This is a genomic window from Sulfitobacter marinus, from assembly GCF_900116285.1.
In the GTDB taxonomy this organism is placed as follows: Bacteria; Pseudomonadota; Alphaproteobacteria; order Rhodobacterales; family Rhodobacteraceae; genus Sulfitobacter; species Sulfitobacter marinus.
In genome coordinates this window covers 113,633-170,305 of the sequence record NZ_FPAJ01000003.1, presented here as the reverse complement: position 1 = coordinate 170,305, position 56,673 = coordinate 113,633, and the positions used below count along the sequence as shown (strand labels likewise).

Annotated in this window: 53 protein-coding genes (2 of these 53 only partly in view); 20 read left to right on the top strand and 33 right to left on the bottom strand. The window is 58.1% G+C overall.

Going from position 1 to position 56,673, the window contains the following annotated elements; all coding sequences use genetic code 11:
- The 7 genes from addA to regB all read right to left on the bottom strand — a co-directional run.
- A protein-coding gene (gene addA, locus BM347_RS09685) for a double-strand break repair helicase AddA (RefSeq protein ID WP_093916270.1) crosses the window boundary here: on the bottom strand, nt 1-1,857 show its 5' portion. The gene continues 1,521 nt to the left of window position 1, outside the view; the window shows 1,857 of its 3,378 coding nt (coding positions 1-1,857); its start codon is at nt 1,855-1,857; the stop codon falls past the left edge of the window.
- On the bottom strand, nt 1,854-4,817 hold the full coding sequence (gene addB, locus BM347_RS09680) for a double-strand break repair protein AddB (protein WP_093916269.1): 2,964 nt from the start codon (nt 4,815-4,817) through the stop codon (nt 1,854-1,856). Before addB ends, addA begins: the two co-directional genes overlap by 4 nt.
- Nucleotides 4,810-5,502, bottom strand: coding sequence for a nucleotidyltransferase family protein (locus BM347_RS09675; protein ID WP_093916268.1), 693 nt, complete (start codon nt 5,500-5,502; stop codon nt 4,810-4,812). The genes addB and BM347_RS09675 overlap by 8 nt, the downstream gene beginning before the upstream one ends.
- The gene (locus BM347_RS09670) at nt 5,478-6,482 is read right to left on the bottom strand and encodes an aminoglycoside phosphotransferase family protein (protein ID WP_175498548.1); all 1,005 of its coding nucleotides are present in this window, start codon (nt 6,480-6,482) and stop codon (nt 5,478-5,480) included. Before BM347_RS09670 ends, BM347_RS09675 begins: the two co-directional genes overlap by 25 nt.
- Complete coding sequence (gene tsaE, locus BM347_RS09665) at nt 6,479-6,949, bottom strand: tRNA (adenosine(37)-N6)-threonylcarbamoyltransferase complex ATPase subunit type 1 TsaE (protein WP_093916267.1); 471 nt, start codon at nt 6,947-6,949, stop codon at nt 6,479-6,481. Before tsaE ends, BM347_RS09670 begins: the two co-directional genes overlap by 4 nt.
- Nucleotides 6,950-6,999: 50 nt before the next feature.
- Nucleotides 7,000-8,511, bottom strand: a complete 1,512-nt coding sequence (locus BM347_RS09660) for a PAS-domain containing protein (protein ID WP_093916266.1) — start codon at nt 8,509-8,511, stop codon at nt 7,000-7,002.
- 94 nt (nt 8,512-8,605) lie between these two features.
- Nucleotides 8,606-9,997 carry a sensor histidine kinase RegB gene (gene regB, locus BM347_RS09655; RefSeq protein WP_093916265.1) on the bottom strand — a complete coding sequence of 464 codons (1,392 nt, stop codon included), beginning with the start codon at nt 9,995-9,997 and terminating at the stop codon, nt 8,606-8,608.
- Between the two features lie 100 nt (nt 9,998-10,097).
- Between regB and BM347_RS09650 the strand changes: the two genes are divergently transcribed.
- Entirely contained in the window at nt 10,098-10,715 is a 618-nt protein-coding gene (locus BM347_RS09650; protein ID WP_093916602.1) for an SCO family protein, read from the top strand.
- Nucleotides 10,716-10,792: 77 nt separating this feature from the next.
- A complete protein-coding gene (locus BM347_RS09645) occupies nt 10,793-11,347 on the top strand; it encodes an ActR/PrrA/RegA family redox response regulator transcription factor (protein ID WP_093916264.1) in 555 nt (184 codons plus the stop codon).
- A gap of 3 nt (nt 11,348-11,350) precedes the next feature.
- On the opposite strand, the gene BM347_RS09640 is transcribed toward BM347_RS09645, so the two are convergent.
- Nucleotides 11,351-11,836, bottom strand: coding sequence for a GNAT family N-acetyltransferase (locus tag BM347_RS09640; protein ID WP_093916263.1), 486 nt, complete (start codon nt 11,834-11,836; stop codon nt 11,351-11,353).
- On the bottom strand, nt 11,833-12,429 hold the full coding sequence (locus BM347_RS09635; RefSeq protein ID WP_093916262.1) for an HD domain-containing protein: 597 nt from the start codon (nt 12,427-12,429) through the stop codon (nt 11,833-11,835). The genes BM347_RS09640 and BM347_RS09635 overlap by 4 nt, the downstream gene beginning before the upstream one ends.
- Before the next feature lie 186 nt (nt 12,430-12,615).
- Between BM347_RS09635 and ahcY the strand changes: the two genes are divergently transcribed.
- Nucleotides 12,616-14,004 (top strand): adenosylhomocysteinase, encoded by a 1,389-nt coding sequence (ahcY, locus tag BM347_RS09630; protein ID WP_093916261.1) that lies wholly within the window; start codon nt 12,616-12,618, stop codon nt 14,002-14,004.
- A gap of 164 nt (nt 14,005-14,168) precedes the next feature.
- Nucleotides 14,169-15,329 carry a pyridoxal phosphate-dependent aminotransferase gene (locus tag BM347_RS09625; protein WP_093916260.1) on the top strand — a complete coding sequence of 387 codons (1,161 nt, stop codon included), beginning with the start codon at nt 14,169-14,171 and terminating at the stop codon, nt 15,327-15,329.
- On the opposite strand, the gene BM347_RS09620 is transcribed toward BM347_RS09625, so the two are convergent.
- Nucleotides 15,326-16,441 (bottom strand): aminotransferase class V-fold PLP-dependent enzyme, encoded by a 1,116-nt coding sequence (locus tag BM347_RS09620; protein ID WP_093916259.1) that lies wholly within the window; start codon nt 16,439-16,441, stop codon nt 15,326-15,328. The genes BM347_RS09625 and BM347_RS09620 overlap by 4 nt on opposite strands.
- 114 nt (nt 16,442-16,555) lie before the next feature.
- On the opposite strand from BM347_RS09620, the gene BM347_RS09615 reads away from it, so the two are divergent.
- The 4 genes from BM347_RS09615 to BM347_RS09600 are packed head-to-tail and all read left to right on the top strand — an operon-like array spanning nt 16,556 to nt 21,570.
- Complete coding sequence (locus BM347_RS09615; protein ID WP_425442457.1) at nt 16,556-17,353, top strand: cyclase family protein; 798 nt, start codon at nt 16,556-16,558, stop codon at nt 17,351-17,353.
- 56 nt (nt 17,354-17,409) lie between these two features.
- A complete protein-coding gene (locus BM347_RS09610) occupies nt 17,410-17,892 on the top strand; it encodes a MarR family winged helix-turn-helix transcriptional regulator (RefSeq protein ID WP_093916258.1) in 483 nt (160 codons plus the stop codon).
- Nucleotides 17,893-17,902: 10 nt separating this feature from the next.
- A complete protein-coding gene (locus BM347_RS09605; protein WP_093916257.1) occupies nt 17,903-20,041 on the top strand; it encodes a thiamine pyrophosphate-dependent enzyme in 2,139 nt (712 codons plus the stop codon).
- Nucleotides 20,038-21,570: an indolepyruvate oxidoreductase subunit beta family protein gene (locus BM347_RS09600; RefSeq protein ID WP_093916256.1), complete on the top strand. Its 1,533-nt coding sequence runs from the start codon at nt 20,038-20,040 to the stop codon at nt 21,568-21,570. Before BM347_RS09605 ends, BM347_RS09600 begins: the two co-directional genes overlap by 4 nt.
- Here the strand turns inward: BM347_RS09600 and BM347_RS09595 are convergent.
- From BM347_RS09595 to xylF, 6 genes are all read right to left on the bottom strand, one after another.
- A complete protein-coding gene (locus BM347_RS09595) occupies nt 21,544-22,236 on the bottom strand; it encodes a DUF1045 domain-containing protein (protein WP_093916255.1) in 693 nt (230 codons plus the stop codon). The two genes, BM347_RS09600 and BM347_RS09595, sit on opposite strands and share 27 nt — an antisense overlap.
- A gap of 30 nt (nt 22,237-22,266) precedes the next feature.
- Complete coding sequence (gene xylA / locus BM347_RS09590) at nt 22,267-23,565, bottom strand: xylose isomerase (RefSeq protein WP_093916254.1); 1,299 nt, start codon at nt 23,563-23,565, stop codon at nt 22,267-22,269.
- A 22-nt stretch (nt 23,566-23,587) separates the two neighbouring features.
- Nucleotides 23,588-25,021, bottom strand: coding sequence for a xylulokinase (gene xylB, locus BM347_RS09585; protein WP_093916253.1), 1,434 nt, complete (start codon nt 25,019-25,021; stop codon nt 23,588-23,590).
- A gap of 22 nt (nt 25,022-25,043) precedes the next feature.
- Nucleotides 25,044-25,790, bottom strand: coding sequence for an ATP-binding cassette domain-containing protein (locus BM347_RS09580; protein ID WP_175498544.1), 747 nt, complete (start codon nt 25,788-25,790; stop codon nt 25,044-25,046).
- The gene (locus tag BM347_RS09575) at nt 25,787-27,100 is read right to left on the bottom strand and encodes a sugar ABC transporter permease (RefSeq protein ID WP_093916252.1); all 1,314 of its coding nucleotides are present in this window, start codon (nt 27,098-27,100) and stop codon (nt 25,787-25,789) included. Before BM347_RS09575 ends, BM347_RS09580 begins: the two co-directional genes overlap by 4 nt.
- A 126-nt stretch (nt 27,101-27,226) precedes the next feature.
- On the bottom strand, nt 27,227-28,249 hold the full coding sequence (gene xylF / locus BM347_RS09570; protein ID WP_093916251.1) for a D-xylose ABC transporter substrate-binding protein: 1,023 nt from the start codon (nt 28,247-28,249) through the stop codon (nt 27,227-27,229).
- Nucleotides 28,250-28,529: 280 nt separating this feature from the next.
- Between xylF and BM347_RS09565 the strand changes: the two genes are divergently transcribed.
- On the top strand, nt 28,530-29,729 hold the full coding sequence (locus BM347_RS09565) for an ROK family protein (protein ID WP_093916250.1): 1,200 nt from the start codon (nt 28,530-28,532) through the stop codon (nt 29,727-29,729).
- A complete protein-coding gene (locus tag BM347_RS09560; protein WP_093916249.1) occupies nt 29,726-31,240 on the top strand; it encodes a CRTAC1 family protein in 1,515 nt (504 codons plus the stop codon). The genes BM347_RS09565 and BM347_RS09560 overlap by 4 nt, the downstream gene beginning before the upstream one ends.
- Here BM347_RS09560 and BM347_RS09555 read toward each other — a convergent pair.
- Entirely contained in the window at nt 31,237-32,589 is a 1,353-nt protein-coding gene (locus BM347_RS09555) for a cytochrome-c peroxidase (RefSeq protein WP_093916599.1), read from the bottom strand. The genes BM347_RS09560 and BM347_RS09555 overlap by 4 nt on opposite strands.
- 212 nt (nt 32,590-32,801) lie before the next feature.
- Between BM347_RS09555 and BM347_RS09550 the strand changes: the two genes are divergently transcribed.
- Complete coding sequence (locus BM347_RS09550) at nt 32,802-33,143, top strand: DUF2853 family protein (RefSeq protein ID WP_093916248.1); 342 nt, start codon at nt 32,802-32,804, stop codon at nt 33,141-33,143.
- Between the two features lie 251 nt (nt 33,144-33,394).
- On the opposite strand, the gene BM347_RS09545 is transcribed toward BM347_RS09550, so the two are convergent.
- The 4 genes from BM347_RS09545 to tsaD are packed head-to-tail and all read right to left on the bottom strand — an operon-like array spanning nt 33,395 to nt 36,123.
- Entirely contained in the window at nt 33,395-33,814 is a 420-nt protein-coding gene (locus tag BM347_RS09545; RefSeq protein WP_093916598.1) for an EVE domain-containing protein, read from the bottom strand.
- Entirely contained in the window at nt 33,814-34,086 is a 273-nt protein-coding gene (locus tag BM347_RS09540) for a YciI family protein (RefSeq protein WP_093916247.1), read from the bottom strand. The genes BM347_RS09545 and BM347_RS09540 overlap by 1 nt, the downstream gene beginning before the upstream one ends.
- 1 nt (nt 34,087) lies before the next feature.
- Nucleotides 34,088-35,041, bottom strand: coding sequence for an NAD(P)H-dependent glycerol-3-phosphate dehydrogenase (locus BM347_RS09535; protein WP_093916246.1), 954 nt, complete (start codon nt 35,039-35,041; stop codon nt 34,088-34,090).
- A complete protein-coding gene (gene tsaD, locus BM347_RS09530; protein WP_093916245.1) occupies nt 35,038-36,123 on the bottom strand; it encodes a tRNA (adenosine(37)-N6)-threonylcarbamoyltransferase complex transferase subunit TsaD in 1,086 nt (361 codons plus the stop codon). Before tsaD ends, BM347_RS09535 begins: the two co-directional genes overlap by 4 nt.
- Before the next feature lie 80 nt (nt 36,124-36,203).
- Here tsaD and BM347_RS09525 point away from each other — a divergent pair, with 80 nt between their 5' ends.
- Nucleotides 36,204-36,908 carry a uroporphyrinogen-III synthase gene (locus tag BM347_RS09525; protein ID WP_093916244.1) on the top strand — a complete coding sequence of 235 codons (705 nt, stop codon included), beginning with the start codon at nt 36,204-36,206 and terminating at the stop codon, nt 36,906-36,908.
- Here BM347_RS09525 and BM347_RS17625 read toward each other — a convergent pair.
- On the bottom strand, nt 36,900-37,391 hold the full coding sequence (locus BM347_RS17625) for a hypothetical protein (RefSeq protein WP_139226479.1): 492 nt from the start codon (nt 37,389-37,391) through the stop codon (nt 36,900-36,902). The genes BM347_RS09525 and BM347_RS17625 overlap by 9 nt on opposite strands.
- 25 nt (nt 37,392-37,416) lie before the next feature.
- Here BM347_RS17625 and BM347_RS09515 point away from each other — a divergent pair, with 25 nt between their 5' ends.
- The 6 genes from BM347_RS09515 to BM347_RS09490 all read left to right on the top strand — a co-directional run bounded on the left by BM347_RS09515 (nt 37,417) and on the right by BM347_RS09490 (nt 44,194).
- A complete protein-coding gene (locus BM347_RS09515) occupies nt 37,417-38,319 on the top strand; it encodes a COG4223 family protein (RefSeq protein WP_245764237.1) in 903 nt (300 codons plus the stop codon).
- 10 nt (nt 38,320-38,329) lie between these two features.
- Complete coding sequence (locus BM347_RS09510; protein WP_093916241.1) at nt 38,330-39,823, top strand: heme biosynthesis protein HemY; 1,494 nt, start codon at nt 38,330-38,332, stop codon at nt 39,821-39,823.
- A gap of 160 nt (nt 39,824-39,983) precedes the next feature.
- A complete protein-coding gene (locus BM347_RS09505; protein WP_093916597.1) occupies nt 39,984-42,230 on the top strand; it encodes a heavy metal translocating P-type ATPase in 2,247 nt (748 codons plus the stop codon).
- Nucleotides 42,231-42,301: 71 nt separating this feature from the next.
- The gene (locus BM347_RS09500; RefSeq protein WP_093916240.1) at nt 42,302-43,006 is read left to right on the top strand and encodes a fumarylacetoacetate hydrolase family protein; all 705 of its coding nucleotides are present in this window, start codon (nt 42,302-42,304) and stop codon (nt 43,004-43,006) included.
- Nucleotides 43,003-43,650: a maleylacetoacetate isomerase gene (maiA, locus tag BM347_RS09495; protein WP_093916239.1), complete on the top strand. Its 648-nt coding sequence runs from the start codon at nt 43,003-43,005 to the stop codon at nt 43,648-43,650. Before BM347_RS09500 ends, maiA begins: the two co-directional genes overlap by 4 nt.
- Nucleotides 43,651-43,726: 76 nt before the next feature.
- On the top strand, nt 43,727-44,194 hold the full coding sequence (locus BM347_RS09490; RefSeq protein WP_093916238.1) for a c-type cytochrome: 468 nt from the start codon (nt 43,727-43,729) through the stop codon (nt 44,192-44,194).
- 67 nt (nt 44,195-44,261) lie between these two features.
- On the opposite strand, the gene BM347_RS09485 is transcribed toward BM347_RS09490, so the two are convergent.
- The 8 genes from BM347_RS09485 to BM347_RS09450 all read right to left on the bottom strand — a co-directional run bounded on the left by BM347_RS09485 (nt 44,262) and on the right by BM347_RS09450 (nt 52,174).
- Nucleotides 44,262-45,638: a tetratricopeptide repeat protein gene (locus BM347_RS09485; RefSeq protein WP_093916237.1), complete on the bottom strand. Its 1,377-nt coding sequence runs from the start codon at nt 45,636-45,638 to the stop codon at nt 44,262-44,264.
- The gene (locus BM347_RS09480) at nt 45,635-46,441 is read right to left on the bottom strand and encodes an alpha/beta fold hydrolase (RefSeq protein ID WP_093916236.1); all 807 of its coding nucleotides are present in this window, start codon (nt 46,439-46,441) and stop codon (nt 45,635-45,637) included. The genes BM347_RS09485 and BM347_RS09480 overlap by 4 nt, the downstream gene beginning before the upstream one ends.
- Nucleotides 46,434-47,429: a P1 family peptidase gene (locus BM347_RS09475; RefSeq protein WP_093916235.1), complete on the bottom strand. Its 996-nt coding sequence runs from the start codon at nt 47,427-47,429 to the stop codon at nt 46,434-46,436. Before BM347_RS09475 ends, BM347_RS09480 begins: the two co-directional genes overlap by 8 nt.
- Before the next feature lie 65 nt (nt 47,430-47,494).
- A complete protein-coding gene (locus tag BM347_RS09470) occupies nt 47,495-48,241 on the bottom strand; it encodes an SDR family oxidoreductase (protein WP_093916234.1) in 747 nt (248 codons plus the stop codon).
- Nucleotides 48,242-48,355: 114 nt separating this feature from the next.
- On the bottom strand, nt 48,356-48,820 hold the full coding sequence (locus BM347_RS09465) for a GNAT family N-acetyltransferase (protein ID WP_093916233.1): 465 nt from the start codon (nt 48,818-48,820) through the stop codon (nt 48,356-48,358).
- Nucleotides 48,817-50,418, bottom strand: coding sequence for an ABC transporter ATP-binding protein (locus BM347_RS09460; protein ID WP_093916232.1), 1,602 nt, complete (start codon nt 50,416-50,418; stop codon nt 48,817-48,819). The genes BM347_RS09465 and BM347_RS09460 overlap by 4 nt, the downstream gene beginning before the upstream one ends.
- Nucleotides 50,415-51,230, bottom strand: a complete 816-nt coding sequence (locus tag BM347_RS09455; protein ID WP_093916231.1) for an ABC transporter permease — start codon at nt 51,228-51,230, stop codon at nt 50,415-50,417. Before BM347_RS09455 ends, BM347_RS09460 begins: the two co-directional genes overlap by 4 nt.
- Nucleotides 51,227-52,174, bottom strand: coding sequence for an ABC transporter permease (locus BM347_RS09450; RefSeq protein WP_093916230.1), 948 nt, complete (start codon nt 52,172-52,174; stop codon nt 51,227-51,229). Before BM347_RS09450 ends, BM347_RS09455 begins: the two co-directional genes overlap by 4 nt.
- A 179-nt stretch (nt 52,175-52,353) precedes the next feature.
- Between BM347_RS09450 and BM347_RS09445 the strand changes: the two genes are divergently transcribed.
- The gene (locus BM347_RS09445; RefSeq protein ID WP_139226477.1) at nt 52,354-52,800 is read left to right on the top strand and encodes an HdeA/HdeB family chaperone; all 447 of its coding nucleotides are present in this window, start codon (nt 52,354-52,356) and stop codon (nt 52,798-52,800) included.
- A gap of 107 nt (nt 52,801-52,907) precedes the next feature.
- Here BM347_RS09445 and BM347_RS09440 read toward each other — a convergent pair whose 3' ends face one another.
- The 3 genes from BM347_RS09440 to BM347_RS09430 form a co-directional block, all read right to left on the bottom strand.
- A complete protein-coding gene (locus BM347_RS09440; protein ID WP_093916229.1) occupies nt 52,908-53,348 on the bottom strand; it encodes a MarR family winged helix-turn-helix transcriptional regulator in 441 nt (146 codons plus the stop codon).
- A gap of 8 nt (nt 53,349-53,356) precedes the next feature.
- Entirely contained in the window at nt 53,357-54,487 is a 1,131-nt protein-coding gene (locus BM347_RS09435) for an Acg family FMN-binding oxidoreductase (protein ID WP_093916228.1), read from the bottom strand.
- 154 nt (nt 54,488-54,641) lie between these two features.
- Nucleotides 54,642-56,120: an ABC transporter substrate-binding protein gene (locus BM347_RS09430; protein WP_093916227.1), complete on the bottom strand. Its 1,479-nt coding sequence runs from the start codon at nt 56,118-56,120 to the stop codon at nt 54,642-54,644.
- Nucleotides 56,121-56,266: 146 nt separating this feature from the next.
- Here BM347_RS09430 and BM347_RS09425 point away from each other — a divergent pair, with 146 nt between their 5' ends.
- Nucleotides 56,267-56,673: the 5' end (the start) of an Hsp70 family protein gene (locus tag BM347_RS09425; protein ID WP_093916595.1), read on the top strand. It continues 865 nt past the right edge of the window; 407 of the gene's 1,272 nt are visible here — the first part of the coding sequence; its start codon is at nt 56,267-56,269; its stop codon lies off the right edge, out of view.

Genomic DNA, 56,673 nt, shown 5'->3' with positions numbered 1-56,673 from the left:
GGCCCCAACTTTCAGACGATCTGCGCCCGCGATGGGCAAGCCAGCGGTCTTGCAGGCGCGAATAATCTCGGAAAACAGGGCGCTGCGCCGCTGGACCAGGATCAGAAAATCACCCGACCGAATGCGCCGCCGCGCCAACCCGCCGGGTACATCTGCGCCAACCGGGATATAATGTTCGCCCTCGGTCAACATCTTGATCTGCGCGGCAATTTTATCGGCCAGTACCACGGTATGATGGTGATCTGATTGCTGATCGACAGGATCGGACCACTCGCGATCATCCGGTTCTTCCGACTTCTCGACCAAGGGCCACAGATCAACGCGGCCGGGCAGGGCGGATTTGAACGCGATATGTTTGCTATCTGCGGCAAACCCGGCGCTGGCATGGGGGGTAAAGCTGGTATCGACCAGCTGCAAAATCGCGGAGGACGACCGGAACGAATAATCCAGACTGCGGCGTTGGAAAACCTGCCCGGCATCGGTGATCTTGCCCTCGAACAGGGTTTGTTTGTGGTCAAATTCGCGTGGATCGGCCCCTTGGAACGAATAAATCGACTGTTTTTTGTCACCCACGACGAACAGGGTGCGCGCGTCACCCTCGTTGGCACCATCGCCGCTGTAAAATTCATCCGTGAGCCGTTCAATCACGTCCCATTGGCGCGGGCTGGTGTCTTGTGCCTCGTCCACCAGAATATGGTCGATGCCGCCGTCGATACGGTACAGAACCCACGCGGCAACGGCGGGGTTGGTTAGCAAAGCGCGCGCTTTCAGGATCAAATCATCAAAATCCAGCCAGCCGCGTTTTTGCTTTTCAAGTGCATAGCGTTTCAGGAACGCGTGGGCGAATTGATGCAAAACAAAGGATCGTTGCGCCGCTTTCAGCGACAGCCGCGCGTTGCGGGCGCTTTCCACCCGCGCCATCAGATCATCAACCTGCGACATGATATGTGACAATGCTTTTTGCGAGGCCTTGGTGGGCACGCTGCCAATCTTTGCGCTAAAGGGGGACGCGGCGGACCCACCTGTCAGAAACACCCCTTCGAGGACGGGCAGCGCAGTAATATCAAACGCGCCAATCGACCGCAGCTTGTCGGCGTTTTTCTGATCGGTGACGCCTTTGTCTTTCATGACGCTGATCATCTCGTCGATGATGCTGCGCTCGGACCCCAGAAAAACCGACGCGGCGATGCTGTCTTCTGTCAGATCGGCGGGTTGATCGAACAACGCAAGCGCGTCAGCCCATGCCAAAGGCGTTTCGAACCCTTCGCGTTCGCCAACGATGGCGCGGGTCAGTTTGCTGAAACCTTCGCCAGTGTAATGTCGGGCAAGGGCGACCACGTACTGCCCGTCATCGCTCTCGACCATTTTATCGACAATCTCGGCTCGTAGCAGATCGGCAGCGCGGTCTTCGATTTCGGTGAATTGCGGGCTTACCCCTGCCTCAAGCGGGAAACGCCGCAGTAGGGATGCACAGAATGAGTGGATCGTTTGAATTTTGAGCCCGCCGGGCGTTTCAATCGCGCGGGCAAATAATGTGCGCGCCATGCGCAGTTTTTCGGGGGTAAATGCGTCGGTGACACCCAGTTCAGCCAAGGAACCGCGCAGGTCATTATCCTTAAGCATCGCCCAGGCGCCCAGACGTTTGAACAACCGGTTCTGCATCTCTGACGCGGCGGCCTTGGTGTAGGTCAGGCACAAAATATGCTGTGGTTCGACCCCGTTCAGCAGCAGACGCGCGACACGGTCGGTCAAAACACGCGTTTTGCCAGAGCCGGCATTCGCCCCCAACCATGTGGACGCGTCCGGCCGGGCGGCGTCGATTTGCGCGCGGGTTGCATCATCGAAATGCGCGGTCATGTCAGATCCTCCGGCACGGGGTCATTCGTACCATCCCATTCGCCAAAGCGGGCAAGCTGATCATAGTCACCTTCGAAATCGGTGGTTTTCACCATGCGGCGGGACGTGAAACCCTGATCGTCGGACAGATAGCTGGTCATCAACGCATGCAGTTTGGCCAAAACCTCGTGCGGGGGCTCTTCTTCTAGCGGGGCGGAAAGCTCGACCGGGTTGCTGCCCAGCCCAATATAGGCGGCATTGGCCACTGGGGCGGGCCCGATCTGTTTGAAACCGCCTTCCTCGACCATCGCAGCCTCAAGAAGTAGTTGCTTATCAAAGGCTTTTTGTTCGGCCTTGCTGGGCGGCGCGCCGGTTTTATAGTCATAGATCAGGATGTCGCCATCATCCGTCCGGTCGATCCGGTCGGCAAATCCTGTCAGGGTAAATCCAAGATCGGCAAAGCTGTGGCTGCCTTTTGCGGCCTTTTCAAAGGCGGCGGGGCTGGAATAGCTTTGGCGCTTGGCCTCGTTCTCAATGAACCAATCCGCGATGCGTTCGATTTTGGTCAGCCACATAACACGGGCGGCAGGCCAGGGGGCTTCGGCCTCCAGAACTCGCGAAGCAGTCTCTAACAAGTAGGATTTCGTAAGGTTTTCGGGGTTTGCAGACACCGATTTGATGAACTGTTCCATGATCTCGTGCACGATAATGCCGCGCACAGGGGCGTCGGGCGATTGGACCAGCGGGTTCAGCGCGCGCAGTTTCAGGCTGTGCTTGGCGTAAACCGCATAGGGGTCGCGGATCAGGCGTTTGATTTCGGTCACCGAAAGTGCGTGTGGCCGTGCGGCCCGTGGTGGCCGGGGCGAGGGGCGCGTGGCAGGGGCGACCCGCGTCACCGTTTCCAAGGCGCGCGCCTGTTCAAGCCAGTGATCGCCACGTTTGATCATCGCGTCCCACGCGGTATTGCCACCCTGATCGGGCAATCCGTTCAGCAAATTTCCAAGCCGGTTCAGCCAGCGCGATGGCACGGTTTCAGCCTCGTCCGACCGGATGGCGCGGGTCAGGCAGACCTCGGGCGCGGCGATGGATTGCTGATAATCATGGGCAGACAGGCCGATGCGCCGTTCCGGCAACAGCAATCCCGCTTTAAGGCGCATTTGACGGTTCAGCCACGGATCGGGCGGTGGTGCCTCGGGCCAGGTGCTGTCGTTCAGCCCGCCCATAATGATCAGCTCGGCCCCTTGGACGCGGGCTTCCATCGTGCCCCAGATCATCACATGGGGGTGGGGGGCGTCGCGGTCGCGGATTTCGCCGTTTTGCAGCAAGGCATCGGCCAGATCGGCATAGTCCGACGCAGACATGTCGCTACCGTACTGTGCGTTTTGAACCAGATTGGTCATGACTTTGTCGGCCTGTTGACCCGCTGTATGCTGCCATAACAGGCTGTCCGATATGGGGTTCGAGCCGTCTGCGATGGCTTTCGCCTGACTTAGATGTTGCGCGACCCAAGTTTCGAGCGGCAGGTCGCCAGCGATCTCAAGATCGGTGAAATTTTCGCCGACCCAAGTGGCCCAAGCGTCCATCTGATCGGGCTGCTTTGATCGTGCCACGGATTTTCGCGCCAACCGCAGGATGCCTTCGGCGTCGGGATAGGGCAGGCCGTCGCTCCGCAACTGAAGCTCTAGCCTTTGTGTGTTGAGCTGATGCAGGTTCCGGTCGCCGCCACTGTGGGTCAGCGGATGTTTTAGGATGGTTAACAGCGCCTCTGAATCCAGTTTGCGCAAGAACAGATCGGCGATGTGGCGCAGGAAACGGCCGGGGGGCGACAGGTGCAGGGGCGATCCGGCGCTGTCATCGGGTAGGATATTCCAGCGGTCCAACGCCGACGTGACTTGCCGCGACAACATCCGGTCCGGCGTGATTAACGCTGCGGTTTGCCCGTCTTCCACGGCTTGGCGCAGACGCATCGCAATGGCCAATGCCTCGGCGCGGGGGGTTGGGGCCTGTATAAGGGTTAACCCTTGGGTCGCGCGGTTAAGATCGGGCAGTTTCGGCCCTTCGGTCAGCCACACATGGGTCACGGGGGCAGGGCGCAATGACAATGATACCAATGCGTTACACTCGGGCGATGGGGGCGGTTGATCCGTCCAGGCGGCGACATTTCTGTGCGACATATCAAGCGCGCGCAGCATATCGCGGAACCGGTATTGCGGATGATCTTGCGACAGTTTTTCCTGATCCTCGCCCAGATCTGTCCAGACGTTGCCGGGCATGTCAAAATCAAAACCGGGCAGGATGATAGCACCCTGTGGTAGTCGCGAAACCGCCTGCATCAACAGTGCCGATGTGCCACGTGAACCGGTTGATCCCGCAACGATAATCGGGTGCTGGGGCGGATTATCCTGCCAGCTTGCAATCAGCTGTGCCGCAACCTGACGTTGGCGCGCACGTGGGTCGGGGCGTGTTACGCTTTCCCCCAAATAACGATGCGCGATGTCCAGAAACTGCTTGGCGCGTTCCCAATGGCCTGACTGATCGCTGACATCCAGATTGGTGATCGCCTCGACCGGGACACCTTCGCCCTGCATTTCGTCGATCAAACCGGCCAGACTGTCGGACAGATCATAAAGCGACGCGCGGGGGGCGAGATCGGGCGCTTGATCCAGCAGTTTTGATACCAGCGTGATCAACTCAAGCCGCCGCCGCAACGCGGGGCTGGGGCGGGGTAGGGCCACTCCGGATGACAAGGTATCAAGGTTGTCGATCATGTGGATGCGGGGCAGCAGGCTGGCGGGGCCAGTATCAAAAAAACCACGCAGCCGGCGCTGCATACGACGGGTGTTCACGATCAGATCAATGCGCGCGATGGCCTGCGGCGGATGCTCCTTTAGCCGGTCCAGCAGACCGTTCAGCAGCTCTTGGGGGAAATCCACGCCGGGGGCGAGGCCAAAGATGCGCGGCGTGTCAGAATGGTCAAACATGGGCACCCCTTAGCATGTTTTCCGCAAGGGTGATCCCCTCGGGGTGGCCCACGTCGCACCATTTCCCAGTATAGCGCACCCCGTAGATGCGGCCCATCGTCAGCATCTTGTCCCACAGCAGGTTCAGGGAAAATGCGCGGTCAGGAATAGTCTTTAACAAGTCGGTTTTGATGATTTGCACGCCGCCATAGATCACGCCGGGGCCACGGGTCAGCTGCCCGCATTGGCCCATGACAAAGTCGCCCTTGCCGGAATGACCCACGGCCTGCGCAGGGGGGATGCCGATCAGCAGGGCATCCATGATGTCGGGGTTCCAGACGTCCTGCAGCATCGTCAACGGGTTCGGACCCGCCCAGATCGCATCGGTGTTCATGGTGAAAACCGACCCCGTTCCCAGCAACGGTAAGGCATTGCGCAACCCGCCGCCGGTTTCAAGGATATCTGGCGTCTCAACGATGGTCCGGACGTTGCGGCCCTTAAGATGCGCCAGCAGCGGCTCGGGTTTGTAATGCAGGTTCGCGACGATGCGATCCGGGGCAATCGCGTTCGCCAGATCAAGCGCGTGATCGATCAGCGGCCGACCGGCGACCTTGATCATCGGCTTGGGCTGATCTTGGGTCAGATGTCTCATCCGCGTGCCAAAGCCCGCGGCGAACATCATCACGGATTTGGGTGTGTCGCGCATCGTGCTTTCAAATCCTCAAGGAAATCGGGGCTGGGATAGGGCAGGGTTTCAGTTAAAAACTGCGCCAGTTCGGCAAGGTTGGGGTGTTTAAGATTGCGTTGCAGATAGCCCCAAACGCGGGGGATGAAATCCACATAATGCGCTTTGCCGTCGCGCAGGCAAAGCCGCGCGAAGATCCCCAGAATGCGAAGGTTTCGTTGGGTGCCAAGAAGGGCATATGCGGCCTGGAAATCGTTGGCATCTGTGCGGGTGTTGGCAATGTAACGGGCGATCATCTCGGCCTCGATTTCAGGGGCAACATCGCGGCGGGCGTCTTGGAGGATCGACACCAGATCATAGGCCGGATGCCCCAGCAGCGCGTCTTGGAAATCAAGAACACCTACACGCGCGATACCTTTGCGTTCGGGCAGCCACAGCAGGTTTTCAGCATGGAAATCGCGCAGGATCACGACGCGGGGCGTGTGATCAAGCAGCCGCGCCATGGGCCGGAACAACCGATCAAAACGGGCGAAACCCGCGCCATTATTCGCGTAGAGGTCAAAAACCAGATCGGTCATGCGAACCAGCCAATCGGAATCGCAGATCGGCAATTCCAGCGGTTCTGCCTTATGCAAGCTCACCAGCATATCGGTGGCGGCGGTGTAGAGAGGGCGGCACATGTCCGGCTGCTGAATCATCAACCGCGCAAATAGGTCATCGCCCAGATCCTCAATCAGCAAGAAGCCGTTTTCAGGGTCTTGCGCCAAAATGCGCGGGGCGCTTAGCCCGTTTTGGATCAAGTACTTGGCGATGCGCACAAAGGGGCTGACTTCTTCGCCTTTGTTTGGCGGCGCATCCATGAAAACCGCCGTGCTGCCGTCCGATGCGGTCAGGCGGTCATAGCGGCGGTTTGATGCATCTCCGGCCAGCAGGGATTTTCGGGCCGTTCCCCAACCAGCGGCTTTGACGAACTCTTGTGATGCTGCGATGCGGTCCATCATCTGCGCCAGCTTTTCAATTTTGGTCCCCATTTATCGCCGTCCCACGATGCGGTTAGGATTCGGCTGTCATCGCCCGTCGTTTCTAGCGCTATTTCTAGCGCGTCCTTAGGTTTCAAATCTCCCAATCTATCGGGCCATTCAACCAAACAAATCGCATCTTGAAATGCGTCGGACAGGCCGAGTTCCTCAATCTCGAAAGTAGATGTCAGGCGGTATAAATCCGCGTGCCAAATGGTCCCCGCCGAGGTGTCATAGGTTTGCACCAGCGTGAAGGTGGGGGATGGCACGTCCTCGGGCGTGGTGAGCAGGGATTGGATCAAGGACCTTGCGAAATGGGTTTTGCCAGCCCCCACGTCACCGGTTAGCAAAATGGTGTCGCCAGCCGTCAACCCAGCACCAAGGGCGCGCGCGGCTTGGCTGGTTTCTTCTGCGTTATGCAGATCAAGGGAAAGACTGTGGTCAGACATGCGCCCAAGCTACTTGGCGGGGCAGGTGCGCCGCAAGGCGAAAGCGGAGCTTAAACGTCGCGCGACATATCTGGGGGTGACGTAAGTCTGCCGCGGATGTCAGACCGCTTGATGATGCGGAATCTAATAAGCGTCGCGCCCGCAACAATGGGCGAAATCAAGCATGTCATATGGGTTCCGTCAGTCAGATAGACAGGAATGCTCCAGGTTTTGCGGTCCACAAAGCTGCGCACAAAGGCTTCAATCTCTGGCCACATGGGGTTGTCCGTGGCCTTTCGCTTCCAATCCTGAATGGCATCATGGATCGTTACATCGGCAAAGCTGGTGTCGGGGTCAACCTTCCAAAGGCTTTGGTATGCCTTGTTCGAGAAGGTCAGAACGCCAGTGCCGGAAAACACCGCGATGCCGTCATCCAGCGTGTCGAAAATGGATTGCCCCAGTTCAAGCTCGGCCCGGAAATGACGTGTCAGGCTGACCTCTGCGGTGATGTCTTCGATCAGCAGGGCGGTGGCCCCATCGGGGTGTGGGCGGCCCTTTACCCGAAAGGTTTGACCTGAATCCAGCGACCACGTGTCGTCATATCTGCCATCCTTCGCCGAGTTTACCAGTTCAGAAATTGCAGTGCGCCAATCGGCATAGTTCTTTGGTTCGGGCATTTTGCGGGTTTCACGCAGGCGGTCAAAGAAGGTTTGCAGGGCAGGTCTGGTGCTTAAAAACTGAGCCGGGAGGCCGGTCAGATCGACCAGTGCCGGGTTGAACAACGCCAGCTGCCCGTCCCGGTTAAAAATCGCCAGTCCAATCGACAATTGCGCGAATGTCTTGGTCATGGTCTGCACAAAATTGCGCTGGGCCTCTTCGGCATGGACAAGGTTGCTGATGCAGATGGCTTGATAATTCAGCACGCCATCAACCTCGCGATAACTGACGTTAAACCATTCCTTTTTGCCGGTTGATACGTCGCGCAGGGAAACGCGCTGGCAGGTTGCTTCGAACTCGGGCGGGAAAATCAGTGTTTCTTCGATCGGAAGGTCTGGAAAGACGCGTGCATGCAGCGCCTCATAGGCGGGGTTCCACCAGAGCAATGCACCATCTGTACACACCTGCCAGACCGGTATGGTCAGGCTGGAGGTTAGGCCATGCGATACGATCCGGCTTTCAAGTGCTTCCGGCTGTTGATCGTCTTTAAGGCTCAGGAACTGGACCCAGCTTAGCCCGTTGTTCCAACTGATGTTGATCTGGGTTGGTCCGTTCATGTCGATCGCATCAAGGGTCATGCTGCCGGTGCCGTACAGCTTGGGTTGTTTGGGAAATAGGGTAAACCGGTCTACGATCTTTTCGCGCAGGTCGTCCCATTCGTGAAAGCCAGCCTCAAGCGGGATCAGACTTTGGGCGGCCTCAGACGCATGTTGCAAGATCCCCTGATCAAAAAGATAAACCTGTTCGGTTGTCGTCGCCGTTCGGCTGGGCGCGCGTCGTTGATTTGGGCTGTTCAGCCAAGCAAACGCAATGGCACCGCAAACGGTCGCGACGCAAAAGGTTAAAAAGATATCAACGGGCGGCATCTGCCCAAACTCCTCACGGTTTACGGAAATGTAGGAGCCTAGAGATTAACGTTTCGTTAATCGCTTGAGTGGTGTTGTGATTGTGACTGCACCCTTAGGTGGTGATGGGAACATTTTCGCCGATCGGGACAGCGGCTTCACCGTCTACGGCATCAATTTTGCTGCGTGGCCAGACAACCTCGACCACGGCACCCAAGCGGGGTTGGTCTGTCCGCGACCCCCGGTCCGATCCATTGGCAAAGTGCAGCTCTGCGCCAGAGCGTTCCAGCAAGGTTTTCGCGATGAACAGTCCCAGGCCCATCCCCTCGTATTCGGGGCGCTGGGGTGTGCTGCCTTGGGACCGGCGTCTGCGCATCAATGGGTCGCCAATGCGGCCAAGCAGATGTGGGGGAAACCCCTTGCCGTCGTCAAAAATGCGTATCGAAATCTGCGTCTGGGTCCAGTGCGCCTTGACCCAAACGGTGCTCTCCGCGAAATCGACGGCGTTTTGTATCAAATTGCGCAGACCGTGGATGATCTCTGGTTTACGCAGAATTGACGGTTGATGAGACGCCACATCGCCTTCTTGGCCAAAGGAAAATTCGATGGTTTTGCCGCGGGACATATGGGGCTCTGCGGCCTCTTCGATGACCGCGCTAAGCGGGGCCTGCCGCAGATGCAGATCGTCTTTGCCGGCACGGCCCATATCGCGCAGAATATCGCGGCACCGGTCAGCCTGATTGCGGATCAAGGCTGCATCAGCTGCCAGTTCCGGGCTGTCCTTCAATTCGTCCAGCAGTTCCGCGCTGACCAGTTTGATCGTGGCCAAGGGCGTGCCCAGCTCATGGGCGGCGGCGGCCACCACACCTCCCAGATCGGTCAGCTTTTGTTCACGTGCCAGCGCCATTTGTGTGGCCACCAATGCGTCTGACATCGAATGGATTTCGGTCGTCACCCGCCGGGAATAGGCGGTCGAAAACAAGATCGAGATCACAAGCGCCGTCCAGTGGCCGAATACAAAAATGCCGGGCATCATCAATACGCCGCCGTTTTTAGTGCTCAGCGGAAAGTGATAAACAGCCAACAGGCTGGCAAGGCCAATCGCCGTGCAGCACAAGATCACCGTCGACCTAAGGCTAAGCGTCGTGGCCGAGATCGTGACCGGCCCCAACAGCAGCAAGCAAAACGGATTGTGCAAGCCGCCTGTCAGGAACAACAAGAACCCCAGCTGAAGCAGGTCGAACAGAACCATCGACAGGTTTTCATATTCTGAAAGCCGTTTGTTTTCGGGGAAGACAAAGATCGCGATCAAATTGCCAACGACCGAAACGCCAATGGCAAAATAGCACAGACCCAGTTCAAGTTGGAGCCCGAACAACCGATCCGCTACAGTAATCGCCGTAAGCTGGCCTGCAATGGCAACCCACCGCAGTACGATCATGGTGCGTAGTCTGATCCAATTCGCGCGGGTGCGGTCCCCCAAGGGCTGGATTGTAGCCTGCGTCATTGGCGCGCCTTTTCAAGATAGCCCATTGCATAGATAGATAAGAAGCGTAGGTCTGCTTTAACCAGTGATCAAGAGTGCCGTTCGGCATGGGAGAATGAAGATGAACAAGATAATTGCTGTCAGCGCTGCCATCGTGGTGATCTGCGGACTGGCTCTTACCTATGTTATGGGGCAAAATGATGGCACCGACGATAAATACGCGCAATGCAAAGGCTCTGCTGTTGCGGGTGGTGATGAATTGGGCGGCCCGTTCGAGCTGGTGAATGCCGCAGGTCAGACAGTGACCGATGCGGATGTAATCACAGAGCCGAGCCTGCTGTATTTTGGCTATACGTTCTGCCCCGATGTGTGCCCCCTTGATGTTGCACGCAACGCAAGCGCCATCGATGTGCTGGAAGAACGCGGTATGTCCGTGACTCCGGTCTTTATCTCGATTGATCCGCTGCGGGACACACCCGAAGTTGTGGGTGAGTTTGCCGATAATATGCACCCCAAAATGATCGGGCTGACCGGATCGCCGGAACAGGTAAAAGCCGCAAGCGAAGCGTATCGCACCTATTACAAAGCCCATGACACAACCGATGAATTCTATCTCGTTGACCACTCTACCTTTAGCTATCTCGTGATGCCCGGTGAAGGGTTCGTGGATTTCTTTAGGCGCGATGTTACGCCCGATCAAATGGCCGACAAGATTGGCTGTTTCATCGAAAATCAGTGAAAAGTTGACATAAATTGGGCGGCACTACATAGCTGCTTGGTAGTGTGACGGCGAAACCGATGATTGCGAGGCATTAAATGGCTGAGAATAACGCGCTTGATCTAGGCGAAGATCCTACGTTGCTTTTGGTGGATGACGACGAACCGTTTCTGCGTCGTCTGGCCAAGGCGATGGAAAAGCGCGGGTTTTCCGTTGAAACTGCCGGGTCTGTTGCCGCTGGCCGGGCCATCGCAACCGCGCGTCCGCCTGCCTATGCCGTGATCGATCTGCGTCTGGAAGACGGCAATGGTCTGGATGTCGTCGAAGTGTTGCGCGCACGGCGCCCCGATACGCGGGTTGTCGTGCTGACGGGATACGGCGCAATTGCAACAGCTGTGGCTGCCGTCAAAATCGGGGCGACCGATTACCTGTCAAAACCTGCGGATGCGAATGACATCACCAACGCCTTGCTGGCGACCGGTGATGATTTGCCACCGCCCCCCGAAAACCCGATGAGCGCGGACCGCGTGAAGTGGGAGCATATTCAGCGAGTCTATGAGCTGTGTGATCGCAACGTGTCAGAAACCGCGCGCCGCCTGAACATGCACCGCCGTACATTGCAGCGTATCCTCGCCAAAAGAAGCCCGCGTTAGGGGTTAAATGTCGTAGCGCTTGCTGATCTTGTCCACGACCAAGCCTGAGGCAAGCGTGACCCCTTCGTCATAATGCCAATCACGAAACCCGCGGCTTTGGTAATATGTCAGCCCGCCCGTGTTATCTGCGCGGATGGTTGCGTTGATCCAGACATATCCCAGCTGCTTTGCCGCGTCAGATGTGGCGTTAAACAGCCTTGACCCGATGCCAAGCCCCGTCCGCCCGACCTGCACAAATGTCGCGATATCGCAGGCCTCGGCAGGTAATTCGGTATGGGGACTGATCCATTGAAACCCGACGACCTTTTCATCGCTATCCAAGGCAACATGCCACGCGCTTTGATCCGGGTTTGATGCCATCCGCTCTTTTAGATCATCGCCGGTGACTGGCCGGGTCATCGCCGTGGTGCCGCCAATTTCGATAATTTCATTTAGCAGTTGCGCCATACTTGCGGCGTCCAGTGCGCTGGCGCGTCTTACATTGATCATAACATCTCCGATAGCAGGGCCGTGTGACGGACGGTGAAATCATTGCGGGTTTCAACCGGCGGGCGCAGCACGATTGCCAGGTCTTGGGTAATGCTGGTATCGGGCTTGCCGAAAAACCGTGTGGCTTCGGCCTCCGCAAATCCCGCGATTTGGGTCGCCTCCATCCAGGCGCTGATCCTGTCGGCCTTTTTGATCTGCTGCTTGACCGTTTTGGGGATCGCCGCAGGCAGGCCAAACCGTATGTGAATTGCTGCCGTTAACCTTTCGTCCAACGCGCCATAGCCAGGTCCAACCGCGGCTTTGACCGGTGAAATCATATCACCGATCACATATTCCGGCGCGTCGTGCAAAAGCGCGGCCAGTTTCCATTTCGCAGGGGCCTTGGGGTTTAACCGCGCAAACAACGTTTCAACCAACAGGGAATGTTCTGCAACGGAATAGGCGTAATCGCCGTGGGTCTGGCCATTCCAACGCGCCACAAAGGCCAGCCCATGCGCGATATCTTCGATCTCAATATCGACCGGGGTGGGGTCCAGCAGGTCCAGCCTGCGACCCGAAAGCATGCGTTGCCACGCGCGGGGCTGCTGCGCCATATCTGTTCTCCGTTTCTGTGTGCCGCATTGTTCTTCCCACGAAGCCCGCGATCATGGAACCGTAAATCCACGCGGCATCGATGCAAACTAGCGCTGGTACGCCAGCTTTCCCATCAATCGTTGAGGTTCCTGCCGTTAAGTGCTACGCGCGTTGCGAATATCCGATCTTTTGAAAAGGGATGCCAAATGGCCAACGATTATATCGTTAAAGACATTAGCCTTGCCGCGTATGGCCGCAAGGAACTTGATATCGCCGAAACTGAAATGCCGGGCCTGATGGCGCTGCGTGCTGAATATGGTGAAAGCAAACCGCTGGCCGGTTCGCGCATCGTCGGGTCGTTGCACATGACGATCCAGACCGCCGTTTTGATTGAAACTCTGGTCGCTCTGGGTGCCGATGTGCGCTGGGCGTCCTGCAACATCTTTTCGACCCAGGATCACGCTGCGGCTGCAATCGCCGAGAGCGGTACACCCGTTTTCGCGATCAAAGGCCAATCGCTGGAAGAGCATTGGGATTACCTTGATAAATCCTTTATGTTCCCTGAAGGCCCGAACCTGATCCTCGACGATGGCGGCGACGCGACGCTCTATATTCTGTTGGGTGCCCGCGCCGAAGCAGGCGAAGACGTGATCGCCGTGCCGACATCCGAAGAAGAAGTCGCGATCAAGGCGCAGATCAAAAAACGCATGGAAGCCACCCCCGGTTGGTTCACCAAGATGCGCGACCAGATCAAAGGCGTGTCCGAGGAAACAACAACCGGCGTTCACCGCCTGTACGATCTGGTGAAACAAGGCCAACTGCCCTTCCCAGCGATCAATGTAAACGACAGCGTGACCAAGTCGAAATTCGACAACAAATACGGCTGCAAGGAATCGCTGGTCGACGGCATTCGCCGCGCCACAGACACCATGATGGCCGGTAAGGTCGCTGTGGTTTGCGGCTATGGTGATGTTGGCAAAGGGTCGGCGGCGTCGCTGGCTGGCGCTGGCGCACGGGTCAAAGTCACCGAAGCCGACCCCATTTGCGCGCTGCAGGCCGCGATGGACGGTTTCGAGGTTGTGCTGTTGGAAGACGTGTTGGCCACCGCTGACATCTTTATCACCACCACTGGCAACAAAGACGTGATCCGGATCGAGCATATGCGCGAGATGAAGGACATGGCGATCGTTGGCAACATCGGTCACTTTGATAACGAAATTCAGGTCGCCGCGCTGAAGAACCACAAATGGACCAACATCAAAGAACAGGTCGACATGATCGAGATGCCTTCGGGCAACCGTTTGATCTTGCTCTCCGAGGGCCGTTTGCTGAACCTTGGTAACGCCACCGGTCATCCGTCCTTCGTGATGTCCGCGTCCTTTACCAATCAGGTTTTGGCGCAGATCGAATTGTGGGAAAACAATGGTCAGTACAAAAACGACGTGTACATCCTGCCCAAGCATCTGGACGAGAAAGTCGCCCGCCTGCATCTGGACCGCATCGGCGTGAAGCTGACACAGCTCAGCAGCGAACAAGCGGCCTATATCGGCGTTAAGCCCGAAGGCCCGTTCAAGCCGGAACACTACCGCTACTAAATGCGGGCCAACCGCCCAAGATTACGCCGCTCCGACATTTGTCGGGGCGGCGTTTTTCGTTCTGGCGTGCTGCAATCCCCCGCGTCCTTTAAGCTTGGCTTTTGATTACAGACCGCGTTATCAAAATAGGTGCAAACGCATGTATATCATGCAAGGAGAGCCAGATGCCCATTCGCCCCGCCCGCCGGATCACCGACACCAGCCCGAAAAACTTTGGGATGTTCGCCAAAGCGGTGGGGATGTCGGGGGATTTGATCCATCTGGAACTGGGCATGCCCGCCGAAGATACCCCCCAGCATATCAAGGACGCGACGATTGCTTCGCTGCAAGCCGGGGACGTGCATTATTCCGATCTGCAAGGGCTGCCCGAACTGCGCAGCGCGCTGGCGGAAAAGCTGCGGAACCAGAACAAATTGGACGTCGCAGCCGACAATGTGTTGATCACCAACGGTTTGACCCAAGGGTCCTTTGCCGCGTTCATGGCGTTTCTGGATGACGGCGACGAGGCACTTTTGCTGGCACCCTACTACCCGCAGCATATCGGCAAGGCCGAACTGGCCGGGGCCAAAGTTACCATCGCCCCTTTGGATGCAAGAAACGGGTTTTCGATCAATCGCGCCTTGATAGAGCCGCATATCACCCCGTCGACCCGTGTGATCGCCTTGATCAATCCGTGTAATCCAACGGGCCGTGTCTATACCCGCGCAGAGCTGCAAATCATCGCCGATCTTGCACAGGAACACGATCTTTTGGTAATCTCGGACGAGGTTTATGAAGAGATCATCTATGGCGAAACGCATATCTCGATCGCGTCCTTGCCGGGTATGAAGGAACGCACGATTTCGATGTTCGCCTTTACCAAAGCCTATGCCATGGACGGCTGGCGGCTGGGCTATGTGGTGGCAGACGCGGCTTTGATGGGTCCGTTAATGAAAATCACCACGAACGAGGTCACCCATGTGAACACGTTTATCCAGCACGGCGCGCTTGCTGCTGTCACGGGGGACGCGTCTGTTCTGGCGGGCATGGTCGCGCGGGATCGCGCCCGACGTGATCTGGTGGTTGGACGCTTGAACCAGATGCCCGGCGTCACCTGTGCGCCCGTCGAAGGCACGATTTATGCCTTTCCCAACATCGCCGCGACGGGCCTAAGCGCGCAGACCTGTGCGGACCGTTTGCTGGAGGAAACCGGCGTTGTTGTCGAGGCAGGCAGCTTTTACGGGGACGCGGGCGAGGGGCATTTGCGCGTGTGCTTTGGCTGCGCGGAAATCGACGTGCTGACCGATGCGATGGACAGGATGCAGCGGTTCTTTAACGCACTTTAGATCACCGCATTCAGCGCATGAAACAGGCCCTCAACATGGGTCACTGACGTAATCGCACCCGGCGACAGACGCAGAATTTGGCCGCGACAATCGACGTGGATATTCTGCGCGCGCAACGTCCCAACCAGGGCCTGCGCGTCAATTTTTTGCGGCAGTTGCACCATAACAGACCCGCCGCGCTGACCCTCATCCCGAGGGGTGGCAAGGGTGAGACTGACATCATCCGCGGCCTTGATAATCAGATCGGTCAGCGCGCGGTTATGGACCAACAGATCAGTCTGCCCCGCATGCCACCGCAGCGCCGGAATAGACCCTAAACAGGCCAAAACCGATGGTGTGCCATGATCAAACCGCCGTGCATCGGGGGCGTAGTCAAAACCGTTCAAATCCCACGAAAACGGGTTATCCTGCGAAAACCAGCCGCGCAGCTCGGGTGTAGTCTGTTCGATCAGATCACTACGCATCTGGATGATGCCCGCGCCCGAAGTGCCACACAGCCATTTTAAACTGCTCGAGACGACGAAATCTGCGGCATAATCGTTGAGCGAAAACGGGATGATCCCGATCCCTTGGGTCAAATCCACCCCGATCAGCGAACCCACCTGTCGCCCATGGGCGATCAGACGCTTCAGATCACAGCGGTGCGAACTGGTCGAGGTTACAAAGGTCAGCAAAGCCAGACCAACATCCGCACCCCAAGCATCTAGCAAATCATCATCCGTCACCCAAAATGCGCCGTCGCGTATCGGCACGGTGTGCAGGGTGAAACCCATGCGATCCGCCAGCCCGTTCAGCAAAAAATGCAGCGAGGGAAAGCAATCTGCCCCGATCAACACCCGCTTGCCGCGCAACTGGCCGGCGGGCAGGCCGCCAAGGATCGAAAATAGCGCCGTGGTGACATTTTCGGCGCTGGTCAGGGTATCGTCGGGGGCGTCTATCAGATCGCGCCATAGGGTCAGGAACTCTTGTCTTTTGGTTAAAACAGATGGCCATTGGCTGTCATCTGGCGTGCCCCAGACATCTGAAAACCCGGCCAAAGCGGTGGCCATATCATGTGATTTACCGGGGTATTGCCCGATGGAATGATAAAGAAAATAACCGCGGTCAGGCATAAGACCCTCTGTTTATTGGGTAAAATCATTAGCACGCTAATTTTATTGCAAATGCATATAACGCTACGTAGCATCCTTTATCAACAACAGTGCAACAGCATAACCACGGGAGATATGATGATGAGCGGCGCAGAAACTCTGACGAACCTTGCAATGATGTTGGCCAGCGGCGGTGTCGAGGTGATCGACTGTTCCAGCAGTCTTGGCCCCGATACGCCGCTTTTACAGCTGCCTGAAGACTTCGCCAAGAACACGCCCAAGATCGAAATTCACAAGATCAGCGAATACGACAGCGACGGCCCGTTTTTCGCGTGGAACTGGCTGAAGCTGGGCGAGCATTCCGGCACACATTTCGACGCGCCGCACCATTGGATTACTGGCAAGGATTACGAGGACGGCTATACCGATACACTGGATGTGCAACGCTTGGTCGCCCCCGTTAATGTCATCGATTGCGCCGCCCAATCGGCCGAGAATGAGGATTTCCTGCTGACCGCCGATGGTGTGAAAGCATGGGAAGCTGAATATGGGGCGATCGGCAAAGGCGAATGGGTCGTGATGCGCACCGATTGGGACAAGCGGGTGCACGACGCCGAAAAGTTTCTGAACGCCGATGATACTGGCCCGCACAGCCCCGGCCCGACGCCTGATTGCATTGAGTATCTGTTGTCAAAGGGGATTGTCGGATGGGGCACGCAATGTATCGGTACCGATGCGGGGCAGGCGGGCGGGATGGAACCACCATACCCTGCGCATAACTTGCTACACCGCGATAATTGCTTTGGCCTCGCCTCGCTTGCCAATCTTGACAAGCTGCCCGCCAAAGGGGCCGTTCTGATCGCCGCCCCGCTCAAGATCGAACATGGCACAGGTAGCCCGATCCGGGCGCTCGCGCTTGTTCCAAAAGGTTAACATATACATCACCTTCGGCCCGGCCCTCTGGCCGGAGCGCGGGAAAGGGCCCTTGAATGGACACCAAAGACAGACCTGCAAAACACACTGATCCAACCTTGGCCGAGATCGGTCTGGATCAGTTTGCACCCTATCTGATGAACCGGATCATGGGCCGCTACAATGCGGCCATGCAGGAAGAAATGGCCAAGCTTGGCCTGACCACCCCGCAGATGCGGTCGCTTGCGGTGCTGTCCGTGCATGACGGCATTTTGATCCGTGAGCTTGCGGTATTTGCGGTTGTGCAGCAATCAACCCTTAGCCGGGGCTTGGATTCATTGGCGCAAAACGGGTTGGTACGGCGCCAGCCCGATCCTGATGACAGCAGGGCCACCCGAATTTTCCTGACCGACGATGGTCGCGCAGCATTCGAGCGGCTTTGGCCGCATATGTCCGACGCCTATCAGGCGATGTTCGCGGGTGTTGGCGCGGCAGAAAAACGCGCCTTTGTGAGCACGTTGCAAAAGATGCTTAAAAACATCCGTAAACACGACTTTTGAAAGGGCCCAGATGGCTGAACGCTCCTTCAAAAATGAGGTAGAACATCTGCGCAAAGGCGACGGTGACGTTTTTACCGGCGAAGGTATATTGGCGCTGACCAAGGCGCTGCTTGAGAACGGTGTGGGCTATGTTGGCGGCTATCAGGGCGCGCCGATCAGCCATTTGATGGATGTGCTCTCAGATGCGCAGGATGTGCTTGAGGAACTTGGCGTCCGGTTCGAGGCAAACGCAAGCGAGGCGGCAGCCGCTGCGATGCTGGCAGCCTCTGTCCATTATCCGATCCGCGGTGCGGTCACGTTCAAGGGGCCGGTCGGCGTTAATGTCGCTGCTGATGCTTTGGCCAATCTCAGCTCCTCGGGCGTGACGGGTGGCGCGCTGGTGATTGTGGGCGAGGATTACGGCGAAGGATCGTCGATCATGCAAGAGCGGTCCCACGCCTTTGCGATGAAATCGCAGTTCTGGATGCTGGACCCGCGCCCGAATTTACCTAGTATTACCAAGGCTGTAAAAGACGGATTCGAACTGTCCGAGGCCAGCAATACCCCGGTGATGTTGATGGTTCGGATCAGATCGTGCCACGTGACAGGCAGCTTTGACACCCGCGATAACGTCCCGCCGCCGCTGACCGTGCGTGACGCGTTATCGACGCCGCGCAGTGATTTTGCACGGGTTGTCCTGCCACCGATGAGCTATCTGCACGAGCAGGATAAGGTTCAAAACCGCTGGCCTGCGGCTGAAAAATTCATTGTTGAAAACAAGTTGAACGACGTGTTCGACCCCGAGCGTGCCCCATTGGGCATTGTGGTTCAGGGGGGCATGTACAACGGCATCATGCGCGCATTACAGCGGCTTGGGCTGGCGGATATCTATGGCAACAGCGACGTGCCGCTTTATGTTTTGAACGTCACCTATCCGCTGGTCAAAGACGAATTTGACCGGTTTTGCCAGGGCAAGGAACACGTGCTGGTCGTCGAGGAAGGGCAGCCCGACTTTATCGAACAGCAGCTTGGCAGTTTTCTGTATAAATCGCGCAGTTCGGTCGAATTGCACGGCAAGGATATGTTACCAATGGCGGGTGAATACACCGGGCAGGTCATGCTGGACGGGGTAACGGCATTTCTGAAAACCGCCGCGCCAGAGATGCTGCCCGGCACTGTTCGGGCACCCAATGCCGAGGCACCACAGATACCGGATCTATCGAAAACCGTCCCGATCCGTCCGCCGGGGTTTTGCACGGGCTGCCCCGAACGCCCGATCTTTGCGGCGATGAAGCTGACCGAGCAGGAGCTGGGTAAACACCAGATCAGCGGCGATATCGGGTGCCATCTGTTCGCGGCGCTGCCCCCGTTCGAGATTGGTGGCGCGACCATGGGGTACGGCCTTGGCCCTGCCTCGAACGCGGCATTCGATGGGGGCGGTGAACGGCGCGCGATTTCGATCCTTGGGGATGGTGGATTTTGGCACAACGGGCTTAGTTCTTCGATCGGGAACATGGTTTTCAACAAATCCGATACGGTCGCGGTGATCGTCGACAATTACTATTCCGCCGCCACAGGCGGACAGGATGTGCTGTCGAGCCGCGCCAAAAATGAAACTAAATCGACGAACAACCCGATTTCAGCTGCGCTAAAGGGGGTCGGTGTGGAATGGGTGCGCCAGATCGACCGCACCTATGATGTTGGCAAAATGCGCGAGGTTCTGCACGAAGCGTTAACCACTGATTATGACGGGCCAAAGGTCATCGTCGCATCGTCGGAATGTATGCTTAACAAGCAACGTCGCGAGAAACCGTTGCGCTCTCGGGCGATCAGCGAGGGCCGCCGCGTTGATATCCCGCGTTTCGGCGTAGATCCTGATGTGTGTACCGGCGATCACGCCTGTATTCGGCTGTCTGGTTGCCCCTCACTGTCGCTGAAAAAGCTTGATGACCCGCTGCGCGATGACCCGGTCGCGCATATTGACCAAACCTGTGTCGGTTGTGGTAATTGCGGCGAGGTGGCCGAGAGCGCAATTCTATGTCCGTCTTTCTATCAGGCTGATGTTGTGCATAATCCAACCAGATTTGAATCATGGCGTAGCCAGCAGCGCGGCAAAGTGATGGGCTGGCTACAATCCAGACGTGACGCGAAACGGTTGATGATGCAATGAACAAGCAATTTACAGAACATTCCAATAATCCGGGTGCTGCCCAGATCATCAAGCTGGCTGTTATGGCTGTGGGCGGACAGGGCGGCGGGGTTCTGACCGGCTGGATCGAAGCCATGGCGCATGCGCAGGGCTATGTCGTGCAGGCTACCAGCGTTGCCGGCGTGGCGCAGCGCACCGGGGCCACGATCTATTACCTTGAAATGGCACCGAAGACTGATCAGCAGCCGATTTTCGCGCTCGCGCCTTCGGCTGGTGATGTCGATATCCTGATCGCGGCCGAGATGATGGAGGTCGGGCGCGCCGTTATGCGCGGCTTTGTCACACCGGATCGGACAGTACTGATCGGCTCCAGTCACCGCGCCTTGGCTGTGTCGGAAAAGATGGCTCCGGGGGATGGGATCGCTGACGCAGAGGAGGTCCGCGCAGCCGCTGAAATCGCCGCGCAGAGACTGGTCCTGGCGGATATGGAGCAGTTGGCCGTCGAGCAGAGGTCCGTCATTTCTGCCAGCCTGTTCGGCGCGCTTGCTGCGACGGGGGCTTTGCCCTTTCCCCGTGCCGCGTTCGAGGACGCAATCCGCGAAGGGGGCCGGGGCATCGACGCCAGCTTGCGCGCCTTTAATGCGGGGTTTGATGCGGCCCTGAGCGACGATACCGACAGGGACGAAAAGACAGAGCAGCCGCCCGAAATTACCGGCCCCGCGCGCTTGCTGCGCGCCTATCAGAAGGTGGCTGATCGTATCAGCGCCATGCCGCCCCCTGTGCAGCAGATGGCCTCGGCTGGTCTGCTCAAACTCGTGGATTTCCAAGGGTACGCTTACGGGGCGGTCTATCTGGACCGGCTAGACAGAATTATTGTTCGTGATAGCGCAGAGCACGATTGGCAGCTTAGCATTGCAGCGGCTAAATATATAGCAAACGCAATGGCTTATGATGACATCATTCGCGTCGCTGATATCAAAACCCGCCGCCGAAGGTTCAGCCGGATTCGTGGGGAAATGGGGGCAGAGCCGGACCAGGTCATGCAGTTGACCGAATATTTCCATCCAAGGGCTGAGGAAATCGCCGGGCTGCTGCCCGCAAAACTGGGCGCGTGGGTGGAGCGGCGACCAAAGCTGATGGCGCGGCTGGGCCGGTGGTTTGGCAAGGGGCGGCGATTGCGTACTGACAGTTTGCCAGCCTTTGCGATGTTGTACGTTTTGGGTGGCTTGCGATCCTACCGTCTGAAAACCCGCCGTCACACGGTCGAGGTCGCACATCTTGAGGCTTGGTTAGATCGCAGCCTTGCCCCGCTCGAAGAGGATTACGCGCTATCCGTCGAGATGCTGCGCTGCCGACGGCTGATAAAAGGGTATTCCGATACCCATGCACGGGGGCTGACCAAATTTGACAGCGTGATGAACGGTGCGCAGATGGTAAGGGGGCGCAAAGATGCGGCAGAATGGGTCGCCCGCCTGCGCGAAGCGGCGTTGCAAGACCCCGAAGGCAAGGCGCTTTTCGGCGCGTTAGAGACTATTCGCAGCTTTACCTAACGCGCATCGCGCAATCTGGTGAAACCTGCCATCCATGTCTTCGCCGCATAGGCTCAGGCTATCGATATCAAACGGTGCGGGGATCGTAGGCATCAGATAGGTCTCGATCGCGTGACGCACTCGCATCATTTCCGCGTCGGGTACAGGCCCGGTCAGGGTGATGTGAAAACGAAAGAACTTTTCTACATGAGGATACCCCCATTTCCGCAGGAGCTGGCGTTGCTGATCCGACATATTGGCCCGGTTTTTGCGGTCGAACTCCGCCTGCCCAAGCGGCGCGCGGAAACGATCAAGCGATTGCATGGCGTCGGATGCCAATCCGTTCAGCAATGACATATCACCAACAGGCGTTAGCGCCAAAAAACGACCGATTTGCGTCAGGTCCAATCCGTCCAGCGCGACCGGGGGGTGGCCCGCACAAAATGCGCTTAGCGCATCGGTCAAATCCTGCTCGGTCACGCCATCGGCAGGGGTAAACGGCGCTTTGATCGTCGCATGCAGCCCATATTTACGCGGCCGTTCGGTAATGGCCGCGACATTGACACCGTCGATATCGGGATGCGCAACGTTGCACCCCCGCGCCAGATCCCACCCCAGCCAGGACGCCCCCAACTGGGCGAAACCACCGGACGGGGGCGTGAAATATATGGCGTAGCGCTTGAACATGGGGTCAATTACTCCGCCATTGGCGAGAGGTCAAAGATATCTGTTTGCCAGATTCTCCAACGCTTCTTGACGGCCAGATGCAGGCTGCGGGTTCAGCGCGTCTGCCTTGACCTGCGCGTTGATCGTCTCGAGATCACTGTTAAGCAACCCCTGACCGCGCGCCGATCCCCATCCTGCGTAACGGGCCTCGCGGGCGTCCTCCAGCTTGCCATCTTCCAACATTGCGGCAGCTGCCTTTAGCCCGCGGGCGCAAACATCCATCGCGCCGACATGGGCAAGGATCAGATCCTGCGCGTCCAGCGATTGCCGGCGCAGTTTGGCGTCGAAATTCGTGCCACCTGTGGTGAAACCGCCTGCTTTCAGTACTTCGTAATAGGCAAGTGCGACTTCGGGCACGGAGTTGGGGAACTGGTCAGTGTCCCAGCCCGATTGATAGTCATTTCGGTTCATGTCGATCGACCCGAAAATCCCAAGCGCGGAGGCAAGCGCCAGCTCGTGTTCAAACGAATGCCCGGCCAGGATCGCGTGCCCTTGCTCGATGTTAACCTTCACCTCGTTCTCAAGCCCGAAATCCTTGAGGAAACCATAGACGGTCGCGACGTCGTAATCATACTGATGTTTGGTGGGTTCCTGCGGTTTAGGCTCTATCAGGATGCTGCCTTTGAACCCGATTTTATGTGCATATTCGACCGCCATTTGCAGGAACCTGCCTGCCTGCTGGCGTTCGCGTTTCATGTCGGTGTTCAGCAGCGTTTCATAGCCTTCGCGCCCACCCCAAAGCACATAGTTTTCACCACCCAGCTTGTGCGTGACATCAATGCATTCTTTGACGGTCGCAGCGCTATAGGCAAACACATCCGGGTCGGGGTTGGTCGCGGCGCCCGACATGTAGCGACGGTTCGAAAACAGATTCGCGGTGCCCCACAGCAGCTTGGTGCCGGTCTGCTCCATCTTTTCGCCGAAATAATCGGTGATCTCGTGCAGGCGCGCAGTGCTTTCGGCGAATGTATCACCCTCGGGGCGCACATCGGCGTCGTGGAAACAGAAATACGGCTGGCCAAGGATTTTGAACATATCAAAGGCTGTGTCGGCTTTGATCTTGGCGTGGTCCATCGTGTCGCCGAACCAAGGACGCTCGAAGGTTTGACCGCCAAACGGGTCGCCGCCCTCCCAGGCAAAGCTGTGCCAATAGGCCACGGCAAAGCGCAGATGCTCGGCCATGGTTTTGCCCATCAGCATCTCGTCCGGGTTATAGCTGCGATAGGTGAAATCATGGGTCGCGTCGGGGTCATAGGTGATCGCCGGGATGCCGTCGAAAAAATCAGTCATGGGAGGGGTCCTTATCTCTAGTTCAGCGCAAAGATTTGATTGCGCGGTATGTCTCGGAATAGCGGGCGTGGGCCTCTGCAAAGGCGGGAACCAGCTTTGAATCAGGCTCTATTACGCCAGAAATCGGGGGGGCGACGGCAGTTTCAGCCCCTGCGCCAGTCGCTGCCATGCGGCCCAAACGTGCGGCACCAAGCGCTGCACCAAAGTCGCCAGCCGCAGGCAGCTGAATGGGCATATTTAGGGATGTTGCGATGGCCTGAAGCCAATAACCGGACTTTGATCCGCCGCCGACAGCGATCAGGCTGTCGATTTTGGTGCCGGTCGTCGTCATTGCGTCAAAACTGTCGCGCAGGGCGTGGGTGACGCCCTCAAGCACGGCGCGAACCATCGCATTGCGGTCGGTCGCGTGGCCAAGATGCAGGAAACCAGCACGGATTTGCGCATCGTTATGTGGGGTACGTTCACCGCCCAGATAGGGCATGAAAATTGTCCGGCCGGGGGCCTGCAACGGCCCCAGATCACCGGTCAGGCTTTGCGCATCTTCTTGCAACACACCTGCCAGCCAATTCAGCGCGTCGGTCGCAGACAGGATCACCCCCATCTGATGCCAAAGCCCGGGTAAGGCGTGGCAAAAACTGTGCAAAGCGCTTTCGGGGGCGGCAGCATAGCTGGGCGTGGCGGCAAACAACACACCAGAGGTGCCCAGTGACACAAACGCCTGACCCGGTTTCACGACGCCCATCCCGATGGCCGAAGCAGCATTATCGCCACCACCACCGGCGACAGGAATGCCCGCCGGCAGCCCAAGCTTGGCGGCAATTGATCCGCTCAGGGCACCAGAAACCTCGGACCCTTCGACAAGCCGGGGCATTTGCGCCCGCGACAGGCCGGATAGCGCCAGCAATTCATCGGACCAATCGCGCGCGCCGGTATCCAGCCAGCTGGTGCCCGCAGCGTCGGACATTTCAGATACGGCTTCACCCGTCAGCCAAAGTCGCAAGGCGTCTTTGGGCAGTAAAACCTTGTCGATTTTGGCAAATACATCGGGTTCGTGCCGCCGGACCCATTCGACCTTGGGTGCGGTAAAACCGGGGAACACAATGTTGCCAGTTACCTGCCGCCAGATCGGATCGGCGTCGAATTCAGCCGCCTCAACAGCCGCACGGGTGTCGTTCCATAACATGCAGGGGCGCAAGGCCGCGCCGTTTGCATCAATCAGTGTCGCGCCATGCATGTGACCGCTTAGCCCGATGCCCTGAACGCCGCTTAGATCAACGCCAAGGCCGGCAATTGCAGTTGCGCAGGCGGTGAACCAATCATCGGGGTTTTGCTCGCTCCACCCGTCATGGGCGCGCGATACTTGCAAGGGGGCGCTGGCCTCAGCGATGATGTTCTCATCGGCGTCGACCAGCAGGGCTTTCAAGCCTGAGGTACCCAGATCAAGACCCAAAAACATGCGTTTTTCCCTTTGTCAGAGCCTAAGCAACGTCGCGCGCTTTGCCCATGATGATCATGCTCAGGATGTCATCCTCGGTCACGTCGCCGACTTTTTCGGTGCCGATCAACGTGCCGTTTTTCATCACTGACACACGGTCGCACAGGTCCAGCATTTCGCGAGTGTCGTGGCTGATCAGGAAAATACCCAAACCTTGGGCCTTTAGTTCTTTGATCAGGTCCGCGACCATCTTGCTTTCATGCACACCTAGGGCGGCTGTGGGTTCGTCCATGATCAGGATTTTCGCATTGAAATACACCGCGCGGGCAATCGCCACCGATTGCCGCTGCCCCCCGGAAAGCGCTGAAACAGGCTCGTTTATCTTTTTGAAGTTGGGGTTCAGACGCGCCATGATCTTGCGGGTCTCGGCCTCCATCTGGGCATCGTCGACCAAGCCAATACTGTTGGTTAGCTCACGGCCCAGAAACAGGTTGCTTGCCGCATCCAGATTGTCGGCCAGCGCCAGCGTTTGATAGATCGTTTCAATATTGTGACGGCGGGCGTCGCGGGGGGAATGAATGCTGGCCTTCTTACCATCAATCCAGATCTCGCCCTCGTCCATCTGATAGGCACCCGCAAGGATCTTGATCAGCGTTGATTTGCCTGCGCCGTTATGGCCCAGCAGGCCGACAACTTCGCCCGGATAAAGATCAAGCGATACGTTATCGACGGCGCGCACACCGCCAAAGGACAGCGAGATGTTTTTGAGCTCTACTAAAGGTGTCATCATTTCCCTCCCGTGCGGCGGCGATAGACAATGTCGATCCAGACGGCGAGGACAAGAACAGACCCCACAACGATGTTTTGCAGCGGCGCGTCGACCCCGACCATCGCCATTCCGGATTGCAGCGACTGCATGATCAGCGCGCCTAGGATTGCACCGTGAATGGTGCCGATCCCGCCAGCAAGGGCGGTGCCGCCAATGACAGCAGCGGCGATGACGCGCAGTTCATCCAGCGTGCCAATGTCGTTGGAATGGTTGGTGAGGCGGGCCGATGCGACAACCGCAGACAGCGCTACCAATGCGCCCATCAGGGCAAATACCTTGACCGTCAGCAGCCGCGTGTTGATGCCGGACAGCTCTGCCGCATCAGGGTTGCCGCCGGTCGCAAAGATATAGCGCCCCAGCCGTGTGCGTTTGGCCATTACGGTCATGGCGATTGCAATCGCGATCAACATCAAGACGGAATAGGGAATGCCATATGCGGCGGTATAGCCGTCTGGCATCGCCTCGCCGCGCGCCTTGAATTCGCGGAGCAGGCGGGCGGTCGGCACCTCATAAGCGTTCAGGATAGCGACAAAGCCAAGGATACCCGCGGCGATGATCAACCCGACAACCGCTTCGGCCCAGACGGGTTTGACGGGAAAGCCATGCCCGATCTTGTTGCGCCGCGAAGACCATAGCGCCCAAAGCGCCATCGCCACAGCGATTAGCCCGACAACCCAAGACCATGTTTCACCCAGCGTCCCGTTGATACCGCCGAATTTGCGGAATGTTTCATCAAGCGGGCCAATGGTTTGACCGTCTGTCATGTACCACGCCACGTTGCGCCAGATCAAAAGACCGCCCAGCGTCACGATAAAGGCGGGGATGGTCAGATACCCAACCAGCCAACCCTGCAACGCGCCGATCACGGTGCCGATCAGCAACCCGATCGCAATCGTAATCCAAGGGATCAACGGATGCCCAAGGCCAAGCCCCAGCATCTTGGGCAGAATGTCAGTTTGCGTCATGGCCATTGCGGCAGAGCACGTCGCCAGCATGGCACCCACAGACAGATCGATGTGGCGGGTGACGATCACAAACACCATGCCCGTGGCCATAATGGCGACACTGACGGTTTGGATGGTCAGGTTAAAAATATTGCGCGGCGTCAGAAAACGGCCATCGGTCAGGACGTTGAACACCAGACACACCAGCACAAAGGCACCGATCATGCCTAACAGACGCGTGTCGATTTCAAGTTGCGTTAGAAACGAACGTTTTGGGGCAGTCGGTGACGGATGCGTATCTGTCCCGGATGTTGATGTGTCTGTCATGTCATTGGGTTCCGGATTGGGCCGCGGTGTCTTTCAGCGGTGGGGCTATTGGTCAGGCAAAGGGCCCGCGCTTGAAAGGAAAATGGGGGGTGCATCCCGACCAGTGCCGGGATGCTGTTGTTGTGATTATTCGCAGGCTGCGACGTCTGTAACACCTTGGCAAAGGGCCTCTTTGGTGATCCAGCCGGCGTCTAGCACAGCGTCTAGGTTGTCGATGGTAACCGGCACAGGTGCCAGGAACTTGGCCGACAATGTTGTGCCGCCGGGCGATGTCCATTCGGACGCGCCGTCGATGGCACCCATTTCCGTACCACCAGCAAGGGCAACTGCGATTTCAGCAGCGTTTTTACCCAGATCGCGGGCGTCTTTCCAAACGCTAACGGTCTGTGTGCCCTTGGCAACGCGGTTCAGCGCAGCATGGTCGCCGTCTTGGCCAGATACAGGCGTGCCTTCCATACCTTGAGCTGTCAGGGCGGCAACAACGCCGCCGGCTGTACCGTCGTTGGATGCAACAACTGCATCAACTTTGTTGTCTTGCGCGGTCAGGATCTGTTCCATGTTGCGCTGCGCGTTGGCAGGCAACCAGCCATCTGTATACGCTTCGGCAACGATGATGATGTCGCCCGCGTCAATCGCGGCTTGCAGCACTTCTTGTTGACCGCCACGCAGGAAGTCGGCGTTTGGATCGGTGGGCGACCCTTTGATCATGACGTAGTTGCCTTTGGGCATGGCTTCGTAAACAGCGCGGGCCTGCATGCGGCCAACTTCGACGTTGTCGAATGTCAGGTAAAACGCACGAGGGTCTTCGATCAGGCGGTCATAACCGACAACCGGAATACCTTCGTCAGCAGCGGCTGTGATGGCCGGGCCGATCGCTTGGCTGTCTTGGGCCAGAATGATCAGGGCATCAACACCTTGGGCGATCAGGCTTTCCACGTCCGACAATTGCTTGGCCGAGGACGACTGCGCGTCAGAGCTGACGTATTTGGCACCGGCGGCATCCAAAGCAGCTTTGATCGCTGCTTCATCAGTCTTCCAGCGTTCTTCTTGGAAATTTGACCAGCTTACGCCGACGGTAATGTCTTGCGCGGTGGCGGCATGGGTGAATCCGGCAGTGGCGACAGCCGCTGCCATAAAGAGTTTACGCATTTCTTTCCTCCCAGATGAAATGATTCCGATGTCCTAAGCGGCATCGATTTTTTCCGTGCACTGAGGTTGCGCGTTTTAATTCAGTTGTCAAAATAAATTTTCAAAAAATGGACAAATAATTTGACAGAGATCGGCAAAATGAGGCCTATTTCCGGGGATCTAGGGAGAAGTGATTAGATCGAGAGATATCACGGGAGGATAAAGTTTGGCCAGCAAACTAATTCGGCAAGGCACTCTTGAAGGTAGCGAAACAGCGGTTTCTGGCTGCGGACCGCGGCTTATGCTATCGCAAGACGACACACGCCCGCTGCGCCAACAGGTGTTTGAACAGGTACGCGCCGCTGGCCATATGCCCCGAATGGATGTTGCCCGCACCCTTGATATCAGCCCCGGTTCCGTTACCACCATCACGTCAGACCTGATCACGCGCGGCCTGCTGCAAGAGGTCGAGGACAACCAGCGCGGACCCAGCCGAGGCCGCCCGCCGATTGCATTGCGCGTGGCACCACGTAGTCGTTTTGTGATCGGCATGAAGCTGTCAGACGAACGTCACACTGCGATCCTGTTGGACCTTGCAGGGACCGTCATCGCCGAAGCGCATCTGGCCAGTGGTGCCTTGCGCCAGACCACGACAGAGGTTCTGGCCGAAGTGTCGACCCTGATCCGCAAGCTGTTGCAGAAAGCCGGTCAAACCCATGATTCCATTAGCGCCATCGGCATCGGATTGCCGGGCATTGTGGATGCACAAACCGGTATTGTGCAATGGTCGCCTGTCTTGACCGACACCAACATACCCCTGCGTGAAATGCTGGTTCAGGAACTTGATCTGCCAGTTTCATTGGACAATGATACCAACCTTCTGACGCTGGCGGAATTATGGTTCGGGGCCGGGCGGGGCACGTCGAATTTCGTTGTGGTGACCATCGAACGTGGCGTTGGCATGGGGCTTGTGCTGAACAACCGCTTGTTCCGTGGCGCGCTGGGCCCGGGGATGGAGCTGGGCCACACCAAGGTGCAGCTTGATGGCGCGCTGTGTCGCTGTGGCCAGCGTGGCTGTCTTGAGGCTTATGTCGCCGATTACGCCTTGGTTCGCGAGGCCGGGACCGCCTTGGATAGCGATCCCAGAGCCAGTAATTCGGCCATGACCATGATCGAAACCCTGTATGAAGAGGCGAACGCCGGGAACGAGGCCGCGCTGGCGATCTTTAGACGGGCGGGGCGGTTTCTAAGCGTTGGCTTGGCAAATATCGTGCAGCTGTTCGACCCCGAGCGGATCATACTAAGCGGCGAGCGTATGCGCTATGACTATCTGACCACCGATGAGGTGCTGGCCGAAATGAACAGCATGACCCTGCCTGCGGGGCGTGCGCCTACCCCGGTAGACATCAACGCATGGAGCGGCTCTGTCTGGGCAAAAGGTGCGGGGGCGCTGGCCCTGTCCGAGGTCACGGATGCTTTGCTGGGTGAAACTGCGGCATGATCCGCTTGCTGCCTTTGGTCTGCGTCATGGCGGCTGGACCTGTGCAGGCAAACCCGGTTTTTCAAGACATCACGCACAGGCTGCCAGAGCACCAATATACTGGCGGCTGGGAACATTTCGTGGGCGGCGGTGTGTCGGTCTTTGACTGCTCAAACGACGGGTTGCCCGACATCGTGGCAGCTGGCGGCACGTCGCCGATGATCTTGCTCAAAAACGTCTCTAACGAAGGGGAAATTGCATTCGATACGGTATCTGCCTTGGACGATATGACCGGCGTGACCGGGGCCTATCCGGTGGATATCGATGGTGATGCAGTTCTGGATTTATACGTGATGCGCGTCGGGCCCGACCGTGTGTTGCGCGGGGGGCCTGATTGCGGATTTACCGATGTGACGGACCTCTGGGCCATCCCCCAGATCGATCAATGGACAACCGCCTTTACCGCGTGGTGGGACGCGGGTGCAAAATTTCCTACGCTCGCCGTTGGGCACTATGTGGATCGCGCAGATCCAGAAGGCCCGTTTGGCACCTGCGATACCCACACCATTCTGACACCATCCGCAGGAAACGCGCCACGTTACACCGCGATGACGCTGGAGCCGGGGTACTGCACCTTGTCTATGTTGGCCGCCGAAGATGCCCGTGGAGTAATGTCGCTGCGTATCTCTAACGACAGGCATTACTATCTGACCGGCGGGGCAGAGCAGCTGTGGGACATTCACGAACGCCGCTTTCTGGGCCTTGATGACGGATTTCCGGCGGTGTCTTTATGGGGCATGGGGATCGCCAGCCGTGATCTGACAGGCGATGACCGGGACGAGCTGATGTTGACGTCGATGGGGGATCAATTGATGCAGATCGCGCAGTCCGATGGCAGCTATGTCAACGCGCCCTATGACATTGGCACCTACGCGCATAATCCATATCTCAAGGGGGACGGGCGGCCATCGACCGGCTGGCATGCCACTTTTGGCGACGTGAATAACGATGCCCTACCAGATCTTTTTATCGCCAAGGGCAATGTGGATCAGATGCCGGGTATGGCCATGCGCGACCCGAATAACCTGCTGATCCAAGGGCCTGATGGCAAGTTTACCGAAGCGGGGGAAAGCGCAGGCATTGCCGATGTCGCGCGGTCACGGGGGGCGGGACTGGCAGATTTCGACGGGGATGGTCTGCTTGATCTGATTGTGGTGAACCGCCGTGCGCCAATGCGGCTGTATCAAAACGCCACCCAAGGGGCGGGCAATGCCGTGTCTGTGCAGGTCTACGGGGCAGGCGGAAACCGTTTTGCCATCGGGGCGCGGGTCAGCATACGCGCGGGCGATATGCGGCAAAACCAACAAGTAACCATCGGCGGCGGACATGCCGGTGCTGTTGTCGCACCGTTGCATTTCGGTATAGGGCCCGCGCATCAGGCGCAGGTGACAGTCCGTTGGCCGGACGGATCACAAAGCGACGGATTTACCGTGAACGCGGGCGACACCCTGACCATCCGCCAAGCGGACTAATCCGCGACGCCACCGACCGTCAGACCGCTTGGCACGGCGTCTGGAATGCCCATGCGCCCGTCTAGCGCCGTGTCGTCGTCCAAGGTTTTCAGGAACGCCACCAAGGCCGCGATGTCTGATGGGTTGAGGATAACAGGCGCACGAACCAGCGCCGCCTGAATAATGCGATCGCGCGCGGTTGGATCGTCCATCTCGCGCCAGTCATCGAACTCAATCGGGGGAAGTTGCACGGTCTTACGGGCGTTTGATTCAGCGCTAAACCGATCTGCAGCGGCGCGCGGATCTAGATGATCACCGATGAATTCATCAATCTTGCTATGGGCACCGGCATGGCCCCAAGGCCCGGTTTGCATGACATTGCGCAAAGAGGGCGTGCGAAATGCAAAGGTATCCGCCGGATCACCGGTGACCCTGTTCCGGCCCAGATCATGGACATGGGTTTCGAACGCTGCCGCTTTGCCCGGGCCAAGCTGGGGCGCACCCATGGGGTGAAACTTGTGATCTGTCTGAAAAGGCCCGGCATGGCAGTTGCTGCACCCTGCGTCGCCATAAAACAGGGTCATTCCGCGGGCTGCGTCCACCGGATAGGCCGTTTCGTGATCTCTTAGATAGGCATCAAATACGGATGTGTCCGACCGCCATTCATGCGCAACAAACACAGAAATCGCGTTCGAGATATCGGTAAAGGCGATCTGATCCGGGCTGTCGATATGGTCATACACGGCCAGAAACCGCTGCGCATAGTCGGGAAGGGCGGCAACCCTGCGCGCCAAAATATCCCATGCGCCGCCTTGGCCTGTGATCAGCCCCTGCCGCACGGCCTTGGACACGTCATTCTCAAGCTCTTGGCCGGCCATTTCATCTGGGCTGAGCACGGGAAACATGGTCTGCGCAGACAAAAGCGAGGCAAAGCCATCAAGCATGTCATCGTCCAGCGGCGTGCGAAAGCCAGAGCGTGTGGTGTCGTCGACCTCGATCCGGCCATCGTGAAACATGACGGTGAATTCGGACGCGCCAAGGTTAAACAGCGCGGGCGAGTTGCGGGGGATTCGATCAGGCGGCATGTTGTCTGGATCACCGCGCCGCGCAGGCCCCAGCCCGATGCCGCCTTCGCCGATGCCCAGTGCAACGCCGTCGCTGGTGGCAAACTTGGGGTGGTGGCAGGTCGCGCAGGCGATGTTCTTGTTTCCTGACAGAATAGGATCGTAAAACAGCAATTGGCCCAGCAATGCTTCGTCCATGTTCACGGGGGCATAGGCCGATGCACGGACCGGTTCAGGCAAGGGGCCAGCAATGGCACCAAGGGTGCTCGCGACAACGATGAAAGCGGAGAAACGAAGCAAGATCATCTGGCCAGCATCGCGCAGTTTCGGTCGCGCAACAAGGTCGTCCGACCCCTGTTTAGCGGCCACATTTCACCGCCTGAACAAATAATTATTAAAAATTGGTTAACATCGTCCCTAGGCAGTGGAACATAAATTTCTTTTGCCAAAGCGAAATTGTTAATAGGGTTCAGCGCGAGGCCGCAATGAACGGTCAAGGATAAGCATGGAGCTAAGTAATGGGTAAGAGAGACGAATGGATCGCGAAATACGCGGATGATCTGACAAATAAATGTGGCATGACGCCTGATATGCCGTTGCTAACCAAGGTGACGATTGGTTGCGGGCCAGCGATTTACAACGCGGACGCACAGACCGTCGCAGCGGGCCAGGAAAGCGAACTTGAGCTGGTTAAAAAGAACTTCCTGATGAAAAAGCTGGGCATGGCCGATGGCCCCGAGCTGATGGATGCGATCCATAAAGTTGTCGAAATTTACGGCAAATCCGAGCGCAACAAATACCGCGCCGTGATCTATTACATGCTGACCAAACACTTTGGCAAAGAGGCTGTGTACGGCTAAGCTGCGCGCCCTTTCAAAGTGAACCCGAGACAGAAGCGCCCGATTGGTTAATTGGGCGTTTCTTTATTATATCCCCTTTGAAGCTCTAGATTCTTGCACAGAATCGGCCGGGGTAGTACCACATCCAAGTCGGTCAGGATGGCCAGAACATATTTCGATACATGCGAGGTGGCCTTTCGGGGAACGCGTGGGGTGAGAAAGGGTTCTGGCGCTGCGCCGGAACCCTTTTTACATTTCAGACACCCACTACCCTAGGCTTCGGTATCGCCCATCGCGCAAATCTGTTGCCACTGCTGGTCTGTGACGGGCTGCACCGACAATCGCGGGCTTTTGACCAAGGGCATGTCGTCAAACCTGCCATCTGCCTTGATCTGGTCCAGCGTCACGGGGTTTTTAAAGGGTCGCACCGCTTTGATATCGACACAGGTCCAACGCGCATCATCGGTTGAACTGTCCTGATGGGCCTCGGCGCAGACCTCGACAATGCCGACAATGGCGCGCTCACCTTGCGAATGATAAAAAAACCCACGGTCGCCGATCGCCATGTCGCGCATGAAATTGCGCGCCTGATAGTTGCGCACGCCATCCCATTCCTCGCCCGCATCCCCTTTGGCAACCTGATCATCCCAGCCCCATGTCGAGGGTTCGGATTTGAACAACCAATACGCCATCAGCCGATGACCCTGTTCCACGCGACCAGTTGCACATCCGCAAACAGCCCTGCCTTGGCGTAAGGGTCATTATCCGCCCAGCTTTGCGCGGCGGTCATATCGGCGACATCCAAAATCACCAGCGATCCGCACATTTGACCGTCGTCGTCCAACAAAGGGCCTGCCTGCGCAACGCAACCGGTTGATTTTAGGTAATCGACATGGGCCGGGCGGTTTTCCTGACGCACAGGCAATGCGCCGGGTTTGTCATGGGCAAATAGGGCAACGAGCATATTATTCTTCCTTTAGCGGACGGGTCAAAAGCGATTTCATGGCGCTGGGAACATCTAATCGGTTCTCGATCAACCCTGCAACGGCCGCGGTGATCGGCAGGTCCAACCCGTGTTCACGGGCAAGGGCATCAACTGCGCGGGCGGTGGCCGCCCCTTCGACGGTTGTGGTGCTGTCAAAGGGCAGATTTTCCCCAAAGGCGAGGCCAAGTCGATAGTTGCGCGATTGGGCAGAGGTGCAGGTGAGCACCAGATCGCCAAAACCCGACAGCCCGGCCAAAGTTTCAGGCCGGGCCTTTAGGTGTTTGGCCAGCCGCTGCATTTCGGCGAACCCCCGGGTCAGTAAAGCGGCGCGCGCGCTTTCGCCCAGACCGGCACCCATCACGGCACCGCAGGCAATGGCGACGACATTCTTTAACGCGCCGCCCAGTTCTGCGCCGATTGTGTCGGTCGTTCGGTACAGCCGCAGGTTTTCGGTGGTCAGCGCGGTTTGCAGCGTCTTGCCCATCTCTGCATCGGCACAGGCCAGCGTCAGCGCCGTCGGTAATCCGCGTGCGATATCAGCGCCAAAGCTGGGGCCGGTCAGGATGGCGGGCACCGCGTGCGCCAGTGTTTCGCGGATCACGGCAATGGGGCCAAGCCCGGTTTCCAGCTCAATCCCTTTGCAGCAGGCAACGATGGCCTTACCATCCAGAAAACCGGCATTCTGGGCCAGAAACCCGCGCAGTTTCTGCATAGGAACGGCCACCAGAATAATGTCAGCCTTTGCGGCCTCTGCGATGGCTTCGGTGACAAACAGCGGTGCGGGAAAGGGGCAGCCCGGCAGTCGTTTCGTATTTTCGCGCGCTTGCGCCATGTTGCCGCTGTCGCGCGCCCACAGCGAAACCGGCCCTTTATGCGCCAGTGAAATGGCCAGCGCCGTGCCGAATGCGCCAGCACCAAGAACCGCGATGCTCATGCTTTTGCCCCTTTTTTGCCGCTGCCCAACATCGACGGCTGATTGGTATCCAGCGGCCAGCGGGGCCGGGCGGATAGCGTCAGATCGTCAGGGTCGCGCAGGCTGCTTTGCTCTGCCGCCGCATAGGCGATCATGGCGGCATTATCGGTGCACAGCGCAAGCGGTGGGGCGATGAAACGCGCGGTGTTTTCGTCCGAAACAGTCTCTAACCCGTGGCGAATGGCCGTGTTTGCAGCAACACCGCCTGCCACACACAAAGCAGGTTCAGATGGGGCATGTGCCATATAAATCGCCATCGCGCGCCGTGTCTTTTCGATCAGCACATCCACGACGGTGGCCTGAAACCCGGCGGCTAGGTCGGCCTGATCCTGAACGGTCAGCCCGCCTTTTTCGGCGATCACCTTGTCACGGGCGCGCAGCACGGCGGTTTTTAACCCCGAAAATGACATGTCGCAATCGGGCCTGTCCAGCAAAGGGCGCGGTAAGGCAAAGCGTTTCGGATCACCGTCCACAGCCGCCTTTTCTATCGCGGGGCCACCGGGTTGCGGTAATGAAATAAGGCGTGCAACCTTGTCGAAGGCCTCTCCCGGGGCGTCATCGATGGTGCCGCCCAGCCGTTCAAACCTGTCTGCACTATGTACCAGCAGAAATTGGCAGTGCCCGCCCGACACCAAAAGCATCAGATAGGGATAGGCCACATTGTCGGTCAGGCGCGGCGTCAGCGCGTGGCCCGCCAGATGGTTCACGCCATAGAGCGGTTTGCCGGTCGCAGCCGACAGCCCCTTTGCACACATGACGCCCGACAGCACCCCGCCGATTAAACCGGGTCCGGCCGTCACCGCGATTGCGTCGATATCGGCCAGTGTTAGAGCCGCTTTTTCCAAAGCTTGCTCGACACACAGGTCCAGTTTCTCGGCATGGGCGCGGGCGGCAATTTCGGGGACAACACCGCCGAAAGCCGCGTGCAGATCGGTTTGCCCGACCACAACAGAAGACAAAACAACCCCGCCGGCACCGGATGTATGGCGCACGATGGCGGCAGCGGTATCGTCGCAGCTGCTTTCTAATCCTAGAACAATCATGGCTGTTTCCGTTGCAAGGGTGACCCTGGCCAAGTAACACCTTGGGACAGACGGAACAATCCTTGGGGTGCTGCTGCCGAATGTCGCTGCCTGTGCTGATCATGACCCGCCCTGCCCTGGATTCGCGGCGTTTTGTCGCCGGGATAAAGCCGGACCTGCGGGCCAAACTGTCGATCCTTATCAGCCCTCTGTTGCAGATTGTTCCGACCGGGGCCGATCTGGATATGGCACGCCATCGCGGTGTGATTTTCACCTCGGCGAATGGTGTGGCATATGCACCGCCGGGGGATGGGCGTCCTGCCTATTGTGTGGGCGAACGCACCGCCCAAGTCGCGCGGGCGCATGGGTGGAGCGCGGTCGCGTCAGGCCAGAATGCAGAAGAATTGATTAAAGAGGTGATTAAAACAAAGCCCCCCGGTCCGTTGATCCATATCAGCGGTGTGCATCAGCGTGGCGATGTCGCGGCGCGGCTGTCAGAGGCGGGCATTCAGACCGAGGCTATAGCGGTCTACGATCAACAGCTTTTGCCGCTGTCGCCTGATGCGCAACAGGCGTTATCCTCTGGGCTTCCCTGTATTATACCGGTTTTCTCACCCCGGACTGCGGCGCATCTTGCGAGCTTTTGCACGAAGGCTGATAGCCTAATTATTGTCGCGTTAAGCGATGCCGTCGCACAACCCCTTGCAGATTGCGGTGCTGGGAAGTTGATCGTGGCTGATGAGCCAAGCAGCGCGTGCGTGTATGACGCACTTGAAACTGCTTTGGATTGGGCCACGTTATCTTGAAGACCACCCCAAATGCTGTCTAAGGTTGTATAATACAGCCTGACAAGTAACGAGAATCGGAAAGGTGCCAAGCGTGGCGAAAGCGAACACTCCGAGCACGGGCGGGGAGAAACCTGCGGAAAATCCAACTTCACGCGCCTCTACCGCCGCGACCAAGCCAAAAACCGCCCGTAAGACGCCGGCGAAAAAGGCCAAGCCGGCGATAAAGACTGACGCTGCAAAAGTATCGGCAAGCAAGGCATCCACCACCACGGCGGCCAAAAGTGCCTCGACGTCAGTTGGCGAAACGTCGAGCGCCGCAAAAACGGTGGCGAAAAAGGACGCGCCCCGGAAAGACAGCCCAAAACCGGACCAGCGCGCACCATCGCAGACTAAGGCCGAAGCAGCTTCGCCCGGTACAAAGGCTGAAAAGACAGCGGCTGAGGTGAAAACCACAGCGCCCTCCAGCCCCTCGGTAGCGTCGCCCACAACGGCCGAAGTCAAAGACGCGCCAGCTAAGCGTGGCAGCGTGTTTTTTCCATTGTTGCTAGGCGGGATTGTTGCGGGCGGCATCGGTTTTGCCGCTGCCGAACTGGACCTGCTGGACCTACGCGGCGATACTTATACGCAAACCGCACTGGCGCAGGATCTTGCCGCGTTAGAAGGGCGGATCGCAACGCTTGAAAAATCGACAGCAGAACCGGCACCTGCGGCTGATACCAGCGCCATTGATGCCGCGATTGCCGATCTGACCGCCCGTGTCGATGAAATCGCCAACCGTCCGGCACCCGTTGCGGGCGAGGCTTCGCAGCTTGATACCTCGGGGTTCGAAGCCGAGCTTGCGGCGTTAAAATCATCCGCTGAAACCCAACGGGCAGAGATCCAGAAAATGCTGGATGATGCCCTAAGCGTTGAAGAAGCCACCAAACAAGCGGCGCAATCTGCGGCGGCTCAAACCGCCCTTGCACGTATCGTTGCCGCGCTCAGCACCGGCGCGCCCTTTACTGCTGAGGTTGCCGCATTGCAGGCAAACGGCGTTCAAGATGTCCCGCCCGCATTGACCGATGCCGCTGAAACAGGTGCCGCGACGCTTTCGGATTTGCAGGACCGGTTTCCAGATGCGGCGCGCGCTGCATTGGCAGCCGTGCGCGCGGATGCACCCGCCGGGACTGGCGGCGTGTTGGGACGTTTCGTGAAAAACCAGCTTGGGGCGCGGTCCGTGACACCGCGTGCTGGCGATGATCCTGATGCGATCCTGTCGCGTGCCGAAGATGCAATGCGCCGTGGCCAGCTGGCCGAGGCATTGGCCGAAATCGACACATTGCCCGATACAGCAAAAGCACCCCTTGCCGATTGGACTGCGGCGGCGCAAACCCGCGAAGCTGCGCAAGATGCCCTTGATACCCTGTCGCAGCGCCTGACGGCAAACTAAGGAACCTAATATGCTTTGGTCACTGATTAAGATCATTCTTTTCGTTGTCGCGATTGCTGCGCTGGCATGGGGCGCTGGTTTCCTGATGGAAAGCACGGGCGGGTTGCAGGTGACGGTCATGGGGACCGAATACAGCTTTGGCCCGCTGCAATCTGTCATCGCCGTTATTTTGTTGGTGATTGCAGTTTGGCTGTTGCTCAAGGTGATCACGCTGTTGGTGGCGACCTGGCATTTCTTGAATGGCGATGAAACGGCAATGTCGCGCTATTTTGACCGCAACCGCGAAAGAAAAGGCTACGAGGCGCTGTCCCAAGGGCTGATGGCGCTGGCCAGCGGTGAAGGGCATGTTGCGCTAACCAAGGCCGCCAAGGCCGAGAAATATCTGGAAAAGCCGGAGCTGACCAACCTGTTGATCGCGCAGGCCGCCGAGATGGCTGGCGACCGCCGCCTGGCCGAAGAATCCTATCGCAAGATGGTGGAAAATGACGCGACACGTTTTGTTGGCGTGCGTGGCATCATGAAGCAAAAGCTGGCCGATGGGGATACGGATACGGCGCTGAAATTGGCGCAAAAGGCCTTTGCCCTAAAGCCCAAGCACGAAGAAACGGGCGATGTGCTGCTCAAGCTTCAGGCCGAAAAAGAAGACTGGAAGGGGGCCCGCGAGACCCTGAACACCAAACTGAAGAACGGACAACTGCCCCGCGATGTGCACAAGCGTCGCGACGCGGTTCTGGCCCTGTCCGAGGCAAAAGACGTGTTTGCCGAAGGCAACAGCATTGAAGCGCGCGAAGCCGCAATCGAGGCGAACCGCCTGTCGCCCGATCTGATCCCTGCCGCCGTCATGGCCGCGCATGGGTTTATCGACGAAGGCAAACCCAAATACGCCACGCGACTGCTGAAAAAAGCATGGGCCGTTCATCCACATCCCGATCTGGCCGCCGCCTTTGCCGCCATCGCACCGGACGAAAGCCCCAGCGAGCGGTTAAAGCGGTTCACCACCCTGACCAAGTTGCAACCGGATCACCCGGAAACCAAGATGCTGCTGGCCGAGCTGAACATCGCAAACGAGGATTTCCCCCAAGCGCGGCGGTCCTTGGGTGATCTGGTGGAAACCGACCCCACCGCGCGGTCTGTCACCTTGATGGCTGCGATTGAACGCGGTGAAGGTGCGCCGGACAATGTAGTTAAGGGCTGGCTTGCCCGGGTGCTGACCGTGTCGCGCGGGCCACAATGGATCTGCGAGAATTGCCAGCATATTCACGCAGCATGGGCCCCGACCTGCGAAAATTGCCACAGCTTTGATACTTTGGCTTGGAAAACACCCCCCATGACCGAAGTTGCGATGCCCGGCGGGTTGCAAATGCTGCCGCTGATTGTCGGCGGCCTAGAGGACAAGTCGGGCGCGGATGCCGAACCGCCTGTTGCAACGCGGTCTGACATCGAAGATGCCGAATTGATCGACGATCCCGATGAGGACCAGCCCAGCGACACCAAAGAACCCTGAGCCGCGTTCGAAGAGTTCGGGCAGCGGCAGGACTCTCGCGTGCGCCAGCCGATAACGCCGGTTTCTTTATCTGCTATCAACCAGATGCGTGTCGCGACTTGTTCAACTTTGTATCCGGCATCATATATGGGTGTGGTACACCAGATTTAGGATGCACGTCATGACGCTGGATCAAACACAAACCCTTTCGATCAATGGAATGACCTGCGGCGGATGTGCCGCACGTGTTGAAAAGGCGTTGCGGTCGGTGCCCGGCGTGACCGAGGTCAGCGTTAATCTGGCGAGTGACACGGCGATGGTGACCTATCCGCAGGGTGCCTTGCAGATCGACGCGCTGACCAAAGCGACCAGCGATATTGGCTATCCCGCCACGGCGGCGACCAAAGACACCACCAAGAACCAAGCCGTAAAGCGGCGTGAAGAAGCGGCCGAAGGCGCACGTGCGTTCTATTTCGCGGCGGCTTTGGCGCTGCCTGTGGTCGTGTTGGCGATGGGCGCGCATATGTTCCACGCGATGCATATGTTGATTGCCAGCACCATCGGACAACAGGGCAGTTGGCTGATCCAGTTTGTGCTGACGGCGGTGCTGATTCTTGGGCCGGGACGCAAGTTTTATACGGTGGGCATCCCTGCGCTTCTGCGCGGTGCGCCTGACATGAACAGTCTCGTCGCCTTGGGTACCGGTGCGGCGTTTACCTATTCGACCGTCGCGCTGTTCTTGCCGCAGCTTTTGCCCGCCGCCGCTCGCGAGGTGTACTTTGAGGCCGCAGCCGCAATCATCGCGTTGATCCTGCTGGGCCGCTGGCTTGAGGCGCGGGCAAAGGGGCGCACGGGGCTGGCGATCCAGAAACTGATGGGGCTGCAACCCAACACCGCGCGGGTCAAACGCGGGTCGGACTGGGTCGACGTTGATATCTCGGCCCTGAAGGTAGGAGATCAGATCCTGATCCGCCCGGGCGAACGTTTACCAACCGATGCCACGATCATCAGCGGTGAATCCGGTATCGACGAAAGCATGATCACGGGCGAACCTATGCCGCTGCGCAAAACGGCGGGTGACCCGGTCACAGGCGGTACGGTGAACGGCACGGGCAGTCTGACCTGTCGGGTGACCTCGGTGGGCGACGATACGACCCTCGCGCAGATCATCCGGATGGTGCAGCAGGCCCAAGGGGCGCGGCTGCCGATCCAAGGGTTGGTCGACCGCGTGACGCTTTGGTTTGTGCCGGCGGTGCTGGCGGTGGCGCTGTTGACCGTGGCGGTCTGGGCTATATTCGGTCCGTCGCCCGTGTTTTCGCATGCGTTGGTCGCGGGCGTGTCCGTGCTGATCATCGCCTGCCCCTGCGCGATGGGGCTGGCGACGCCGACATCGATCATGGTGGGCACAGGCCGCGCCGCTGAACTGGGCGTGTTATTCCGCAAAGGCGATGCTTTGCAGGGGCTTGGCAGCGTCAATATCGTGGCCTTTGATAAAACCGGCACGCTGACACAAGGACGCCCTGCGCTGACCGCATTGATCCCGGCACTGGGTCGGTCGCGTGACAGCCTGTTGGCGCAGGTCGCTGCCGTAGAAACGCAGTCAGAACACCCGATTTCCAGCGCGATTACCACCGCCGCCAAAAACATGACCTTGCCCGAGGCCACGGGGTTTCAGGCCATCAACGGCCAAGGCGTCACCGCGTCGGTGAACGGGCAGGAAATTCACATCGGCAACGCCCGGCTGATGGAGGGGCTGCAGGTTGATACAACCGGGTTCGCGCGCGAATTTGATGCCCGTACAGGGCAGGGCGAAACGGTATTTTATGTCTCTATCTCTGGGAAAATGGCCGGATTAATCGCGATATCTGACCCGATCAAACCTGACAGCAAAGCCGCGATAGAGGCATTGCATGATCGTGGGATCAAGGTTGCGATGATCACTGGCGATGATCCCAAAACAGCGCAAAGTGTCGCGGCGCGTTTGGGGATCGACCACGTGGTCGCAGGGGTGTTGCCCGATGGTAAAATCGCCGCGTTAGACCAGCTGCGCGGTCAGGATAGTCACATCGCCTTTGTCGGGGACGGGATCAATGATGCGCCTGCCTTGGCCCATGCGAATGTGGGGATCGCGATTGGCACCGGCACGGATGTGGCCATTGAATCGGCAGATGTGGTGCTGATGTCGGGCAGCTTGACCGGTGTGAACAGCGCCATTGCGGTATCGCAGGAAACCCTGCGCAACATCCGTCAGAACCTGTTCTGGGCCTTTGGCTATAACGTCGCGCTGATCCCTGTTGCGGCTGGCGTGCTGTATCCAATGTTCGGCATTTTACTGTCGCCGATCCTTGCCGCGTCGGCGATGGCGTTTTCATCGGTTTTCGTGCTGACCAACGCCTTGCGGCTGCGGCGCATTAAAGTACAGGTTTGATCCTAAATCAGATGACGCCAACAGAATTGAGCGCTATTCCTTGGCCTGAACGGCTACAAAGGATCCCTCCCATGACATCTGAAACCTACGCATTCGCCCCCCCAATGCAGGCAAGCCTGGCGATCAAAGGATCAGACGCGCGGTTTCCGGTACGGCGCATCTTTTGTGTCGGCCGAAACTATGAGGCCCACGCGATTGAAATGGGCAAAGACCCGACGCGCGAGGCCCCGTTTTTCTTTACCAAACCAGCCGATGCCGCGCTTGATACGCCGTGCACCGTTCCCTATCCGTCACTGACCGAAAACCTGCATTACGAGATCGAATTGATCATTGCCATCGGCAAAGGTGGCAGCGATATCGCCGAAGACGACGTGATGGATCATGTTTGGGGGGCGTCGGTCGGGATCGACCTGACCCGCCGCGATTTGCAGAACGAGGCCAAGAAAATGGGCCGTCCGTGGGATTGGGGCAAAGCCTTTGATCACTCTGCCCCGATTGCCCCGATCGTGCCGATTGCTGATGTACCTTCGGTGGAAACCGGGCGCATCTGGCTGGCCGTGAATGGCGAGATCAAACAAGACGCTGATCTGGCCGATCTGATCTGGTCTGTGCGTGAACATGTGTCGATCCTGTCGCGATCAATGACGCTGGCACCGGGCGATATCATCATGACGGGCACACCGGCGGGGGTTGGCGCAGTCGTCGCGGGCGACGTGATCACCGGCGGCGTTGACGGCATAGGAACGCTTGAGGTCACAATCGGCCCGCGCGCATGACCGATCTGGCGCTGCATAACTATTTCCGCAGCTCGACCTCGGTTCGGGTGCGGGCGGCGCTGAACCTCAAGGGATTGGCGTTTGATTATATCCCCCTGTCGCTGCTCAAGGGCGAACAGGCCAGCGCAGCGCATCTGGTGCTGAACCCCTCGGGGTTGGTGCCCACGTTGGTGACGCCGCAAGGCGCATTGCCGCAATCGCTGGCCATTCTCGAGTGGCTGGACGAGGTGCACCCCGAGCCGTCGCTGCTGCCCGCCGACCCGTGGGGCCGTGCGCGGGTCCGCAGCCTTGCGCATATTGTCGCATTAGACATCCATCCGGTGAACAATCTGCGCATTCTCAAACACCTCGAGACTGAGTTTGGTGCAGACGCAAATGCCAAGGCCGCATGGTTTCGGAAATGGGCCAGCGCGGGTATGGGAGCACTGGAAATTCGGCTGTCATCCGAGCCTGAAACAGGTGATTTTTGTCATAAAAACAAGGTCGGATTGGCCGATCTGTGCCTTTATGCACAGGTGATCAATAACGCGCGGTTTGACGTGGATATGGCCCCCTATCCGACGATCCGGCGCATCCATGAAAACTGTTTGGCGGTCCCTGCGTTGCGCGACGCAGCACCCGAATTTCAGCCCGACGCCAGCTAGAACCCGCCGACCTGTCGATGTTGACTAGTGCCACTCCGCGCTATCTAGATCGTATAGGTTTCTAGGGAGATTACTGATGAAATTGATCTATACAGCACTTGTTGCAACTGTCTTTGCCGCACCGGTTTTTGCAGACAGTCACAGCGCGGGCGATATCGCGGCGGGTGAAAAGAACTTTCGCAAATGTAAGGCGTGCCATGCGATTGTAGATGATGCGGGCGAAGTCATTCAAAAAGGCGGCAAAACAGGCCCGAACCTTTTCAACGTCGTCGGGCGTCAAGCGGGATCCGCTGAAGGTTTTAAATACGGCAAATCGCTGGTTGAAGCGGGCGAAAATGGTCTGATCTGGGACGAAGCAACACTGGCCGCTTATATGACCAACCCTGTCGATTTCCTGCGCGAAACACTGGATGACAGCAAAGCCAAATCCAAGATGTCGTTCAAGCTGCGTAAGGGCGGCGAGGATGTTGCCGCATATCTGGCAAGCGTGTCCCCCGCAGCGTCTGAAGCGACGGGCGACGCAGAAGCACCTGCCACCGAATAATAGACCCTAACAGGTCGAAAATGCCCGCCCGGTGAACGCTTGGGCGGGCTTTTTGTTGCGCCGTGGCCTAGCGGGATTGTACCGCAGCCCGTGTTTTTTCAGCACGCGCGCGGGCATTAGCGGCCTGTTCGGGCAAGCCGGATTTTTCATAGACGTCCCCCAGCAACAGGTTCAGCGGAACACCGTCAGGGTCATAGGTGCGGCGCATTTCCAGCACCTGTTGCGCGGCAGAGGCGCGGCCGTCCTGAACCAAGGCATCCAGATGTATCTGTTCAAACAGATCGCGCTGCGCATGGCTGCCGCCACATTCGGCCATGCGGGGCAATGCCTGACCAAGCTGCGCAATCGCGGTCGGCCAATCCCCCTTGCTGTGGGCGATGATGCCGCGGGCGGCTGGCAGGGCGACCTCGGCCCATGCCACGTGATCATAGGGCGCGGTATCTGCGGCTCGTGCGTCGATCGCGGCCATCAAGTATCGCGTTTCGGGGCGGGCAGTGCGGCCAAGCGCATAGAGATATTGCAGCGTTAGAAAGGCGCTGACCGTGTCCTGACCGCGCAGAGCCACGTGATCTGCCACATCGGCCCAACGGTCTCCGACATCGACGCCTGCAAACTCCATCCGGGCCAGCATTGATACCGCGCCGACCTGATCCTGCGAATAATCCTTTTCGAGGCCCCAGATATGCGTGTCATATGCGCGGCACACATCGTCGTGACGCCCCTGCGACAGATAAAACAACGCCAAATGCCACCAATTATGGCTGCGCATAAAAGAGTTCAAATTCTGCCAAGTGTCCGCGACGCTTTCCAGAAAATCCGCGCCCTCGGCCACGCGCCCTTGGGTTAGCATGACATGGGCCAAAGCGTGATGCGCCCAAGGTTCATCATGGCGCAGGGCCATGGCCTGCTGTGCTGCGGTTTCGGCGTCGTCGAGCAGGTGGCATTGCTCGTATCCGAACGCGATCATACCGTGGACGTAAGGAATATCGGCGGCATCCGGCAGCGCCTTGAGGGCAAAGCGCAACATGCCCGCCGCATCGCCCGTGTTGAACAGGTGGTACTGCGCCAATTTGAGCATGACCACATCGCGTGGGTATTCGGTTGTGATGGCATCGCATCCGGCCAGCATCTCGGGGATATCGCCATCGACCCAAAGGCCGATGGTGTCGATCACCTGCGCCTCGCGCGCGGTTCCCGGCGTTGCAGCGCGTGCGCGGGCCATGTAGGGCGCGGCCTTTGAAGGGGCAGCGGGGGCTTCTAGGAACATCCACAGCATTGCGGCATAGGCATTGGCCAGCCCGCAATCAGGGTCCGCATCGGCGGTCGGGATGATATTGGGGGCTTTGGTTTCATAGGCGATAAAGCCGTGAATGAAATCATTGATCCCCTGCACCGTCTGCGGGTTCTGCGTGGTGATCGGCAGGCCATATAGATCGGTGGTCATAACGCGCGCCTTATCGGATGGGTCTGTGCAAGGGCTTTGACGTGGTCCGCTACGGTGTCAGCGGCGTCCCAATGTATCGAATGCCCTGCGTTAGAGACGATATGAACCGGTAATCCGCCCAACGCTGATTGGGCCAATGGCAGCGGAATAAGCATGTCATCCGCTGCCAACAACGCTTGGGCAGGGACGGGCCATTCGGGTGGCAGACGCGGGGGCTGATAGCCCTCCAACGCCTGCAATTGATGCGCCATGCCCTGAACCGTTTGCGCATGGGCATAGGCAAGCGATGCGGCGGCGGCATCATCAACTGCGCCCGGAATATCGTAAACGGCGGGGGCGAAAAGCCACGGAAAGAACGCGCGCAGCCACGTGTCAGGGGCGGCATTGCTTTGCCGGATCGCAAGTAACGCGTTGAACAGGGCCAAGTTGCGGGTCAGACGGAGGGGCGCGCTGGCGGCTAGGGTCAGACTGGCGATTTTGACGGGAACGGTCTGCATCATCTCAAGCGCGATCATACCGCCCATTGAATGACCCAAAACATGGGCCTGCGGCATGTCCAGATGATCCAACAGCGCGGCGCAATCTTGGGCGTAGATGCTGACCGAAACGGGCGCATCAACTGGCGTGGTCCGCCCTGTTGTGCGGTTGTCTGGCCGGATCAGGGTAAAATAAGGCTCTAACAGGGGGATTAAAGGTGCCCAGCTTGCGCTGTCACTGACCATTCCTGCGATCATCAACAACGGCGGGCCCGTGCCGCTGACCTCGTAGTGCAAGGTGACGTCAGGCAGGGAAAGCTCAGGCATTTAGCTCTCTCCAGCTGGGCAGCAGATCACCGGGGGCTGAGGTGGCCTCGTACGCAGCGCGGGCAATTGCCCGGGCAAGGCACAGGGATGCGGCATGGCCGATAAGCAGGAGCATGCGATCATCAACCTCGTGATCTGCGGTGCTGAGCGCGAAGACCAGATCACCATCATGGGGCGTGTGCGCGGGGACGGTGGCGCGAGCGATGCCGTCATGGGCCGCAACGGCCATCCGCTTGCATTGCGCCTTGGTTAGGGTCGCATCTGTGGCCACGATTGCGATGGTGGTGTTTTCGCGTGGCGACATCGCAGCCATCTTGCGACTGTCGGGATTAAGGCCCAAGCCGCTGCTTGCATCAGGCCCTAACCCGCCGAATTCTCCGTTCATCTCAAAGGGCGCGGCATAGAAATGACGATCACCGGGGGTCGTTACGGCCCCCACAGGGTTCGCCGCGACCAAGGCACCCACCATCGTCCCATCGGGGAGCTGCAGGGATGCGGAACCAAGCCCACCCTTGACCATCGCGCTAAGCGCGCCGGTGCCTGCGCCCACGGTGCCAAGTTCGAAACTGTGGCTGGCTGCATCGAGTGCTGCCCGGCCAAGTGACCTGTAAGGGTTTTCGGTCCAGTCTTTTTCGCCGCCATTCAGCAGATCAAACAGGATCGCGCCGGGCACCAAGGGGATTGTGGCAGGCCCTACCTGAAACCCGCGACCCGCAGCGCGCAGCCCGTCAACCACGCCGGAACAGGCATCCAGACCGTAGGCAGACCCGCCGGACAATACCAAGGCATCCACGGCCGCGACCGATTTATCAGGGGCCAAAAGGTCAGTCTCGCGGGTGCCAGGCGCGCCGCCCATCACATGCACGGAGGCGGTAAAGGGATTGTCGCCCAGCAGAACGGTGGTGCCGGATTTGAGGGCATCATCTTGGGCGTTACCAACATAAAGGCCAGCGACGTCGGTAATCAGGTTTTTGGGCCCGGTTTTCATAAGTATCTGCCTGTTGAGAGGATGGGACGCTCCGCGGGGAGTTTATTTGGCAAAATGAAAGACCTCTAGATACAACGGCCGCCGTCGACTTCCATTGCGACGCCGGTGATCATGCTTGCCTCGTCCGAACACAGAAAGAGCGCCGCGTTGCCCATGTCTTCGGGTTGGCTGAAACGGCCCAACGGGATGGTGGACAGGAATTTGGCGCGCATTTCGGGGGTGTCTTCGCCCATGAAGGTTTTCAATAGGGGCGTTTCGCCTGCGACCGGATTGATCGCATTGACGCGGATGCCTTGGGGGGCGAGTTCAACGGCCATCGTTTTGGTCGCGGTGATCATCCAGCCCTTTGACGCATTATACCAGTTGAGGTTGGGCCGTGGCGACACGCCAGCGGTGGACGCCACATTCAGGATCGCGCCGGATTGCCGCTGTTTCATATGCGGCACAATGCTGCGGGCGGTGAGGTAGACTGATTTCATATTCACCAAGGCGACGCGGTCAAAGTCTTCTTCACTGATTGTTTCAAGCGGGGCAGGCATGTGAGATACGCCCGCGTTGTTGATCAGGATGTCAATATGGCCCCAAGCCTCAAGCGCGGCACTGGCCATCGCTTGGACCGATGCGCCATCCCCGACATCAACCCGTTGGGCAATGGCGTGATCGCCCATTTCGGTGGCAAACTGCCGGGCGGCATTACCGTTGATATCGGCCACCATGACACGCGCGCCTTCTTGGAGGAAACGGCGCACGATGCCCGCCCCAAAGCCAGAGGCACCTCCGGTCACGATAGCGGTTTTTCCTGTCAGTCGCATGTTGGGCTCCTTTATTTGGCGGGTTTCGGCTGCATGCTACGCAGGTTCTTGGCCCCCGCCAAGTGGGGTAAGGAAGAAGTTGCGGGTGCATACCCCGTGGCGTTTCGGGTCAAGCTATTGGCGTTCAATCCTAAAATTGAAGCTGCCGCTTTGATGAGGTGTTTTGGGCGGGCCTGTCGTAATCTCGCAGGCGTTTTCACACTCGGCCAAGCATTGTTCCCAGAACGCCATGCTGCCGGGCGAATTTTCGACGACGCCCAACGTCCAATCCCCGCCAAGCGCGTTAAACACCAGATACGCGGCCTGCGTGCCGATCCCTTGCCGCCGATGATCGGGGTGGATCGTGAATTCGGCCAGCTCATGGGTGCCATCGGGGTGGTTCCAGACAAGGGCAAAGCCGATGGGCATGCCGTCGAGATTAATCACATAGGGATGCCGGCCCTTTTCAACCCAGTAACGGTTCAGCGCAGCAGGGTAATAGTTTGGCCCATCGGGTAGAATTTCGGCGAAATATGCTCTGGCGAGATCATCCAGTACGGCGCGATCTTTTTCGGGCACGGGCGCGATGGAGAGCGTCATGGGTCAACTTCTCCCAATTCCGGCAGAACAGGGGCCGCCGCAAGAAGCGCTTGCGTATAGGGGTGTTGCGGGGTTTCGAACACGGTTTCGGTGTCGCCCTGCTCAATGATCTGCCCGGATTTCATGACCAACACGCGGTCGGTAATGGTGCGCACGACGGATAAATCATGCGAGATGAACAGATAGGTCAGGTCGTAAGCCTTGCAAAGATCGGCCAGCAGATCGAGGATTTGCGCGCGGACCGACACATCAAGCGCGCTTACGGCTTCGTCAAACAGGATCAGGTCGGGGCGGATGATCAGCGCGCGTGCGATGGCGATGCGTTGACGTTGGCCGCCTGAAAATTCGTGGATGTATTTTTGCGCGTCGTCCGGGGTCAGACCAACGGCGGTCAGGGCCTCGGCGATGGCATCGTCGCGGGCGGTGCCTTTGGGCGGGTCGGCCAGCAGGTGAAAGGGTTCGGTAATCAGACGGTCGACGCGGTGGCGCGGGTTGAAGCTGCCGAAGGGGTCTTGGAACACCACTTGCATCTTGCGGCGCACGGCGAGGTTGGGTTTGTTTCCGGTGAAGACGGGTTTGCCGTCCAGAGTGATCGTGCCGCCTTGGACTTGTTCTAACCCCAATATGGCACGTGTTAGGGTCGATTTTCCGCAGCCGGATTCACCGACGAGGCCGAGACGTTCGCCGCGCTGGAGGGTAAAGGACACGTTATCCACGGCGCGGAATGTGCCGGGGCTGCCAAAAACGGTGGTGCGCGGCAGGCGGTAATCCCGGCTGACATTTTGCACATCAAGCAGCGGTGTGGGTGCGGGTGCAGCGGGCAATGCGACCTTGTGGTTTGAGGCGGCAAACAGCATTTGCGTATAGGGGTGGCGCATCTCGCGCAGCAGCGTTTGGGTCTCGCCTTGTTCGACGATTTCACCCTTGCGCATGACGATGATGCGGTCGGCCATGTCGGCCACGACGGCCAGATCATGGGAGATCATCAGCAGGCCCATATTATCCGCTTTGGCCAGTGATTTCAGCAGGTCAAGAATTTGCGCCTGTGTGGTGACATCCAGCGCGGTTGTGGGTTCATCGGCAATCAGCAACCGGGGGCGCAAGGCAATGGCCATCGCGATGACGACACGTTGGCGTTGGCCGCCTGACAGTTCGTGCGGATAGCGCCTGAGGGGGAATTTCGCCTGTGGCAGGCCGACACGTTCCAAGGTTTCGGCGGCGCGGGCCAATGCGTCCCTGCGCGATACAGACCGGTCGTGCACGCGGATCGTTTCGGCAACCTGATCGCCGATGGTCTGCACGGGGTTTAGCGCGGTCATTGGTTCTTGGAACACCATGCCGATGTCGTTGCCACGGATGTTGCAGAGATCCTGTTCGGACAGTTTTAGCAGATCCTGATCGCCCAGCATGATATGGCCGGTGGCTTGCGCGCCCTTGGGCAGCAATTGCATGGCGGCGAGGGCGGTCATTGATTTGCCCGACCCGCTTTCCCCCGTCACAGCGACAATTTCCCCCGGATCCACGCAGATCGTTACATCATGCAAGATCGGATAGGCGTGAATGGCGATCGACAGGTTGGTGATGCTGAGCAATGTCATATGCGCGTCACCCGCAGTCGGGGATCAAGGTAATCGCGCAGCCCGTCGCCCATCAGGTTCAGCCCCAAAACCGTCAGGATAATCGCGAAACCGGGGATCAGCGCCATATGCGGGGCGATTGATACCAGTGTTTGCGCATCGGCCAGCATCCGGCCCCAAGATGGCGTTGGTGGTTGCGCCCCCAGACCGACATAGGACAGGCCAGCCTCGGCCAGAATACCCAGGCTAAACTGGATGGTGCCCTGAACGATCAGCAGATTGGTCACATTAGGCAGGATATGTTCGACCGAGATGCGCGTGGCGGATTTTCCGGCAACGCGGGCGGCAAGGATGAATTCACGCTCCCACAGGCTAAGCGCGGCACCGCGGGTGATGCGAGCAAAGACGGGGATGTTGAAAATGCCTATGGCGATGATGGCGTTGATTGCGCTGGCCCCGAAGATCGCCGTGATCAGAATGGCAATAACGAGCGAGGGGAAGGCAAAGATCAGATCGTTGCCGCGCATGATGACCTCGTCCAGCCATGATCCGCGCCGGGCGGCCGCCCATAGGCCCAGCGGAATACCCAGCCCCATCCCAATCCCCACAGCGACCAGCGCCACCGCGATAGAGGTGCGTGCGCCCACCATGATCATGCTTAGAATGTCGCGGCCAAAATGGTCGGTGCCCAAAATATGTTCACCGCCGATCCCCTGTAGCTTGTTGGGGATATCCATCGCGGTGTGATCAAAAGGTGTCCAGATAAACGACACCAGTGCGGCCAGAATGAAGACCCCTGTTAGGGCAGCGCCAATAATCAGATTGCGGTTCATGTGCGTGACCTCAGACGTGGATCGACAGCAGCATAGGCCAGATCGACCAAGAAATTCACCACGATTACGGAAAACACCAACAGCATTACGACTGATTCAACGACAATCAGATCGCGTGCGGAAATGGATTGGAACACCAGCCGTCCCAAGCCCGGCAGATAGAACACCTGTTCGATGATGATACCCCCGGCCAGCAGAAACGAGAACTGCAACCCGATGATGGTCAGCACAGGGATTAGCGCATTGCGCAGACCGTGCCGCCATAGCGCCTGCCGCGCGGTCAGGCCTTTGGCGCGGGCGGTGCGCATGTAATCTTCGCCCAGAACATCCAGCAATGCAGACCGCATGACGCGCGCCAGAATGGCGGCTTGCGGCAGTGCTAGCGCAATGGCGGGCAAGGTCAGGGCGTGCAGGCCGGCCCAAAGCCCTTTGTCCCACCCGACAAATCCACCAGCGGAAAACCACCTTAGGTTGATTGAAAAGATCAGCACCAGCATCATCGCAAACCAGAAATTCGGAACCGCAACACCCAGTTGCGTGGCCCCCATAACGCCCAGATCGCCAGCGCGACCCCGGCGGGATGCGGCGTAGATGCCTGCGGGAAATGCGATCAATGTGGATAGCGCCAAGGCATAAAGGGCCAGTGGCAGTGACACCCACAAGCGCGCTGCGATCATATCGGCGACGGGGGTCCGGTAAGTATAGGAGGTGCCAAAATCACCGGTCAGCAACCCGCCAACCCAAGACAAGTATCGTTCGACCTTGGAGGCATCGAGCCCCAGTTCGGTGCGCAGCGCGGCCAAGGTTTCGGGCTGTGCATTGATGCCCAGCATGAACGATGCCGGATCCCCGGGCGCGATTTCGATCACTGTAAAAATGACCAATGACGCCACAGCAAGGCTGACGCAAAGAGAGATCAATCGTTTGATTGTATAGCGCAACATGTGCGTAGGTTAGGCGCGGACTTTCGATGCGTCCAGATAAGAAAGCGCTGAACACTGTTGATTTGTGGCCTTTTAACTATCTGAAATAAAATGAGATATCAGATCAGGTAGAAAAATTCGGAACTATACTCCAAATGGTCGAGTTGAGACGGCAGAAACGAGTGATAAGGAGCTTAACGATGAAGACTACATTTAAAACAATCGCAATCGCCGCCCTGATGGGCACCATGTCCGCCCCAGCATTTGCAGCGGCTCACGCCGATCCAAATATGACATGCGCCGACTTTAACCAACTGTCTGCCGACGATCAGGCAACTGTTGCCGCCATGGCAATCGCCGAGGTGGATGACGGCTATAACGGTGAGTCCATGGAAGACACAGCCAAGGCGACTGATTCCTCTACCGATGTAACAGCACGCCAAGCCACGGATGGCGTATCTGAAGAAGGTTCGTTGCTTGATGGCGAAGCCAAAGCAGTTGCCGCGACCGGTGGCAACACCGCCGCATCGAACGCGACAGCAGAAGCCCAAGTTGTGACCGCGACAGAGCAGCTGTACCGCATTTGCGATATCAACCTTGACGCGACTGTTGGCGAAGCCGCAGCTGGCCTTTCTGGCACCAAGTAAGCGTATCTGAGTAACGAGTATCAACGGGCGCAATGTTGCGCCCGTTTTTTCATTTAAAGGCCGTGTTTTGGTTTACAGATATCGGGATCGGGCCGATCGGGACCGGCCTACATATCGCGGTTGTTGTCCATCTTCTGACGCAGCTGTTCAAGTACCGGTAAAATATCCTCCAGCCCTTCGATATCATCGGCAAGCCGAGAGATGGGTTCTTGCATTTCCCCAATGATCTGAAGGTACAAGTTCCGGCCAGCGTCGGTCAGGAATATCTGTTTTTTGCGCATATCATCGGGATGGATACGCATCACTATCAACCCACGTTTTTCAAGCTGCATCAGGGTGTTTGTCATCGATGGTTTGGGTACTTGAAAGGCGCGTGCCAGATCGGCGGGGGTTTTCCCATCGCCAAGCCGGGCAAGATTTCCCAGTAGAGTGAACTGAGACGGATGCAACCCGTCGGGCAACCGCCGTGCAAGCACAGCGGTCCCCAATTGCGAGATAATTCCGATCTCGTTGAATATGCGGAAAAGTGTTGTACGTGGGTCGTTCAAAGGCGGCCTCAGATCAATTTTGCCTCTAGGGGCCAACGCGGGCTTGGGGCAATAGAGGCTGCATAGCCTATTCTGGCAAGCATTTGAACCGTTCCGCCATCGGGCGCGAATTGCATATGAATGTCATCATAGATGCCTTTCATTTCAGGATATTCCTGAAGCGCCTGACTGAGCGGTTGAATTGCCAACCCCTGAGAGGTCGCGGCGAGGTTGATACGCAGCCAATCACGACCGGCGGTAATCTGGTCGAGCCGGGTATTCGCAGGGGTCACTTGCCACAGATGGCCCATGGCGGTGTCGGTGTTAGCAAAGATCGCTTTCATCCCTTCTTTGTAAGAGGCCGAGGATGTATCCAACAGCGCTTCGCGTTCCATCATCCCGGCAGCGCCCAAAAGCTCGAACACAGGTCCGGTGAAATCAATGCCATCTGGGCTTGCGTCCACGGCTTTCGCACCAATGCGGAACAGATCGACGCTTTCAACATAGGTTCTTGGGGTTTCGACCTCGATCCGCAATGCCTCGTGGGTCAATGTGCGCAACGCTTGGACGTGTCGGGACAGGACGCTACCATTGACTTGGGTTTGGACAGCAGCGTCTAGCACGGTTTGCAAGGCAACCGGTGGCACGGCTTTTGACGTATCAAACGGCACTTTGTGAGAGCGGCGGTTCAAGGCATATGCGAAAAGCGGGTCTTTTGGCGCGGTGCCCTCAAATTTCAGGATGGCGACGGGCCTGCCATCAAGCGCTGCGGCGTCTGATCCGTCGGGAAACAGCTGCGCGGTCATGCGAATACCATCATGAGAGGCAGCCAAGCGCGCCATTTCGATAAAGCACCCAAGCCCGATGGTGATTTGCCGGTTAAACGGGTCGGTATGCGGCAACATCCGGTTGGTATCAACATAGAGGGTCGCCTGATCCGGTTCGGAAAGATCAACCATCCAAGGCTGACGGTTATGCGGGTTCGGTGCCAAGATCGCCCAAGACAACGCACGTTTGCGAGGGTCAGAATACTGGGTGCCCGCCGCGTCCCAAGGAAGAAGCGCGGTTTGTGTTTTACGGGTCGCGATCACGCCGGTTGCGGCCGAAACGGCGACAATTGTGCCGCCTCCGATAAGGCTAAGAAAATGTCTGCGTTTCATTGAGAATCTCCATTTGTTCGATATCGAACATTAATAGTTCGAGATCAAACTAAGTCAACAACGAAGTTCGTACCTGTTAAAAATGGGCCCTGAAATGAAAAACGCCCCCGCAAAGCGGAGGCGTTTAAAGCATAATGCTCAGTGTTTTGGTGCTTTAGTCAGCCCAGCTGACGCCAGTCAAATCTACCGCTTGCGTCGGTGCATTTGTCCAAAGTCCTTGAACGCCAGCCTTGGCGACGCCCAACGCAGCAAGCTGGAACAGGTATCCATTCACATAATCCTGCGAGATGATTTGCTGCGCTTCGCCCAGCATTTGCGCGCGCATATCTTCGTCAGTCGTTGCGTTCAGTTTGGTCATCAACGCTTGGAAATCAGGATTATCATACTGGAAGTAATAATCCGGGTTGGCGTAAATTCCGATGTCCATGGGTTCGGTGTGGCTAACGATGGTCAGTCCAAAGTTCTTGCCCTTGAACACAGTCTCAAGCCATTGGGCCCATTCGACGTTGTTGATCTTGGCCTTGATCCCGACAGCGGCCAGCTGTGCGGCGATGATTTCACCACCACGGCGCGCATAGGATGGGGGTGGCAGGTCAAGCGTTGTCTCGAACCCGTCGGGGAAGCCAGCCTCGGCCAGCAGGGCCTTGGATTTTTCAGGGTCAAACGCGCTGATCCCGGTTTCATCGACATATGCCGGATTATGTGGCGCGAAATGGGTACCGATGGGCGTGCCATATCCGAACATCGCGCCGTCAATGATGGCTTGGCGGTTGATCGCGTGGGCAACCGCTTCGCGGACTTTGACGTTGTCGAACGGCGCTTGCTTGTTGTTCATCGCCAGAATGGTTTCGCCTTCGGTCGATCCGACCAACACCTGAAAGCGTGGGTCAGCCTCGAACTGGGGAAGGTTTTCGGGCGCGGGGAAACCGGTGAACACATCGACATCTTCGGCCATCACCGACGCGAAAGCGGCAGTCGGATCCGAGATGAACTTGAACGTTGCCACGTCCAGCGCGGCAGGCGCACCCCAATAATTAGGGTTCTTTTCAATCTTGAGATTGTCGCCTTGGGTCCAGCTGGTGAACTTGAACGCGCCAGTGCCGATGGGCAGCTGTTTGATGTTATCGATGCTTTCCGGTGCCACGATCACAGCATCACCCCAGGCAAGGTTAAACAGCATATTGCCGTTTGGCGCGCTTAGCTTGATTTCAACAGTCGAAGGATCAATTACGTTCACTTCGGATATGGCGCTGAACAGGGCCTTTTGTGCGTTGGCGCTGTCTTCGGCGTTGATGCGGTCAAGGCTGAATTTCACATCATTGGCGTCCATTGTGGTGCCATCGTGAAAGGTCACGTTCTCCTGCAAACGGAACGTATAGGTCAGCCCGTCTTCTGAGATTTCCCAAGATTTAGCGAGACCCGGAACAACCGAACCGTCCCCCATAAAGCGTGTCAGCCCTTCGAATACATTCGAATACAGAACTGAATCGATTGCACCAGCAGCGGCGCTGGTGGGGTCAAGATGCGGCGGCTCTAGCTGCATCGCGACGGTAATTTCGCCTTTTGCAACGGCACCGCCGGCCATCAGCGCGGCAGCACAGGTGCCAAGAATAAGTGAGCGAAGATGGAACATCGGTGTCTCCTGTTAACTTTCTGGGGGGGAGACTACGCAGTTCGATACGGTTTGGCCAGCACTGCATTGCCCGTTACAGATTTGTATTGTGCCGCCTGTTCTGCCGGTTTATGCGCCAGCTTCGTTTTGTCTGGCAGGGGTGTATTATGGCTGGGGTTTCTTCCACTTTGGGCATCGATTTCGGCACGTCCAATTCGGCGGTCGGATATGCCATTAATGGCGTGCCCCACCTTATTGACGTCGAGGCAGGCGAAAACACCCTTCCCACCGCGCTGTTTTTCGACGCCGAAGAAAAACGGATCATCTATGGCCGCGGTGCCCAAAGGTCGCTGATCGGCGGGGATGAGGGGCGGTATATGCGAGCGCTCAAAAGCCTTCTTGGGACATCACTGATGCGCGAAAGCCGGATGTTGCTGGGCAAGCGAATGGATTTCATCGCCATCGTTGCGAGCTTTCTGGCCGAGCTGAAGAACCGCGCCGAGACCGCCACCGGGCAGACATTCGACCGTGCGCTGTCGGGCCGACCGGTGATGTTTCACAGCGCCGATGCCGC

What these genes read in the sequence shown, in the direction of transcription:
- addB (WP_093916269.1), bottom strand. Translation starts at nt 4,817, where the DNA reads ATGTTTGACCATTCTGACACGCCGCGCATCTTTGGCCTCGCCCCCGGC.
- BM347_RS09675 (WP_093916268.1), bottom strand. Translation starts at nt 5,502, where the DNA reads ATGCGCGACACACCCAAATCCGTGATGATGTTCGCCGCGGGCTTTGGC.
- BM347_RS09670 (WP_175498548.1), bottom strand. Translation starts at nt 6,482, where the DNA reads ATGATGGACCGCATCGCAGCATCACAAGAGTTCGTCAAAGCCGCTGGT.
- tsaE (WP_093916267.1), bottom strand. Translation starts at nt 6,949, where the DNA reads ATGTCTGACCACAGTCTTTCCCTTGATCTGCATAACGCAGAAGAAACC.
- BM347_RS09660 (WP_093916266.1), bottom strand. Translation starts at nt 8,511, where the DNA reads ATGCCGCCCGTTGATATCTTTTTAACCTTTTGCGTCGCGACCGTTTGC.
- regB (WP_093916265.1), bottom strand. Translation starts at nt 9,997, where the DNA reads ATGACGCAGGCTACAATCCAGCCCTTGGGGGACCGCACCCGCGCGAAT.
- BM347_RS09650 (WP_093916602.1), top strand. Translation starts at nt 10,098, where the DNA reads ATGAACAAGATAATTGCTGTCAGCGCTGCCATCGTGGTGATCTGCGGA.
- BM347_RS09645 (WP_093916264.1), top strand. Translation starts at nt 10,793, where the DNA reads ATGGCTGAGAATAACGCGCTTGATCTAGGCGAAGATCCTACGTTGCTT.
- BM347_RS09640 (WP_093916263.1), bottom strand. Translation starts at nt 11,836, where the DNA reads ATGATCAATGTAAGACGCGCCAGCGCACTGGACGCCGCAAGTATGGCG.
- BM347_RS09635 (WP_093916262.1), bottom strand. Translation starts at nt 12,429, where the DNA reads ATGGCGCAGCAGCCCCGCGCGTGGCAACGCATGCTTTCGGGTCGCAGG.
- ahcY (WP_093916261.1), top strand. Translation starts at nt 12,616, where the DNA reads ATGGCCAACGATTATATCGTTAAAGACATTAGCCTTGCCGCGTATGGC.
- BM347_RS09625 (WP_093916260.1), top strand. Translation starts at nt 14,169, where the DNA reads ATGCCCATTCGCCCCGCCCGCCGGATCACCGACACCAGCCCGAAAAAC.
- BM347_RS09620 (WP_093916259.1), bottom strand. Translation starts at nt 16,441, where the DNA reads ATGCCTGACCGCGGTTATTTTCTTTATCATTCCATCGGGCAATACCCC.
- BM347_RS09615 (WP_425442457.1), top strand. Translation starts at nt 16,556, where the DNA reads ATGATGATGAGCGGCGCAGAAACTCTGACGAACCTTGCAATGATGTTG.
- BM347_RS09610 (WP_093916258.1), top strand. Translation starts at nt 17,410, where the DNA reads ATGGACACCAAAGACAGACCTGCAAAACACACTGATCCAACCTTGGCC.
- BM347_RS09605 (WP_093916257.1), top strand. Translation starts at nt 17,903, where the DNA reads ATGGCTGAACGCTCCTTCAAAAATGAGGTAGAACATCTGCGCAAAGGC.
- BM347_RS09600 (WP_093916256.1), top strand. Translation starts at nt 20,038, where the DNA reads ATGAACAAGCAATTTACAGAACATTCCAATAATCCGGGTGCTGCCCAG.
- BM347_RS09595 (WP_093916255.1), bottom strand. Translation starts at nt 22,236, where the DNA reads ATGTTCAAGCGCTACGCCATATATTTCACGCCCCCGTCCGGTGGTTTC.
- xylA (WP_093916254.1), bottom strand. Translation starts at nt 23,565, where the DNA reads ATGACTGATTTTTTCGACGGCATCCCGGCGATCACCTATGACCCCGAC.
- xylB (WP_093916253.1), bottom strand. Translation starts at nt 25,021, where the DNA reads ATGTTTTTGGGTCTTGATCTGGGTACCTCAGGCTTGAAAGCCCTGCTG.
- BM347_RS09580 (WP_175498544.1), bottom strand. Translation starts at nt 25,790, where the DNA reads ATGATGACACCTTTAGTAGAGCTCAAAAACATCTCGCTGTCCTTTGGC.
- BM347_RS09575 (WP_093916252.1), bottom strand. Translation starts at nt 27,100, where the DNA reads ATGACAGACACATCAACATCCGGGACAGATACGCATCCGTCACCGACT.
- xylF (WP_093916251.1), bottom strand. Translation starts at nt 28,249, where the DNA reads ATGCGTAAACTCTTTATGGCAGCGGCTGTCGCCACTGCCGGATTCACC.
- BM347_RS09565 (WP_093916250.1), top strand. Translation starts at nt 28,530, where the DNA reads ATGCTATCGCAAGACGACACACGCCCGCTGCGCCAACAGGTGTTTGAA.
- BM347_RS09560 (WP_093916249.1), top strand. Translation starts at nt 29,726, where the DNA reads ATGATCCGCTTGCTGCCTTTGGTCTGCGTCATGGCGGCTGGACCTGTG.
- BM347_RS09555 (WP_093916599.1), bottom strand. Translation starts at nt 32,589, where the DNA reads ATGATCTTGCTTCGTTTCTCCGCTTTCATCGTTGTCGCGAGCACCCTT.
- BM347_RS09550 (WP_093916248.1), top strand. Translation starts at nt 32,802, where the DNA reads ATGGGTAAGAGAGACGAATGGATCGCGAAATACGCGGATGATCTGACA.
- BM347_RS09545 (WP_093916598.1), bottom strand. Translation starts at nt 33,814, where the DNA reads ATGGCGTATTGGTTGTTCAAATCCGAACCCTCGACATGGGGCTGGGAT.
- BM347_RS09540 (WP_093916247.1), bottom strand. Translation starts at nt 34,086, where the DNA reads ATGCTCGTTGCCCTATTTGCCCATGACAAACCCGGCGCATTGCCTGTG.
- BM347_RS09535 (WP_093916246.1), bottom strand. Translation starts at nt 35,041, where the DNA reads ATGAGCATCGCGGTTCTTGGTGCTGGCGCATTCGGCACGGCGCTGGCC.
- tsaD (WP_093916245.1), bottom strand. Translation starts at nt 36,123, where the DNA reads ATGATTGTTCTAGGATTAGAAAGCAGCTGCGACGATACCGCTGCCGCC.
- BM347_RS09525 (WP_093916244.1), top strand. Translation starts at nt 36,204, where the DNA reads ATGTCGCTGCCTGTGCTGATCATGACCCGCCCTGCCCTGGATTCGCGG.
- BM347_RS09510 (WP_093916241.1), top strand. Translation starts at nt 38,330, where the DNA reads ATGCTTTGGTCACTGATTAAGATCATTCTTTTCGTTGTCGCGATTGCT.
- BM347_RS09505 (WP_093916597.1), top strand. Translation starts at nt 39,984, where the DNA reads ATGACGCTGGATCAAACACAAACCCTTTCGATCAATGGAATGACCTGC.
- BM347_RS09500 (WP_093916240.1), top strand. Translation starts at nt 42,302, where the DNA reads ATGACATCTGAAACCTACGCATTCGCCCCCCCAATGCAGGCAAGCCTG.
- maiA (WP_093916239.1), top strand. Translation starts at nt 43,003, where the DNA reads ATGACCGATCTGGCGCTGCATAACTATTTCCGCAGCTCGACCTCGGTT.
- BM347_RS09490 (WP_093916238.1), top strand. Translation starts at nt 43,727, where the DNA reads ATGAAATTGATCTATACAGCACTTGTTGCAACTGTCTTTGCCGCACCG.
- BM347_RS09485 (WP_093916237.1), bottom strand. Translation starts at nt 45,638, where the DNA reads ATGACCACCGATCTATATGGCCTGCCGATCACCACGCAGAACCCGCAG.
- BM347_RS09480 (WP_093916236.1), bottom strand. Translation starts at nt 46,441, where the DNA reads ATGCCTGAGCTTTCCCTGCCTGACGTCACCTTGCACTACGAGGTCAGC.
- BM347_RS09475 (WP_093916235.1), bottom strand. Translation starts at nt 47,429, where the DNA reads ATGAAAACCGGGCCCAAAAACCTGATTACCGACGTCGCTGGCCTTTAT.
- BM347_RS09470 (WP_093916234.1), bottom strand. Translation starts at nt 48,241, where the DNA reads ATGCGACTGACAGGAAAAACCGCTATCGTGACCGGAGGTGCCTCTGGC.
- BM347_RS09465 (WP_093916233.1), bottom strand. Translation starts at nt 48,820, where the DNA reads ATGACGCTCTCCATCGCGCCCGTGCCCGAAAAAGATCGCGCCGTACTG.
- BM347_RS09460 (WP_093916232.1), bottom strand. Translation starts at nt 50,418, where the DNA reads ATGACATTGCTCAGCATCACCAACCTGTCGATCGCCATTCACGCCTAT.
- BM347_RS09455 (WP_093916231.1), bottom strand. Translation starts at nt 51,230, where the DNA reads ATGAACCGCAATCTGATTATTGGCGCTGCCCTAACAGGGGTCTTCATT.
- BM347_RS09450 (WP_093916230.1), bottom strand. Translation starts at nt 52,174, where the DNA reads ATGTTGCGCTATACAATCAAACGATTGATCTCTCTTTGCGTCAGCCTT.
- BM347_RS09445 (WP_139226477.1), top strand. Translation starts at nt 52,354, where the DNA reads ATGAAGACTACATTTAAAACAATCGCAATCGCCGCCCTGATGGGCACC.
- BM347_RS09435 (WP_093916228.1), bottom strand. Translation starts at nt 54,487, where the DNA reads ATGAAACGCAGACATTTTCTTAGCCTTATCGGAGGCGGCACAATTGTC.
- BM347_RS09430 (WP_093916227.1), bottom strand. Translation starts at nt 56,120, where the DNA reads ATGTTCCATCTTCGCTCACTTATTCTTGGCACCTGTGCTGCCGCGCTG.